Here is a 57477-nt window from a genome sequence, read left to right on the forward strand (position 1 = left end):
CTGAGGCTGGCGAGCGTCATGTCGCGCACGTCGATGCCGTCGACGGTGATGCGCCCGGCGGTCGGCTCGTAGAAGCGCGGCAGCAGCGAGCAGAGCGTCGTCTTGCCCGCGCCGGAAGGCCCGACGAACGCGACGGTCTGGCCGGCGGCGATGCTCAGGTCGATGTTCTCGAGCACCGCCTTGCCGCGCGCGTACCCGAATGACACGCCCTCGTAACGGATGTCGCCGCGCGAGCCGGTCACGTCGACGGCCCCGGGGCGGTCGACGATGTCGGGGCGCGTGTCGATCAGCTCCGTGTAGCGCCTGAAGCCGGCGATGCCCTTCGGGTAGGTCTCGATCACGGCGTTGATCTTCTCGAGCGGCCTGAAGAACACGCCGACGAGGAGGATGAAGGCCACGAACCCGCCGTTGGAGAGCGTGCCGTTCACGACGAAGTAGCTCCCGGCCACCATCACGATCAGCTGCGTGAAGCGCATGCTCAGGTACGAGAACGCGTTGGTGGCGGCCATGATGCGGTACGCCTCGAGCTTCGTCGTGCGGTAGGCGTGGTTGTCGTGGGAGAAGAGCTCCCGCTCATGGTCCTCGTTGGCGAACGCCTGCACGACGCGGATGCCGCCGACGTTCTCCTCGATGCGTCCGTTGAACGCCCCTACCCGGTCGTAGATGGCGCGCCAGTTCTGCGTCATGCGGCCGCCGTAGCGCACGGTGAACCAGCCCGTGAACGGCACGACGGCCAGCGTGATGAAGGCGAGGGGCACGCTCACGGTGAACATGAGGATGAACGCGCCGATGAGGGTCATGATCGCGATGAAGAGGTCCTCGGGACCGTGGTGCGCGACCTCGCCGATCTCCTCGAGGTCCTTCGTGAGCCGCGCGACCAGGTGCCCCGTCTTCTGCTCGTCGTAGTAGCCGAACGAGAGCTTCTGCAGGTGATCGAACGCGTTGCGGCGCATGTCGGTCTCGATGTTGATGCCGAGCATGTGCCCCCAGTACGTGACCGTCGCCATGAGGCCGGTGTTCAACAGGTACACGAGGGCGAGCGCCCCGGCCGCGAACGCGATGGACACCCAGTGCCCCGTCGGCAGGAGCCGGTCGATGAAGACCTGCACCGCGAGGGGGAAAGCGAGCTCCAGCACGCCGGAGACGACGGCGCTCGTGAAATCGAGTGCGAACAGGCCCCTATACGGGGCGTAGTACGAGAAGAAACGCCGCAGCACCCGAAGATGCTACAGGAGCCGGGGCCCTCTCAACGTTCGTAGAAGGCCGGGGGCTCGACGCCGAGGGCGCGTAGGTAGACGTAGCCCTGGCCGCGATGGTGGATCTCGTTGTCGATGATGTAGTGAAGAAGCCAGTTCACCTTCCCGGCGAACATGCCGAAGGCGACGTCTTCCTCCTCGAAGCGTTCTGGCGGGATCTGCGGCCACAACTCGGCGATGCGCCGCGAGTCGTCGTCCCACTTCTCGAGCATCTCGGCTTTCGACTTGGGCAGCTCAGTCTTGTAGGTCGGCCACTCGCGCGTGACCGCGCCCTCGACCGTCGGCACCGCCATGGTGATCATCTCGCCGGCCAGGTCGGCGAACGTGCGCATGCCGCCCAGCGAGTAGGTGTAGAGCTGGTCCTCCGGGAAGGCCTCGATGACTCGGCGCGTCAGCCTGCGGTGGCCGAGCCAGTGCTCCAGCATCGCGCTCGCGGTCAGGAAAACGGGTTCGTCCATGGCAGCACTCTATACGCTCGCGCTACGCTTGGCGCTCGTGAGCTCACCGGCCCAGCGACCGCGGTTCGGCGGCGGCCTCGCCGCCAGCCTCCCCATCGCACTGGCGTACTTCCCGGTCGCCGTCTCGTTCGGGGTGGCGGGCGCCAAGGCAGGGTTCACGTTCGCCGAGACGACCTTCATGTCCGTCGTCATCTACGCGGGCGCGAGCCAGTTCCTGGCGCTCGCCCTGCTCGCCGGCGGCGCCGCGCCGCTCCTCGCCGTCGTGTCGCTGCTGGCCATGAACGCGCGTCACTTGCTCTACGCGCCCGCCTTGCTCAACCGGGTACGCGCCGTGGCGGGCGCGGGCGAGCACGGCGTGGCGCCAGGCCGCGACGGTGGTGGGGCGCGGCGGCGGCTGCGCTGGTCGTGGCTCTGGGCGCACGGCCTGACGGACGAGGTGTTCGCCTCCGCCTTGGGGCGGTTGGCGGCCAACAGGGGCGGCGGCTGGAGCGAGGCGTGGCAGGTCGGGATCGGGATGGGGGCCTACCTGGCCTGGGTATCGGGGACCGTCGTCGGCGCCGTGCTTGGCGGCGGGGCGTTCGAGCGCTGGCCGGCCGTGGACGCGGCGCTCGCCTTCCTGATGCCCGCCCTGTTCCTCTCGCTCCTCCTCGCGATGGTCCAGAGGCGCCATTGGCCCGTCGTGGCCGCCGCGGTGGGCGCGTTCGCGCTCGGCAGCGCCCTCCTCTCGCCGAGCAGCGGCATCCTCCTTGGCATGGTTGCGGGCGGGTTGGCGGGCGCCTTCGGCGCGCGCGGGGGCGACGGATGACGCTCGGTTACGTCCTGGTATGCGTCGCCGTGGGGGTTGGCACGTACCTCTTCCGGTACCTTCCCACCCGACTCGGCGCCAAGGCTGCCGGCGGCCGGTACCTGCGCGGCCCACTGGGCGCGTTCCTCGCCAACGTCGGCGTAGCCGCCGTGGCCGCCCTCCTCGCCGCGGCGCTCGAGCCGTTCTCGACGGCCGCGTGGCGCTCCGGCGACATGCGCTCGGCCGTCGCCGCGGCGGTCGGCCTGGCCGTGACGTTCGGCGCGTTCCGCTGGCGTAAGGACGTGGCCGTGGCCACCCTGCTCGGGGCCTTGGCCTACGGGGTCGTGTGGCGGGTGCTCGGGTCGGTCGGGTAGGGCTAGATCGCCATGAACGGGTTGACGATGTGCAGGCCGTCCACGTTCTGGCCGTGCTGTAACTCTTCCGACCACAGCTCACGGCAGCCCGAGAGCTTCGCGGTCGCTACGATCGCGGCGTCCCAGTAAGATCGCTTGAAGCGTTGTCGCAGGGCCAAGGCCGCTCGGACGAGGTCGAGGTCGACAGCGTGAACGGGGAAGCGGGTCCACGACTCGATGGCGACGTCACGCTTCGGCCGTTCCGCCGGCGCGGTACCGATGGAGTACAGCAGGACGTTCGCGTCGAGGAAGCGGCTCACCCGTCTCTCGCGCTCGACGACCGCCCCGAACCGCCGACCACGGGACAGCCCAAACCGAACCTACATACACCCCAAGTACCATCCGGACCATGACCCCACTCAAGCGCCTCACCAGACTGCTCCTGACCGTGCTCGCGACCGCCGCCTTCGCCGTGCCCGCCGCCCTCGCGGCGCCCGTCGAGTACGTCCTCGACCCCACCGCCAGCCAGGCCAGCTTCCTCATCGGCGAGAACCTCCTCGGCCGCGAGAACACGGCCGTCGGCACCACCAACGTCGTGACGGGCGGAGTGAGCATCGATGGCGACGACCCCACCGCCCTGTCGTTCCAGGTCTTCACGGTCGACGTCAGCACGGTGACGACCGACGACCGCATGCGAGACGGTCAGATCCGCAACAACATCCTGCAGACGAACCGCGCCGGCAACGCCACCGTCACCTTCGCCCCGGCCTCCGTCGAGGGCCTGGAGCTGCCGCTCGTGGCGGGGACGACGCAGACCGTCCGGCTGACGGGCGACCTGACCATCAAGGGCGTGACGAGGACAGTGGTGTTCGACCTCGACCTCGAGGTCGTCTCGGACGGCGAGCTGCGCGGCACCGCCTCGACCGTGGTGAAGCTGACGGACTTCGACATCTCCGTGCCGCGGGTGCCCCTGGTCGCCAGGGTCGACGAGGACGTCCAGCTCGTGCTCGACTTCAGGCTGGTGGCGGGGGAGGAGTGAGGGAGCGCCAGGCCCGGGTGCGCCCGCGGCGGCGGCCGTTCTACCCCAACCGGCCCGGCTCGCCCTTCTGACCGTCCGGTGCCCTCGGCTCTTCCGCGCTCGGCTCCCCGGGCGCGGACCGCGGCACGGGCAGCCGCAGCTTGAGCACCCGGCTGCCGACGCGTACCAGGATCGTCACGACCACCGCCACGACGAGCGCGAGGCGGTGGTCGAGCCCGTTGGCGAGGTAGAAGGCGAGCGCGCCGAGGGCGGCGGCCGAGGCGTAGAAGTCGCCGTTCCGGTAGAAGATGCCGGGGATCTTGCCGACGAGCACGTCCCGCAACACCCCGCCGCCCACGCCGGAGACGGCGCCGGCGAAGACCGTGCCCCAGAGGCCCATGCCGTAGGTCATGCCGCGCTCGGCTCCGAGCGCCGCGAAGAGGGCGAGGCCGAACGTGTCGAGCGAGTAGAGAAGGCGGCTCTCCTCCCGGATGCGGTGCGGCACGAACAGCACGAGCAGGGCGGTGGCCCCGACGGCCCAGAGGAGGGGCTCGTTGGAGAGGGAGGCCGGCGGCAGCGCCCCCACCATCACGTCGCGGATGGAGCCGCCGCCGATGGCGGTCACCGAGGCGAGCACGATCACGCCGATGAGGTCGAAGCGCCTGCGCACGGCGACGAGCGCTCCGGAAGCCGCGAACGTGACGGTGCCGACCCAGACGAGGACGTCGACCAAGCTCATGGCGGCAGCATACAGGCGGCCTTCACACGCGGCGAGGGGCGCGCTGCGCGTGGCACGCGGGCGGCGCCCGCGAACGACCATGACCCGGGACGCTAGGCGCGGCGGGCACAGCGCGCCCCTCGCAGACCGGTCAGGTCGCACGAGCCGGGGAGCCGAGCGGCCGCGCGTGGCATCATCGGCCCATGACGGGTGCCTCGTTCACGGGCGGCCCCGCATGAGCGCCGCCGCCGCGGAAGGGCGCCTCGCGGAGCTGGCGCGGTTGCGCAAGGTGCGGGACCGCATGGACCGCGAGTACATGCTGCCCCTGAACGTGGAGGCGCTCGCCGGCGAGGCCGGCATGTCCGCCGGGCACCTAAGCAGGCAGTTCCGCCTCGCCTACGGCGAGTCGCCGTACAGCTACCTCATGACGCGCCGCATCGAGCGCGCCATGGCTCTGTTGCGTCAAGGGCAGCTCAACGTCACGGAAGTCTGCTTCGAGGTCGGCTGCTCGAGTCTGGGGACCTTCAGCACGCGCTTCACGGAGCTCGTGGGTATGCCGCCGAGCGTCTACCGGCGCGAGGCGGCGGGTGTGATGGACGGCGTGGCCCCCTGCGTCGCCAAGCAGGTCACGAGGCCGATCAGGAATCGAGAAGCGCTCGTCCGGGATGACCCCTAACATGGGTCGCATGAACATCACCATTCACCAAGCCATGCTTCCGCAAGAAGACCCTTCCGCCTCCCTCGCCTTCTACCGCGACGCCCTGGGCTTCGAGGTCCGCAACGACGTCGAGTACGGCGGCATGCACTGGACCACCGTCGGCTCGCCCGACCAGCCCGACATGGCGATCGTGCTCTACCCGCTCGCCGCGGCGCCCGGCCTCACGGACGACGAGCGGCGCATGATCGCCGAGATGATGGCCAAGGGCACTTATGCCAGCATCAACCTGGCCACCCGCGACCTGGACGCCGCGTTCGAGCGCTTGACGGCGAGCGGCGCGGACGTCGTTCAGGAGCCGACGGACCAGCCCTACGGCATCCGCGACTGCGCCGTGCGCGACCCCGCCGGCAACCTCGTCCGCATCCAGGAACTGCCTGGCGCCTAGGCGCTTAGGGCGATCCCGGCGGCGGCGTGGGGCGGGCGTCGCTACAGCGTTCGAGCCTCCAGCTGCCGTAAACTCGGCCTTCGCGCCACCAGTCGGCTGGCGCGAAGGCCGAGTTGGCGCTCGCCAGCGAGAACGGAGACCGTGTGTGAGCAAGGACGACAGGACGACCGCGGGTGCGCGCGAGCGGCATCCGGCAGACGGCCACGACCTGATACGTGTGCAGGGCGCGCGCGAGAACAACCTCAAGGACGTGAGCGTCGAGATCCCGAAGCGGCGGTTGACGGTGTTCACGGGTGTCTCCGGCTCCGGCAAGAGCTCGCTCGTGTTCGGCACCATCGCAGCCGAGTCGCAGAGGATGATCAACGAGACCTACAGCGCGTTCGTGCAGGGCTTCATGCCCACTCTGGCGCGCCCTGACGTGGACGTCCTCGACGGCCTCACGACCGCCATCATCGTCGACCAGGAGCGCATGGGGGCTAACGCCCGCTCGACCGTCGGCACGGTCACGGACGCCAACGCCATGCTGCGCATCCTCTTCAGCCGCCTCGGCAAGCCGCACATCGGGTCTTCCCAGGCCTTCTCCTTCAACGTCCCCACCGTGCGTGGCGGCGGCTCCATCACCGTCGAGCGCGGGCCGGGCAAGGCTAAGGCGGAGAGTAAGACGTACACGGTCCTCGGGGGCATGTGCCCGCGCTGCGAGGGCATGGGCACGGTGAGCGACTTCGACCTCACGGAGCTGTACGACGCGAGCAAGTCGCTCAACGAGGGCGCCCTCAAGGTCCCCGGTTACAGCATGGACGGTTGGTTCGGCCGCATCTTCCGCGGCTGCGGCTACTTCGACCCCGACAAGCCCATCGGCAAGTACTCGAAGCAGGAGCTGGACGACCTGCTCTACCGCGAACCAACGAAGATCAAGGTCGAGGGCATCAACCTGACCTACCAGGGCGTCATCCCGCACATCCAGAAGTCGTACCTGTCGAAGGACGTGGAGTCGATGCAGCCCCACGTCAGGGCGTTCGTCGAGCGTGTCGTGACCTTCACGGCCTGCCCGGACTGCGGCGGCACGCGCCTGAACGAGACGGCCCGTTCCTCGAAGATCGCGGGGATCAACATCGCCGACGCCTGCGCCATGCAGATCAGCGACCTGGCCGAGTGGGTGCGCGGCCTGGACGAGCCGTCGGTCGGGCCGCTGCTGACGGCGTTGCGGGAGACCCTGGACTCCTTCGTCGAGATCGGTCTCGGCTACCTGTCGCTCGAGCGCACGTCCGGCACGCTCTCGGGCGGTGAGGCGCAGCGCACGAAGATGATCAGGCACCTCGGCTCCTCCCTGACGGACGTCACGTACGTCTTCGACGAGCCGACCGCCGGCCTGCACCCGCACGACGTGCAGCGCATGAACGACCTGCTGAAGCGGCTGCGCGACAAGGGCAACACGGTGCTGGTGGTGGAGCACAAGCCGGAGGTCATCGAGGTCGCCGACCACGTGGTCGACCTCGGGCCCGGCGCCGGCTCGGGAGGCGGCCGGGTCGTGTTCGAGGGCAGCGTCGCGGGTCTGCGGGCGAGCGACACGCTCACGGGGCGCCACTTGGGCGACCGCGCCGCCATCAAGCCCTCCGTCCGCAAGCCCAAGGGCGTGCTCGAAGTTCGTGGCGCCAAGGCCAACAACCTCAAGGACGTCAGCGTCGACATCCCGCTCGGGGTGCTCGTCGTGGTGACTGGCGTGGCCGGGTCGGGCAAGAGCTCGCTCATCCACGGCTCCGTGTCCGGGAGGGACGGGGTCGTCGCGATCGACCAGACCGCCATCAAGGGCTCGCGGCGCAGCAACCCCGCCACCTACACGGGGCTGCTCGACTCCGTCCGCACCGCGTTCGCGAAGGCGAACGGCGTCAAGCCCGCGCTCTTCAGCGCGAACTCGGAGGGCGCCTGTCCTGTCTGCAACGGCGCTGGCGTCATCTACACCGACCTCGGCATGATGGCGGGCGTCACGACCGTCTGCGAGGAGTGCGGCGGCCGGCGCTACCAGGCGGCCGTGCTCGACTACCGGCTCGGCGGGCTGAACATCGCCGAGGTGCTCGACCTCCCCGCGTCTGACGCCGTCGGCTTCTTCGGCGCCGGCGACGCGAAGATCAAGGCGGCCCACGACATCGCCGACCGCATGGTCGACGTGGGCCTCGGCTACCTCCGGCTCGGCCAGCCCCTCACCACGCTTTCGGGCGGCGAGCGCCAGCGCCTCAAGCTGGCCACGCACATGGGCGAGAAGGGCGGCGTCTACGTCCTAGACGAGCCGACCAGCGGCCTGCACCTAGCCGACGTGGAGCAGCTCCTCGGCATGCTCGACCGGCTCGTGGACTCCGGCAAGTCCGTCATCGTCATCGAGCACCACCAGGCCGTCATGGCGCACGCCGACTGGCTCATCGACCTCGGGCCGGGCGCCGGCCACGAGGGCGGCACGGTCGTCTTCGAGGGCACGCCGGCCGCGCTCGTGAAGGCCAAGTCGACGATCACGGGGGAGCACTTGGCGGCTTACGTCTGCGGGTAGAGCCCGCTGACCTGCGCGCGACGCGCGAGCGTCGGGCCGCGATACCGTCCCCTGGTAGGTGATGGACCGGCGCCCCGCGCTCGCGCGTCGTGCCGGAAGCGCCAGGGTCCGCACCCGCCTGAGCTAGGCTTCGAGCATGCCGCGTGAGGAGCCGACCACCGCCCACCCGTTCGTTGACTCCGGTACCTACCGCGTCCGGGAGGGTAACTCGGCGAGGCTCCTAGTGGACGGCGAGCCGGCGTTCCGCCGTGTCTACGAGGCCATCGAGGCGGCGCGGGCGAGCGTCTGGGTGTCGATCACGTTCATGTGGCCGAGCTTCGTCATGCCTGACGGCAGGGGCACCGCGCTGGACGTCCTGGCGCGGGCCGCCGCCCGCGGGCTCGACGTGCGCTTGATCTTCTGGCGCCCGGACGACGAGACGGCGAGCCTCAGGACCAACGCCTTCTGGGGCGCGCCGGAGCACCTGGAGCAGCTCGACGCCGCCGGGACGGGCGTGAGCGTCAGGTGGGACCGCGCCCAAGCCGGGCATTGCCAGCACCAGAAGGTGTGGATGCTGGACGCCGGCCTGCCCTCGCAGGTCGCGTTCATGGGCGGCATCAACCTGAACCCCCACTCCCTCGCGGCCCCCGGGCATGCCGGCGAGGGCCAGAACCACGACGTCTACGTCGAGCTGGCCGGTCCGTGCCTCGCCGACGTGCAGCACGACTTCGTGCAGCGCTGGAACGAGGCGAGCGAGCGGGGCGTGCCTGGCGGCACACGGGGCGAGCGGGGAGGTGAGGACCTCCCGTACCCGACCGCGCTGCCTGCTTGCGCCGGCACGGCGGCCGTGCAGGTGCAGCGCACGGTGGCCGCCGGCAAGTACACGGTCGGCCGGGCGCCCGTCGGCTGGCGGGGGTTCGACGCCGGCGCGGGGGAGCGGACGATCCTCCGCCAGTACGTGGTGGCGCTCGGCGCGGCGCGGAGCGCCGTCTACCTCGAGAACCAGTACGTGGAGGTGCAGGAGATCGTTGCGGCTCTGCGCGGTGCCTTGGAGCGCGGCGTCGAGGTCGTGCTGCTCCTGCCCGCCAACCCGGCCCTGTCGAGCGCGGCCTACGCCACGCCGGAACGCCGGGCGTTCTTCGCTGCCCGCGCCGCCCTGGACGACTTCCCGAACTTCACCCTCACCGGTCTGGCCGGGCTCGGCGGCGACGGCAAGCGCAAGCCCGTTTACGTCCACTCCAAGCTCATGCTCGTCGACGACGCCTTCGCCCTTATCGGCTCGGCGAACCTGCACCGGTTCTCGCTGTTCGGCAACGGCGAGTCGAGCGCGGCGATCCGCTCCCCCGAGCACGTCGGGGCTTTCCGCCGCGAGCTCTTCGAGGAGCACATCGGCCTAGGCACGGCGGACCTTGACGCCGCCGCCGCGCTGCGGGAGTTCGGTCGCGTGGCGCGCGAGAACGCCGCGAGGCTCGCCGCCGGCGACGCCGCATGGCAGGGTCTGGCCTTCCGGATGCGTTTCGCCACGTACGGTCTGTCGACGACTGGCCTGATCTGAGCCCCGATCCGGCGGCTTCGGGAGCGGAGGCTTGCGGCCCGGCGCGCTGGTGAGGGCGTCAGAGCCCCAACGCCGCGCCGGTCGCCCGCTGGGGGGCCAGGCCCAACTGGTCGTGCAGGCGCTCGGCGAACAGCCGGTACCGCTTGTGAGCCTCGCGCTTCCTGCCGACGCTCACGAGTGCCGTCACCTGGGCTGCCAAGGCGTCCTCATCGAGCGGGTCGAGGCGCAGGACGTGGTCGAGCAGACCGACGGCGGTGGCGAAGTCGGAAGTCGCCACCGCCGTTCCCGCCGCCGCCTTGAGCGCGGCGAGCACGTCCTCGCGGAGCTGGTCCCTCTCCTCGTCCAGGACGGGCAGGTCGAGGCCCGCCGCCAACGGCTCGCGATAGAGGCGGGCGGCCTCGTCGGCCCGGCCCGCCGCCAGGGCCGCGCGCAGGGCGGCTAGGTCGCAGACGGTCCGCTCGAGCCCGGCGTCGCTCAGGTACGTCCTCACGCCCCACGGCTCCAGCTCGCGCCTGAGCATGGTCAGTTGCACCTGGAGGTTGTTCTGCACCTTGCGCTTGTCGGCGTCCGGCCACAGCGCCAACCCCACGGCGGCCCTGTCGTAGCCGAGGGCCAGCAACGCCACGATCTCCTTGTGCCGCGGGCTGAGCGTCAGACGGCGCCCGAGCAGGGTCACCTCGAAGCGCCCGAGCAGGTCGACGCGCAGCGGCGGCACCTCGGCGAGCCGGGCCTCTATGGCCTCTTGCCACCCGGCCGCGAGCACCTCGCTCAAGGCGTACGGCGCCGCCAGCTCGGGCCAGTGGCGCGGCAGCGCCGCCAGCGGCAGCAAGTGCGGCAGCACGCGCGCGCCGGCGTTTGTGCCCGCGATGAGCGCGTCGAGATCGGCGGTGTCGACCGGGGCGGCGTCAAGGCCTGCGCTCGCCTCACCGGCGGCTCGGTCGGCCGCGGCGCGCCCGTCGGTGCCGACAGCGGCGGCATCACGCCTGCCAGCGGAGCGCTCGGCGGCGCCGACGAGGTGCCGGGCGGCCAGGACCTCGAGCAGCGTCAACCGCGACTTGGCGGAGGCCGGGTCGGGCAGCGCAGCCCGGGCCTCGGCCGTGCGGCCGAGCTCCGCCAACGCGAGCGCCCTCTCGGCCGCGGCGCCGATGCCCCGGCACCCGCTCAAGACCTCCAACGCCCTGTCGGCGGCGTCGGCGCGCCGCAGGGTGCGGGCCCATAGCTCGCGGATCCGCTCGTCCATCTCGGGGAAGGAGCGCCGCCAGGGCGCGAAGCGCTCGACGATGGCCGGGAACGCCTCGTGATCGCGGCCGAGCGCGGCGCGCTCCGCCGCCGCCATGCAGGCGGTCAACCCGTTGTGGCGCCACCCGGCGCGCGCCGCCTCCAAGTGCTCGGCGGCTTGGCCGTCGCTGAGGAGCGCCTTGAGGGTCCCGAGCACGGATTGGGCGACGAGCGCGTTGTACTGGTTCACCGGTGCCTGCATGCGGTACTGCCGCTCGGACGCCTCGACGTACCCGAGCAGGTCGCCGCGCGTCTCCCAGCGCACCTCCGCCAGCCGGTGCAGCAGGACGGCCCGGTGGTCGTCGTTGCCCTCGACCCCCTCGAGTAGCGCTATGGCCCGCTCCTGCATGGCGCCGACCCGCTCCCAGTCCTGGCGCTTGTAGAAGAACACGCTGGCGTTCGCGAGGAACGACGCGGCCGCGCGCGGCTCGGCCGCCGCGAGGGCCGCGGCCGCCCGCTCCAAGACCGCCTCGGCCTCGGGCAGCTCGTCCGGCTCGAGCTCGAACACGCGCCAACCAAGGGCGATGAGGCGGTGCCCTGCCGTGGCCTCAGGGTGCTCGGCGACGGCGTCGAGAGCCGCCATGGCGTCCGCGCGCCTGCCCGTGACGGACAGGGCCCAGGCTCGTGACAACAGCCTCGTCGGCCCGGCCCCGCCTCCGCACAGCTCGTCCCAGCGGAGCATGCCTTCCGGGTCCAGGCTGCCGAGGCGGCCGGGCACCTCGTCGTGTTCGAGCAAGTCGGTCAACTCCGCCAGCAGTCCGGCTCGGGCGAACGCCTCGGCGCGTAGGGCCAACGGCAGGCGACCGGCGTGCTTGCGGACCGCGGCGCCGACCTCCCAGGCGTTGGCGCGGCGCACGGACAGGGCCATCAACTCGTGGAGCCGGTAGCCGGCGGCGATCTCCTGGCTGAAGCCGGCGCCCGCCAGCCCGACGGACGCCGGCGTGGCCGCGCCCGTCGGCAAGTACGGTACGGCTGACTGGAACAGCAGCTCCTCCCACAGCTCGGGAGGCAGGCTGTGACGCACCCCCACCATCAGCGGCTCTGGTGCGGCCGCGCGGCCCGTGAGCGCGGCGACGTGCAGGGGCAGCGGCCAGCCGCCCGACTCGTTCCACGCCGTCTCGGCCGCGCCCCTCGAGCCGAACAGCTGGGCGGCCTCGTCCAGCGTGAACGCGAGGTCGGAGGCGGTGAGGTGCAAGGCGGTGCCGGCCGTCAGGCAGCGCAGCAGCGCAGGCGAGGCCAGGCCGCCGCGGCTGGCCAGCAGCAGCAGCCCGCGCGGGTCCTGCAGCAGCTCGTCGACGTCCGCGCCATCGCCCAAGTCCTCGAGGACGAGCAGGGTCTCGACCGACCAGAGTGCCGCCCTGATGGTCGCCGGCGTAGGCTCCCCCGGCAGCTCCAGCAGCTCGGCCAGGGCGCCCTGCACGGGGCGGTCCTGGGCGGACAGCCACAGCACCCGCCAGCCGGCGGCCTCGAGCCCTTCGGCCCACTGTGCCGCCAGGACGCTCTTGCCGTACCCGAAGGGCGCCTCGAGCCAGACGGTCCACCCGGGGCTGTCCGGCAGCCGCTCGAGGAGCCGCGGTCGCGACCTGAGCAGTGGGCCGATCTTCGGACGCTGGGCGAGCATGGCGGTGGCGCCAGTCTAGCCGTACCGCCCCCGCCGCGCAGTGCCGTCGCCGCGGCGGCCTGCTCCCTACTGCGCTTCGAGACCGTCCCCGTCCCGGCGCGGTCGTCGCGCCGAGCCACCGCCGCACAGGGCCCTCACGTCACTTCGAGTAGGTGACCGTCACCGTGCCTTGCGAGGCCCAGTCGTACCAGAGCATCACCTTCTCCGGCAGGTCTCGCGCGCCGGGAGGGGGGCCGTCCAAGAAGGCCATGCTGGTGTAGACCGCTACCAAGTACTCGTTGCCTGCCTCCCTGGTGGCGAAGCCGGCCACGGCGTAGAAGGTGGGATCGTCGTCGTGCCGCCAGTCGCATACCCCCTTGTACGACCAGATCCTGGCGTTCGGGTCGGTCAGGTCTATCTCCCACGTGTAGGAGGTGTTGGCGTAGAGGTAGGCGTTCGGGTTGTCCGGGTGACCCACGCCGCCGAAGCCCGCGAAGTTCACGCTGTACTTCTTGGCCCCGGTCTCTTTGGGTATGTGCAGGAACATGGTGGCGCAGCTCGCACTCATCCCGTCCTTGAACTCCCCGGCCGGAGTGGAGCCGTAACGCACCTCGAGCCGGGCGTCGATCTCGCGGTCGAAGCCCTTGAGTTCAGCGGCCAACCTGGCGATGGGCGGTTGATCGGCCGGGATGGTCGTGGTGCCGGGCTCCACCGCGTACACCGCTACCGACACGCCGTCCTTCTGGTCGTCCGTGATGGTGTGGGGAGCCCTGACCGTGTACCAGACGCTGGAGTAGCTCGTGTCGATGGTCGTGCCCTTCTTCGGGCCGTCCGTGAGTTCGCCGTAAGCGCCGGAGGTCGACCAGCGGTACATGAAGTTGCCGGTCACCGGCCCGCGGGTCGAGACGCTCAGCTCGACTTGCGGGTGGGCCTTCGTGAAGTAGGCGAGCTCCGGGTTCAGGGCGAACAGGGTCGGCGACGCCGTGGCCGTCCACGACACGGCGGGAAGGGCGTCGTTAAGGTCCTTGATGATCGCCCCGACGTCGCCGGCGCTGAGGGCTAACTGCACGGCGGCGGCGATGCCGGAGGCGGAGGCTCGCGACTTCATGCGTGCTTCCATGGCCTCGAAGCTCGCCTTGTTCTTCTCGCTCTCGATCATGGCCTCGACCATGGTCTCGAAGAAGTCCAGCCGGTAACGGTTGTTGGTCGCCAACTCGGTGAGGACGATCTTGACGGCTTCGGCGTAGCCGCCTCCCGCCCCGAGAAAGACGCCGAGGCCGGCAAGGTGCGTGTCGTTGATGGCCTTGAACCGTTGCCGCAGCTTGCCGAGCTTGCTCGCGTCGATGTGGCCGACGCCGCCGAAGGCGAAGTTCTCCATGACGGGTAGGGCGATGTCGTACATGAACAGCTCCAGTGCCTTGTCGCCGATCATCTCGTTCCACTTGCCCCGCTCGGAGGCGAACCTGGGGTCGTCGTAGAGGGGCGGGCGGGTCACGGCGTCGAGGGACGGACCGAGCAGCACGAGCTCGTAGTACGTGCGTAGACCGTCGTGGAGCGTGAGCTGCGGGCCGTCGCTCACCACGGGAGACCACGGCGACTCGCCCTTGACTATGTCGGTGAGCGCCTGGAAAACGCCGAGCGAGCCGGTGGACGGCACGTCGATGGAGGCCGTCAGCACCGGGGGAGACAGGACCTGGTCGTTGCCGCCGTCGTCTTGGTAACCGACCTGGTAGGCCAGCAGCGCCGCGGGTCGGCGGAAGTTGTTCTGCGCGGCCACCCCGGTGCCCAAGGGGTTGTGGATGACGGAGACGCCGGACTGGACCGTTCCGGCGCCGGGTTCGATCACGATGTTGCTCGCCCCGGACGCCTGGGGCGTGAGCAGGGCCGCGGGCGAGAAGGTGGCGGCGTTCGCCAGGTCCGGCAGATCGTTGGGGGAGAGCGCCATCGGTCTCGGCCCCATCACGCTCTGCCAGGCGAGGTCGAGGGCCTCGGCCACCGTCGCATCGTCGTCGGTCAGCGGCAGGCCGCCCGCGGCGAACGCAACCGAGAGCGTGGCCTCGATGTCGCCGATCGCCTCGTCGCTCTGGACGAGGTCCCACAACTTGGCTTGCGCGTCCGTGGGCAGGACGAAGCCGCCCAACGTGTAGTAGAGGAGGACCGCGGCGCTCGAGCGGCTGCTGACTTCCAGGGTGGTAGCCGCCGCCCCGCTCGCCACCGCGGAGAGCACCAAGGCGCCCGCCCCGTCCAGGACGTCTATCTCGGTCGGTGCGTCCCCGATCACCTGCGCCGTGAAGGTGCCGTCGGCGGCGACCGCGAACGAGCCGAGGCCCGTCACGGCCTTGAGGGAGCCGAGCGAGACGGTGGTCCCGGTGGGCAGGACGACCTTGCCGCTCACTTCCTTGGCGCCTCCAGGCGTGGGCGGTGTGACCTTCCCGCCGCAACCGACGAGCACGCTAAGGAGGAGGATCGACGACGCCAGCGAGCGGGCCAGGGAGGGCGACGCGCTACGAGTTCGGTTCATGCCCGGAAGGTTAGAACCGCCCCTATTAGAGATCGCTTAACGGCCGGACCCGGCGCCCGGGGCGATGTCAGCCGACCTCGGTGAGCCGCTCCTCGAGCCGGTCCCAGGTCTCGGCGATGCCCTGCAGCATCCCCATGTCCATGACGGTACCGAGGGCCTCCGCCGACGCGTAGGTCGAGCGGCTGACGAGCTTGGTCTTGCCACCGAGGTCAAGGAACTCCATGACGACCTCCGTTACGGGCAGGTCGGGGTTGACGGTGCCGTCGGCGTCGCAGAAGTAGTCCGTGTAGGCGAGGTGGGTCGGCTCGTCGATCTCGCGGTAGACGGCCTTGCCCCACGCTTCCATGCCGTAGTAGTCGCCCATCTTCTCGTCCACGCACTTCATGCAGTAGTGCCACGTGCCGCCGGGCGTGAAGTCGACCGTGCACACGGGCACGTCCCAGCCGCGCGGACCCCAGAACCGCTTGATGTGCTCCGGGTACTTGAACATCTCGAACACCAACGCGCGGGGCGCGTCGAAGACTCGCTCCAGCACCAGCACGGTGTCGCCCTCGGCTCGGTGGGTCGTCTTGCCTTCTGCCATGCGCAATCCTCCTTGGCGGTCAGCCGCCCGGCTGCTTGTCCTGGAGCTTCTCGAGGTAGGCGGCCAGGTTGTCCAACCTCGTCTCCATCGTCCTTCGGAAGGTGCTCAGCCACTCGTCCAGCTCCTCGAACGGCTCGCGCTTGAGACCGTAGATCCGACGGTTGGCCTCCGGCTTCGCCTCGAGGAGGCCGGAGTCGGCCAACACCTTGAGGTGCTTCGAGGTCTGGGGCTGCCGGAGCTCGAGCCGGTCGGCTATCTCCCCGACCGCCAGCGGACCCTCCCGCAGGAGCTCGACGATGCGCATGCGGTTCGGTTCGGCCAGGGCGTTGAAGGTAGTGTGCATGGCGGTCTCGCGCTTCGTCCTGCTCGTGCCGGTGGGTGCCGGCCCTTCCCGCCCGACGATAACGCCATGAGTATATTCCTGTCAAGGCATATACGGGATGCCCGACGGCCGACCTGCCTTCGACCGCGTTCGTACCTGAGTCATGGTCCCGCGGCCGGCGAGGATGGCATCCTGGTCGGCGTGCCCATAGACCGCTTCGACCTCGCCGCCTGCTTCGCACCCGACCCCTCCGGTCCGAGCCGACGGTTGCTCGTCAAGGAACCCGGCCTGACCATGCTCCACCTCACCATGGCGCCCGGCCAGGCCATGCCCGTCCACAACCACCCCGGCTGCAACGTCGCCATCCAAGGCCTGGAGGGCGAAGCCACCGTGTGGCTCGACGGCGAGGAGCACGCGCTCCGAGCGCAGGAGCTCGTCCGCTTCTCGGGGGAGCGCATGGTGAGCCCGCGCAACACGTCGGGCGCGCCGGCCGCCGTGCTCATCACGTTGGCGACGTTGCCGGGGGCCTGAGGCCGCCGGCGGTAGCGGTACCAGGCTCGTCCACTCCACGACCCCGCCGGCTCGGGGGAGACCGGCTGGTGGGCGGCCCGGTGAAAGACCACCCCCAACGGCTACGTGCACCTCATCCGAACGTAGGATGCGAGCCCGACCCTGCCCGGCCTAACCTCGGGGCAAGGAGGCGAAAGATGACCTACACGGATGATCCCCATGACCGGCCGACCAACGCTGGCGCACCCCTGCCCGACCCCGCCAAGGCGCTGGACGACGCGGTGGGGCGGAGCGCCGCTGCCGCCGATGCGACCGCTGCGGCGGGAGCCGCGGCTGCTGCGAACGCCGCCGCTGCGAGCGCGGCTCAGGGCGCCGCCAACCGGGCCGACAAGCACGGCCGCACCTTCACCGAGGAGTTCCGCCTGTCGGGCGAGGCCGTGGTGGCCAAGGTGAAGGAGCTCGTGCGCGAGGGCAACGTCAGGCGCATAGCCATCAAGAACGACGACGGCAAGGTCCTCATCGAGATCCCACTCACCATCGGCGTCATCGGCACCGTGCTGCTGCCCGTCTGGGCGGCCGTCGGCGCCATCGCGGCGATGGTCGCGAACCTCACCATCACCGTCGAGCGCAGCGCCTGAACCGGCCAGTCGACCCAGGCGGTCGACGCGTGCGCGAGGCTGGGCCGCGCCGAAGCAACGGCGCGGCCCAGCCGCATGGAGGCGGCTTGCCTGTCGGCAGGCGCGCGGCACCCCAGAATGCGAGATCGTCCAAGGTGAGGCGGCGGCTCCCCGTCCGGTCGGTCGGCGGGTCCCGCCCCCGACTGTGACGGAAGCGTAAGAACCGCCCGCCTACACTGGTAGGCATGACGCCGGAGTACCAGCGCGACGACCTGACCGGCGCCTTGGCCCGTGCCCATCTGGCCGGCGCCCTCGAACGCCTTGCCGCCGAACACGCCGCCACTGGCGCGCATCACGCGCTCGCGGTCCTCGACCTCGACCATCTGAAAGCCCTCAACGACGTCTACGGCCACGCGACGGGCGACGCCGCGTTGCGGGCGGTGGCGGAACGGACCCTGCGCGTCCTGCGCGGTGGCGACCTGCTGTTCCGTTACGGTGGCGACGAGTTCGTCGTGCTCCTGCCCAACACGAACCGCGCGGAAGCGGAGACGGTCCTGCGCCGGGTCAACGAACAGGTCACCGGCGACCCCGTCGCCGGCGCGGCGTGGGTGACGATCGGCATCAGTATCGGAGCCGCCGCGAGCGACGAGACCGGAGGTCCTGACGGCCTCTTCGAACGCGCCGACGAGCGCGTGCGAAGCGCGAAGCGCGCCGGCCGCAACCGCGTCGTCATCGACGACTCGCAGCGCGCGACCGCCCGGTTCGAGCTCGCCGAGGCCCGCATCCTCGGTCGCGACGCGCAGCTCGCGACCCTCGACGCCTTCCTGACGGGCACCGACGGCGGGCAGCGCGTCTTGCGCGTCGCTGCGCAGCGGGGGGCAGGCGTGACGCGCTTCCTCGCCGAAGCGGGGGTGCGGGCTCGCCACGCCGGTCTCGTCGTGAGAGTCCTCGCGGGCGACCCGGCGGACACCAGCGTCCACCTCCGGGCGCTTGCGAGCGCCTACGCCAGCGGGAGCCGGCCTGGCGACGCCCTCGAGGACGACATCCGTGACCGCCTCCGCAACGACGCCGAGGCGCATGGGCTCCTGCTCGTGGCAACGGGCGCGCGGTGGCTCGATCCGGCCAGCGCCGGCCTGGTGGCGGAGAGCCTGCGGCGCGGCGGCACCAAGCTCGTCGAGGTCGTGTTCGACGGCGAGGCCTCGGCGTTCGGCGCCGACGGCCGCCTAGAGCTCGGGCCGCTCTCAGAAGCGGACGTGGCGAACTGGCTCGGCGCTGCCCTTGGCGCGAGGATCGCGGACCGGACGGCTTCCGAGCTGGCACGTGCCGGGGGCGGCTTGCCGGGCCGCATCGCTCCCCTGGTCCTCGATCTCCTGAGCGCCGGGGTCTTGCGTCGCGGCGACACGGACTGGCATGCCGACCCTGCCAGGCTCCGCGAGCGCCTCGCTGGGCTTCGGGAAGCACAGACGCCCAAGGAGGCGCGTGGCCGGGCCCAGCTGGAGCTGCCGCGCTGGGAGGTGCCGCTCGTCGGTCGAGCGCGGTGGCTCGCCGCGACGGCGCCGCTGGTGCGCGACCAGCCGCTGGTCACCCTCGTGGGGCACGGCGGCTCCGGCAAGACGAGGCTGGCTGCCCAGCTGGCGCTCGACCTCGCCGCCGAACGGGAGCCGGACGCGCCGGACGGCACCTACTGGGTGGACCTGCGGGCGGTCGACTCGGCCGCGCGGCTGCCGGCCGCCATCGCCGAGACGCTCGACCTCCTGCGCGTCGACGACGTGGAGGCGCTCGCCGAACGCCTGGGCGGGGCGCGCATGCGGCTCGTGCTCGACAACGCCGACGCGCTGGCCGACGAAGCCGGCGTGCTCTCGCGCCTGCTGCGGCGCTCACCCGGCCTGCGGCTCCTCGTGACCGCGCGCAGGCCGCTGCGCATCGTGGGTGAGCGCGCCATCGAGGTGCCGGAGCTGGCGGACACGGCGGCGCAGGAGCTCTTCAGGCAGGGCATGCGGCGTGTCGGGGCGGACGACCCGACCGACGACCAGCTCGCCGAGCTGGCCGCGGCCGTCGGGCGCGACCCCCTCGCCATCGAGCTTGCCGCGGCCTGGACGCGCCTACTGTCGCCCGCCGAGCTGCTCGACGCGCTCGAGCAGCGCCCGGGCTTCCTGGCGAACACCCCCGATGGGAAGCCGCAGCCGCTCACCGAGCGGTTCATAGACGCCACCCGCGGGCTCATGAGCAGCGCCGAGCGGCAGGCCCTCGGGACGCTGGCCCTCGTCCCGGGCGGCTTCCTGGCGGAGGACGGCCGGGCGGCCTCCGGTGCCTCCTCCTTCTTCCTGCTCGCCCTGCTCGAGCGCTCGCTCGTGCGCCGCGAGGGCGAACGCTACACGGTCCACGCCGTCATCGCCGAGCGCTTCAGGGCCGGGCTCGAGGACGAGGCGACCGCGCGCGACGCGGTGGCACGCGCGTACTCGGAGGTCGCGCGGCGACTCAACCGCCTCCCGAGCGCCGAGCGCACGGCCCGCGGCTTCAAGCGCGTGGATTCCGAGAGGGCGAACCTGGAGTGGTCCTTCGCGTGGCTGGCTTCCCGCGCGGACAGCGCAGGCCGCGTGGCCCCTCGCGGAGCTCCTGCGCGGCTACTTCGACGTGCGCGGCTACTACCGGCAGGGGGCCGAGCTGTTCCAGCGCCTCGTGCCGACGTTGGCGGGCTGCGACGACGCGGAGCTCCTCGGCTGGGCGCTCGAGTCCGTCGCCCTCTACCTCATGCGGCAGGAGGAGTTGGCGAAGGCCACGGACAAGATCCGTGAGGCCATAACGCTGCTCGAGGCCGGCGGTCGCACGCGCACGCTGAGCATGGCCCTGAACACCGCCGGCATCGTGGCGAGCCACGAGGATCGCGTGGACGACGCGCTCGGCTACCTACTGGCCGCTGCCGAGATGCGCGCCGCCATGGGCGACGGGTTCGGCGAGGCGCAGTCGCGCGGCAACGTCGCCTTCCTGCTGGCGGGAACGGAGCGCTACGAGGAGGCGTTCCACGCCCTCGAAGCGGCGGCCGAGCGTTACCGCGAGGTCGGTCACGAGAGCGGTCTGGCGCTGGCGCTGGCGGGGATGGGGAGGCTGGCCAGCGAGCACGGGTTGCGACCGCACGCCGAGGCCCTTGCCCTCGTCAAGGAGGCGCAAGCCAAGGCCGAGCGGCTCGGCTTCGCCCACGGGGCGCGGATCGGTGCCACGGACGCGGCGAACATCCTCCTGCGGCTCCGGCGCCACGAGGAAGCCGTCGCGGCGCTCGAGCGCGCCTGCCATTGGGCGCGCATCGAAGAGAACGAGGCGGCCGGGCGGAGCCTGCGCGAGCAGTTGGAGCGGGCGCGTGCCGAGGCCGGGCTCGCCGAGCGAGAGGGGCTGCTGCTCTAGGCGCCGCCCGCCACGCGCGTGGCGGGCGCCAGCGCCTCCAGGACGTCGGCTACGAGGTCAGCGGCCGCCTCGACCCCGATGGACAGGCGCACCAGGCCCTCCGTGACGCCTTCCGCCTCGAGCATCTCCTTGGGCAGGTGCCCGTGGGTCGTCGACGCCGGATGGCAGGCGAGCGAGGCGACGTCGCCAAGCGACACGGCGTTCTCGAACAGCTTCAGCGAGTCGAGGAACGCCGCCGCGGCCCGCCGCCCGCCCTCGAGCTCGACCGACACCATGCCCCCGAAGTCGCTCATCTGCCGCGCGGCCACCGCGAAGCCCGGGTGGTCGGCGAAGCCGGGGTAGTGGACGGCCAGGACGCCGGGTCGGTCGCGCAGGGCCTCGGCGACGGCGCGCGCGTTGCGGCAGTGCGCCTCCATGCGCAGGTGCAGCGTGCGCATGCCGCGTAGCAGCATGTACGCCGCGTGCGGGTCGAGGGTGGCGCCGAGCTGCCTCAGGCCCAGACCGCGCACTTCCAGCATGTGCTCGGCGCTCCCGATGACGACGCCGCCGAGCAGGTCGCCGTGGCCGCCAAGGTACTTGGTGGCCGAGTGGACGACGATGTCGATGCCGTGCTCGATGGGCCGCGTCAGGTAGGGCGTGGCGAACGTGTTGTCCGCGACGCTGACGAGCCCGGCCTCCCGCGCCACCCTGGCGATGAGGTCGAGGTCGTGGACGCGCAGGTTCGGGTTGGTGGGCGTCTCGACGTAGAGCATGCGCGTCCTCGGCCCTACCGCTCCTGCCAGCTCCTCGTCGGCCACCGCCCGCGTCGCGACGCCGAAGCGGCTGAGCAGGTCCTCCAACAGGCTGCGGGTGCCGCCGTACAGGGGTCCGAGGATGACGACCTCGTCGCCCGCACGCAGGAGGCTCATGAGCACGGCGGAGATGGCCCCCATGCCTGAGGCGAAGGCCACGGCCGCCTCCCCGCCCTCGAGAGCCGCCGCCTTCGCCTCGACGGCGCCGACCGTCGGGTTGCCGACGCGCGAGTAGGCGTTGCCCGCCACCTCGCCCGAGAAGATGGCGGCGCCCCGCTCCGTGCTCCCCAGCACGAACGTGCTCGTCTGGTAGATGGGCGTCGTATGCGCCATGGTCGTCTCGTCGTGCCCCTGCCCGGCGCGCACGGCGCGCGTGGCGAAGGCCTCGCCTGCGGTCGTCCTTGTCATGGCCTAGTCTAGCGGCGCCCACCCCCGCCGGGCGCTCGCGTACGGGCGAACCGGGAGCCAAGTCGCGCGAAGTGCGTGTGGCAGCGGCTCGCCTGGTCACGGCCGCGGCGGAGGCGTACAATGCCGCATCTAGAACCGGTTGCGGGCTTGCACCCGCGGACCTCTATACCAACTCCTAAGGGATGGTGGATCGACGATGATCGAAACCGCGCAAGAGCTCCTCAACTACGTCGGCGGGAAGTGGCAGCCCTCCCGCTCCGGCACGCACCAGGACGTCCGCAACCCGGCCACGGCCGCCACCATCGCCCGCGTCCCGTTGAGCGCGAGGGCGGAGGTCGACGAGGCCGTCAGGGCCGGCGTGGCAGGCTTCAGGCAGTGGCGCGAGACGCCCGTCATCGACCGCATCAAGCCCCTCTTCAAGCTCCGTGACCTCCTCATCGCCAACCTCGACGAGCTCGGCCGCACCATCACCAACGAGGCCGGCAAGACCTACGGCGAGAGCGTCGCCGAGATGCAGCGCGGCGTCGAGAACGTCGAGGTGGCGTGCGGCGCGCCGTACATGATGCAGGGGAGCAACAACGAGGACATCGCCCACGGCATCGACGAGCACATGATCCGGCAGCCCCTCGGGGTCGTTGCCGCCATCACGCCCTTCAACTTCCCGGGCATGATCCCCTTGTGGTTCCTGCCGTACGCGGTGGCCACCGGCAACTCCTTCCTCCTCAAGCCGAGCGAGAAGGTGCCCATGACCACGCAGCTCCTCTTCCGCCTCCTCGAGGAGGCCGGCTTCCCGGCCGGGGTCGTCGGGCTCGTCAACGGCGGCAAGGAGACGGTCGACGCCATCCTCGACCACCCCGACGTCAAGGCCGTGTCGTTCGTCGGCTCGACCTCGGTCGCCAAGTACATCTACGCGCGCGCCACGCAGAACGGCAAGCGCGCCCAGTGCCAGGGCGGCGCCAAGAACCCGGCCGTGATCATGCCCGACGCCGACATGGACATGTCCACCCGCATCATGGCCGACTCCGCCTTCGGCTGCGCCGGTCAGCGCTGCCTGGCGACGTCGGTCGCCATCACGGTGGGCGACGCCAGGCAGGAGTTCACGGACCGCATGGTGGCGGCCGCCGAGTCGCGCACGGTTGGCTACGGCCTCGACAAGTCGACCCAGATGGGCCCCGTCATCTCGGCCGAATCGAAGAGCCGCATCGCCGGCCTCATCGAGAAGGGCGTCAGCCAGGGCGCTCGCGTGCTCACCGGCGGCGCCGACGTGAACGTCGACGGCTTCGCGGACGGCTACTTCGTGCACGCCACGTTGCTCGACGACGTTACCCCTGGCTCCGACATCGCCAAGACGGAGGTCTTCGGGCCCGTCCTCTCCATGATGCACGCGAGCTCCCTCGACGAGGCCATCCAGATGGTCAACGACCGCGCCTACGGCAACCAGGCCTCCATCTTCACGACCTCCGGCAGCGCCGCCCGCCAGTTCCGCCATCAGGCCGTAGCCGGGAACATCGGCATCAACCTCGGCGTCGCCGCGCCCATGGCGTTCTTCCCCTTCAGCGGCTGGAGCGAGAGCTTCTTCGGCGACCTGCACGCGCAGGGCGCCCACGGGATCGAGTTCTTCACGCAGACGAAGGTCGTGGTGGAGCGCTGGCCCGAGCACTGGAGCCGCACGTTCTGAGTCGAGGACCGTGCCTGCGGCCGGCATGCCGACCGCAGGCACGCGACTAGATCCGAAGACGGCCCCGCAAGCCTCGCCTGCGAGTTCCCCCGGTCAGGAGGCCCCCGACGGTCCTCGCGAGACCGAGGGCGCCCAGGGACCCACTGGAGGAGCATGGAGCATCACAAGCTGTCACTCGACCAGTTGCAGGACTCGTTCTCGGAGATCCATCCGCGTTACACGCCGAACGAGGCCACCGTCGAAGCCGAGCGCTGCCTCTACTGCTTCGACGCGCCCTGCATCAAGGCCTGCCCGACGAGCATCGACATCCCGACCTTCATCAGGCAGATCGCCAACGACAACCTGACGGGCGCCGGCACGACCATCCTCGAGTCGAACATGATGGGCCACACCTGCGGGCGCGTCTGCCCCGTGGAGGAGCTCTGCGTCGGCGCCTGCGTACTCGGCAACGAACATAGGCCCATCGCCATCGGGCGGCTCCAGCGCTACGCCACCGACCACATCTTCGAGAACGACATCCAGCCGTTCGAGCTCGTGCCCGACACGGGCAAGCGCGTGGCGATCATCGGCGCCGGCCCCGCGGGCCTCAGCACGGCGGGCGAGCTCGCCAGGCGCGGCATCCGGGCCACCGTCTTCGAGAAGAGGGAGCTGGCGGGCGGTCTCTCGACGTACGGCATCGTCGTGTTCCGCGAGCCGACGAACGTGGCGCTCGAGGAGGTCGGGTTCGTCGAGAAGCTGGGCGTGACGGTGCGCACGGGCGTCGAGGTCGGGCGCGACGTGCTGCCGGAGGACCTCCTGCGCGAGTACGACGCCGTTGTGCTCGCCGCCGGCACGGGCCGCGTGCCGCCGCTCGGCGTCCCGGGCGAGGGGCTCGAAGGCGTGGTCGAGGCCCTGCCCATGATCGCGGCCACGAAGCTGGCCGACAAGGACGGCAAGGAGGCGCTCACGCGCATCCCGGTAGGCAACGAGGTCATCGTAGTCGGGGCCGGCAACACGGCCATCGACGCCGCCACCGTCGCCAAGCGCCTCGGCGCGGAGCGCGTGACGATGCTCTACCGCCGCGGTCGCGAGGAGATGAGCGCGTACGACCACGAGGTGGCGTTCGTCAGGGCCGAGGGCGTCGACATCCGCCTCCTCACCCAGCCCGTCGAGGTCCTCGGGGAGGGCGGGAAGGTCACCGGGGTGCGCTGCGTGCGTATGCGCCTTGGCGACCCCGACGCGAGCGGCAGGCGCCGCCCCGAGCCCATCCCCGGCAGCGAGTTCGTCATCCCGGCCGATCAGGTCATCAAGGCCATCGGCCAGGAGAAGCTCGTCGCCCTCTACGACGCCGTGGGCGTGGAGCACGCCTCGGGCTACGTGCGCACGGACGGCGAGCTGCGCACGAGTAACCCCAAGGTCTTCGCCGCCGGCGACTGCGTGCGCGCCACCGGCCAGGCGCTCACGGTCACCGCCTCGGAGGACGGCAAGATCGCGGCGCGCGCCATCGCCAGGCAGCTCGGCGTGGCCGAGCCGGTCCCCGCCAGGGACGACACTCGCGGCCGTTTCCTGCACGCCACGGTCAACGAGTTCGGGAGGATCCATGGCTGACCTGACAACCAACTTCGCAGGCGTCGTTAGCCCGAACCCGTTCTGGCTCGCGTCGGCGCCGCCGACGAACTCCGCATACCAGATCAACAAGGCGTTCGAGTACGGCTGGGGCGGGGCAGTCTGGAAGACGATCGGCGACCCCGTGCTGAACGTGTGCAACCGCTACGGCCAGTTCGAGTACGGTCACCGCCGCCTCATCGCCATCAACAACGTCGAGCTCATCTCCGATCGCCCGATCGAGGTCAACCTCAAGGAGATCCGCGAGGTCAAGAAGCTCTGGCCGGACCGGGCCGTGGTCGTCTCCGCGATGGTCTCGTCCAACGAGGCCGCGTGGCGCAAGGTCGTGCAACAGATCGAGGACACGGGCGCCGACGCCATCGAGCTCAACTACGGCTGCCCGCACGGCATGAGCGAGCGCGGCATGGGCGCAGCCGTCGGGCAGGTGCCCGAGTACTGCGAGATGATCACGGGCTGGGTCACGGCCGCCGCCAGCATCCCGGTCATCGTGAAGCTGACGCCCAACGTCACCAACATCGTCCCGCCCGCCCACGCCGCCGTGAACGCCGGCGCGGACGGCATCTCGCTCATCAACACCATCAACTCCATCACGGGCGTCGACCTCGACAGCCTGGAGATCTTCCCGAACGTCGGCGGCAAGGGCAGCCACGGCGGCTACGCCGGCCCGGCCGCCAGGCCCATCGCCCTGCACATGCTCTCCCAGGTCGCCGCCGACCCGAAGGTCGCGGCGTCCGGCATCCCGATCTCCGGCATGGGCGGCATCGAGACGTGGCGCGACGCCGCCCAGTTCCTCCTCCTCGGCGCGACCAGCATGCAGGTCTGCACGGCCGTGATGCACTACGGCTTCCGCATCATCCACGAGCTGTGCGACGGGCTCTCCAACTGGCTCGACGAGAAGGGCGCCGGCTCCATCTCCGAGTTCGTCGGCAAGTCCGTGCCCCGCATCGGCCACTTCGGCGACTTCGACCTCTCGTTCAAGACGGTCGCGGTCATCGACGAGGAGAAGTGCATCCAGTGCAACCTCTGCTACGTGGCCTGCGACGAGGGGGCGCACCAGTGCATCGACCTGACGAAGGACGGCGCGCGCGTGGACCCCGAGACCTACGCCGGCGCCGAGCTCCTGCAGCCGAAGGTGCGCGAGGAGGATTGCGTCGGCTGCGACCTCTGCAGCCTCGTGTGCCCGGTCGACGACTGCATCACCATGCAGGAGCGCCCCCGCGAGCGCGAGAGCTTCACCTGGAACGAGCTCGTGAGGACGCGGCCGGAAGTCACGACCGACTGGGACGCCATGGTCGCGTTCCGTCGGGAAGTGGGCATAGAGATCCACTGAACGGCCCAGCTGGAGCGCCGCGGCGCGCCGACGCGCGCTTCCCCACCGGCGCCATGCGAACGCCGAGAAAGGACGAAACGTGAGCCTGCTCATCAAGAACGGCGAGATAGTGACGGCGGCCGAGCGCATGCACGCCGACATCTACTGCGAGGGCGAGACCATCACGCGCATCGGCAAGGGGCTGGAAGCGCCTGCTGGCACGCGGGTCGTCGACGCGGCCGGCAAGTACGTCTTCCCCGGCTTCATCGACCCGCACGTGCACATCCATCTGCCGTTCATGGGCACCCTCACGAAGGACACGCACCGCACGGGCAGCCAGGCCGCGCTCGTCGGCGGCACGACCACCTACATCGAGATGCTCGCGCCCAGTCGGCACGAGGACCTCATGGCCGGCTACCGCCTCTGGAACGAGCTGGCGGAGGGCAACAGCGCCTGCGACTACACGTTCCACATCGGCGTGTCGAAGTACGACGCCGAGGCCGAGGCGCAGCTGCGCGAGATCGTCGCCGACGGCATGACGTCCTTCAAGGTCTTCCTCTCCTACAAGGGCTTCTTCGGCGTGAACGACGAGGAGCTCTTCCGCACGCTCACGCTGGCCAAGGAGCTGGGCGTCATCGTCACGGCCCACTGCGAGAACGACGAGCTAGTGGCGCAGCTGCAGGCGCAGCTCCTCGCCGCCGGCCGAACCGGACCGGAGTGGCACGAGCCGTCGCGGCCGGAACGGGTGGAGGCCGACGGCACCAACCACTTCGCGACGTTCCTGGAGATCACGGGCGCCAGGGGCTACGTGGTGCACCTGAGCTGCGCGCCGGCGCTGGCGGCGGCACTGGCCGCCAAGGAGCGCGGCGTCTCCCTCGCCATCGAGTGCGTCGTGCCACACCTCGTCCTCGACAAGACTTACGCCGAGCGCCCCGATTTCGAGGGCGCCAAGTACGTCATGTCGCCGCCCCTGCGCGACAAGCGCAACCAGAAGCCGCTATGGGACGCGCTCGCCGCCGGCCTCATAGACACCGTCGCGACCGACCACGCCCCCTTCGACTTCAAGGGCCAGAAGGAGATGGGTCGCGGCGACTTCACGAAGATCCCCAACGGCATCCCGACGATCGAGGACCGCGTGAACCTCCTCTACACCTACGGCGTCAGCCGCGGCAACCTCTCCCTCGAGCGCTTCGTCAGCGCCGCGAGCACGCGGGCCGCCCAGCTCTTCGGCCTCTATCCGCGCAAGGGCACCGTCGCGGTGGGCGCGGACGCCGACCTCGTCGTCTACGACCCCAACTATCGCGGCCGCATAACCGCGACGACCCAGGCGATGAACGTCGACTACTCCGGGTTCGAGGGCGTCGAGATCGACGGGCGCCCGAGCGTGGTGACGGTGCGCGGCGAGGTCGCCGCCGTGGACGGCAAGTTCGTCGGCGACCCCGGGCGCGGCAAGCTCCTCAGGCGCACGCCGGCCAGCTGAGGCGACCCAGGTGCCCGAGGCCCCCGTGATCATCGACGTCCAGGACGTCAGCAAGCTCTTCCGCGTCGGCAAGGTCGAGGCGGTGGCGCTGCAGGACGCCAACCTGCAGATCCACGACGGCCAGTTCGTCAGCCTCATCGGCCCGTCCGGTTGCGGCAAGACGACGCTGATGCGCCTCGTCGCCGACCTCATCGAGCCGACGAGCGGCCGCATCACCGTGGCGGGCAAGTCGCCCAAGGAGGCACGGGCCGCGCGCGAGTACGGCTACGTGTTCCAAGCGCCCGCCCTCTACGACTGGCGCAACGTGCTCGCCAACGTCATGCTCCCGCTCGAGATCATGGGGTGGCCGAAGGGTGAGCGCAGGGCCCGGGCCGAGGAGATGCTGCGCCTCGTCGGACTCGAGGGCTTCCACCGCTCCTACCCGTGGCAGCTCTCCGGCGGCATGCAGCAGCGCGTCTCGATAGCGCGGGCCCTCGCCTTCGACCCGAAGCTCCTCCTGATGGACGAGCCGTTCGGCGCGCTCGACGAGATCACGCGCGAGGTCATGAACTTCGAGCTCCTGCGGCTCTGGCGGCAGACGGGGAAGACGGTCGTGTTCGTCACCCACTCCATCGCCGAGGCCGTGTTCCTCTCGTCGCACATCGTCGTCATGACGGCCAGGCCGGGGAGGATCAGGGAGGTCATCGAGGTCGACCTGCCCTACCCCCGCGACCACGAGACGCGCGAATCCGAGCGCTTCTTCGAGCTCACCACGCGCGTGCGGGAGGCGTTGCGGCTCGGCAAGGAAGGCGAGGGTGACGTCGGCGGCGCTGCCTCCGGCGGCGGCAAGGCGGCCGGCGGGCCCGCCAAGACCCTGGCCAAGGTCGGTTACTGACATGGCGCGCGCAGCGGCGGACGGGGCCCGGGCGCCCGCCTGGCGCCGCACGCTCTCCGGCTGGGTACCCCTGGCGGTCGTGCTCGCCGTGCTCGTAGCGCTCATGTACCCGGTCGCGCTGCTGCTCGGCCTCCCGCTGGCGCGCACCCGCATGGACAACGTGGCCAACTGGGTGCGCGCCACGACGACCCCCAAGCCCCTGGCGGAGGCGCCCGCCGACGTCGGGGCGGGCGCGCCGGCCGGTGCGGAGCTGCGCTTCGGCGGCGCCGAGAGCCTAGCCACGGCGCGCTCGGTGCTCGTCTACGGCGACCGGCCAGTGGACGCCACCTACGACCTGGAGGACGGCGCCGCGCGCCTGCGCGACGCGGTGGCGGGGCCGCTCCTCGAGTGGGGCGAGGCGTTGACCGGCCCCCTCGACGCGCGTTCCCCCGGCCTCGGTGTCGCGGACCCCTCGGCGGACGCGGCGACGGGAGCCCGTGCCTCGGAGGGCGTCGCCGGCCACGTGTTCGCCCTGCCCGCGGGCGGGTGGGAGGCCCTCTACCTGGGCGACCGCCTCCTGGTGCCGGGTGCCGACGACGCCATCGAGCGCCCCGACGGCGTGCTGGCGGCGTTCACGTTCCCGGAGGCCGAGACCGGCCCCGTCCTCGTGAACGGGCAGCTGCTCCTCGAGGGCGAGGGCTTCGAGGCGAACGGTAGGCGCATCGAGCTGCGCTCGCCCGCGCCCTTCAACGCGAGCGTGCGCCGCGTCAGCGGCGACTACGCCGTGCTCGACGCCGCGGCCGGCACCATCGCTTTGGCCGAGGCGAGCGCGGAGCCGCCGCGCGCCGCTACGGCGACGCTGGCCGTCGTCGAGCGCCTGGTGGGGGAGGTCGACGGCGTCAACCGCGTCTTCCACTTGCAGCACGCCCCCCTAGTCGAGTCCGACCCCGGGAGGCGGATCATGCTCGAGGACGTCGAGCTCTCGCCCGCCGCCGAGAGGCCGGCCGAACGCGTCGACGGCGAGCGCAAGGCGTTCACTTTCACGAGCGACCGCGGGGTCGTCACGGTGAACGGGGCCGAGGCGCTGGAGGGGCGGGACTTCGGCCGGGCGGGGCCCGTCGTGACGTTCACGGTCGCGCCGCCGAGGAACGCGGCCCTCAGGCAGTACCCCGACTACGTCGTGAACGACCCGGCCGTGGGCGTCATCACCCTGGCCAAGGCGCCGGCGCCGGGCAGCCGCGTGTGGGCCGCCACCTACACCTACTACGACCACCCGGCCTGCGGCTCGAGCGAGATCGAATGCTTCCTCTCGATGCCGCAGCACCCCATGCCGTTCCCCCACTGGATCGCGAAGCGCATCCCCGCCTTCCTGACCAACTACCCGCTCTCCGACACGCGCAACGTCGTGCGTGCCACCCTGTACACGGCCGGCGGCACCCTCACGGCGCTCGCGCTCGGGGGCGTGCTCGGCGTGCTCCTCGCGATCGTCTTCGTGGCCATCCGGCCCCTCGAGCGCGCGCTCCTCCCCTGGGTCATCGCGTCGCAGACGGTCCCGATCATCGCCCTCGTCCCCGTGCTCCTGCTCCTGCTCGGCAACGCCGGCGTCACGGTGCAGACGAGCCTCGTGCCGGCCGCGCTCATCGGGGCGTACATAGCGTTCTTCCCGGTGACCGTCGGCACGGTGACGGGCCTGCGCTCCGTCGACCCGCTGTCGCTCGACCTCATGAAGAGCTACGCGTCCTCGCCGCTCCAGGTCTTCTGGAAGGTGCGGTTCCCCGCGGCGGTGCCCTACCTGTTCGTGAGCCTCAAGCTCGGCGCGGCCGCCGCGCTCGTCGGCGCGCTCGTCGCGGAGACGGAGTCGAACAACCGCCTGGGCCTCGGCTACGCCATCGTCGGCCAGGTGCAAGCCGGCAACGTCTCCGACGTCTGGATACTGCTGCTCATCTCCGCCGCCCTCGGCATCGGGCTCGTCGCCATCGTCGGCCTCCTCCAACGCTTCACCGCGCCCTGGGAGCGCCGCTGATGGCCGCGCGCGTCTCCGGCACGGGCTCCTCGAGTGCCGGTCCCGACGCCGGCTCGCTCCGTGCCGCGCTCGCCTGGCGTCCGCACGTGCCGACGCTACTCATGCTCTGCGTGGCGGCGACGGGCCTCTTCGGGCCGTTCGTCGCGGGTGGCGACGCCTTGCTGCCGGCCGGCAGCGGGCTCGCCATCGGCTGCGTAGCGCTCCTGGTGGCGGCCTTGGTGCCCAGCGGCTTGGGCGGCCCCTGGACCGTGCCGCTGGCCACGCCGCTCGCCGTGTCGGCCGCGTTCCTCGCCCTCCTCGCGCAGCGCGGCCTCGCCGGCCCGGCCGGCTGGGGCTACTGGCTCACCCTCCTCGGGTCGTTGGTTGCCGCCGCCACCGCCGCCGGGCGCGTGAGCGTCATCGAGCTCGAGAGCGACGCCCCCAGGTGGCAGCACCGGGTTCAGCGGCTCGTGCCGGCCGCCACCGTCGCGTTCCTCGTCCTCCTGGCCTGGGAGGGCCTGGTCGTCGGCTCGCGCGTGCCCAAGGGGATCTTCCCGCGCGTCTCCGACATCTGGCTCGCCTTCCTCGGCACGTGGCGCGTGCTTCTGGCGGACGCCTACCTCACGTTCGTGAAGGAGGTCCTGTTCGGCTTCGCCGTCGGCCTCACGCTCGGCTTCCTGGTGGGCAGCGCCATCGCGTTCAGCCGCTTCCTGCAGCGGGGCTTCCTGCCGCTCGCCACCGCGTTCGGGGCCGTGCCCATCGTCGGCCTGGCGCCCGTCCTCGGGCGGGCCCTCGGCGTCGACTGGGAGTCGAAGGCGGCCGTCGTCGTCATCGTCACGTTCTTCCCGGTGGTCCTCAACACGGTGCAGGGGCTCACGCTCGTCGACCCGCTCAAGCTCGAGCTCCTGCGCTCCTACGGCGCGCGGCCCCTCACCGTCTTCCTCAAGCTGCGCGTCCCGAACGCCCTGCCGTACGTCTTCAACGCTCTGAAGGTCGCGGTCGTCGTCGGCGTCGTGAGCGTCATCGTGGCCGAGTTCCTCATCCCCGGCCCGCCCAACGGCCTCGGCCAACGCATCAGCCTCTCGGCGCACCGCGGGGCGTTCGACATCGTGTTCGCGGCCATCCTCGTGTCGAGCCTCATCTCCATGGCCCTCTACTGGGCCGTCGGCCTGCTCGAGCGGGCCTTCACGGCATGGCACCCGTCGACGAGGGGGTCATAGAGTATGTGAACGCTCAAGGCCCTTCGCGTCGGACAGGCTGTAACCTCGTAGGAAAGCCAATGGGAGGTAACGAATGAAACGGATGGTCCAAGCACTAGCCGCGCTCCTACTCTTGCTCGCGCCGGTGGGGCTCGCCCAGAACCTCATCCCCATCAACTTCCAGTCGAAGTGGTTCCCGCAGGCGCAGTTCGCCGGCTACTTCGTGGCGCAGGACAAGGGCTTCTACGCGGAAGAAGGCCTCGACGTGACGGTGCTCGACGGCGGTAACGTCAACCCGACCGTCGCCGTGGCGTCCGGCAACGCCGACTTCGGCACGGACTGGGTGGCCAACATCCTCACGCAGCGCGACCAGGGCCTCGAGGTCGTCAACATCGCCCAGATCTACCAGACCTCCGGCTACCGCCTCGTGGCGCTCAAGAGCTCCGGCATCGAGACGATCGCCGACATGGCCGGCCGCAAGGTCGGCGTGTGGGCGTTCGGCAACGAGTTCGCGGCCGAGGCCGTGTTCTCCGCCGCCGGGCTGACCTCCAACCTCGACCCGACCGTGACCAGCCCGGACGTTGACGCCGTCGTGTACGCCTTCGACCCGTCGCTCGTGTTCCCCAACGAGGTGGACGTGGCGAGCGCCATGACCTACAACGAGCTCGATCAGATCGTCGGCCTCGGCTACGACCTCGACACCCTCTCGATCCTCGACCCGGCTAGCATCGGCGCCGACCTCCTCGAGGACAGCCTCTTCGCCACCCCCGCCACGCTGGCCGCCACGAACTTCAAGGGCTCCGGGCTCACGGGCGCCGAGGTGGCGCAGCGCTTCCTGCGCGCCTCCATCCGCGGCTGGGAGTACGCCGTCGCCAACCAGGACGAGGCCGTGCAGATCGTCCTCTCGCACTGCGGCGACACGTGCGCCGGCTCCGGCAGCCGCCAGAGCCCGCTCATCCACCAGACCTGGCAGATGGCCGAGGTCGCCAAGCTGGTCAAGCCGACCGCCGACACGCACGTCGGCGCCCTCGACCGCGCCGCGTTCGAGCGCTCCGTCAACCTCCTCGTCGAGGTCGGCCTCATCAAGCAGGCCTACACCTGGGAGCAGGCGGTCGACCCGAGCATCTACGACGCCGTCGACTGACCTACCAGCTCGCTGAGCTCTTCGGCGCGCCGGCCCCCGCCGTGGGGTCGGCGCGCTCTTGTTGGCGCCGTGGCTATGGCGCTCGGCGGCGCGGGGGCGCTGCGTGCCGGCCTGCGCTTGGGCCGTGGCCGCGGCGCGTGGTCTGGTGGGTGGGCCGGCGGCGGGCGCCCCTCCGTACTGCCTGCGCTTCGCTTCGGCATACTCCGGGCACCCTCCGCCGGCCCACCCACCTAGACTTCGGGCGCTTGGTGCCCGGCAAACCGTGTTCCGACCGCTTAGGGAGCTCGTTCGTCCATCCGCGAGAGGCGGGGGACGGGGCCGTCCCTGACTCAGCGAAGGACGGTCGAGGTGGGCGGCGGGGCGGGAACGCGCAGTGCGGCCGGAGCGCAGCGTAGGCCGGCACGCAGCGGTCCCGCCCCGCCGCCCACCAGACCACGCGACGCGGTCACGGGTCCGCCCACCAGACAACGAGGCGAAGCCACGGCCGGCTCACCGCCTTGGAACCACCGCGCTGTGACGACGACACCCCCGTTCATAGGCGGCGCGCTATACTCCGGCCTTGCGCTTCGAGCCCGCCCCGAGTCCGGGGACCGCGGCTCGCGCTCTGGAGGACCGTGAGCGATTCCATAACCCCGATGCCCGGCGTAGTCGCCGGAGGCAAACCGAGCGTCAGACAGACGCCCAAACCCGGAACGACCGCAGACGCCCCTCCAGGCTCCCAGACGGCCGCGCCCCGCCGCAAGTTCACGAAACGCGAGCGCAACCTCACGTTCGCAGGGCTGCTCGTGGTCTTCCTCCTTGGCGCACTAGACCAGACCATCGTCTCCACGGCCATGCCGCGGATCATCGAGCACCTCGGCGGTCTGAACCTATACACGTGGGTCACCACCGCGTACCTGCTCGCCTCGACCGTAATGGTGCCCATCTACGGCAAGCTCTCCGACGATTACGGCCGCAAGCCCATCCTCATCATCGGCGTCGTCATCTTCCTGGTCGGCTCGGCGCTCAGCGGCCTCGCCGGCGAGTTCGGCGACCTGCCGCTGCTGGGGGGCGGCATGACCCAGCTCATCGCTTTCCGCGCCCTCCAGGGGCTCGGCGGGGCGGCCCTCTTCTCGAGCGCGTTCGCCATCATCGCCGACATGATCCCGGCGGCCGAGCGCGGCAAGTACCAGGGCCTCTTCGGAGGCGTGTTCGGCTTGGCCGCGGTGCTCGGCCCGCTGGTCGGCGGCTTCTTCACCGACCTGGGCGATACGCACCTCCTGGGCATGACCGTCGCCGGCTGGCGCTGGGTCTTCTACGTGAACGTCCCCATCGGGCTCCTCGCGCTCTTCATGATCGCGCGCGTCATGCCGGCCCTGCCGGCGGCCGGGAAGAAGGGCAACCTCGACCTGCTCGGCGCCGTGCTCATCGTCACGACCTTCGTGCCGATGCTCCTGGCCCTCACGTGGGCGGGGACGACCTACCCTTGGGGCTCGCCCGTCATCCTCGCCATGCTCGGGTTCACCGTCCTGTCGCTCGCCGCGTTCGTCTACGTCGAGGCGCGCGTGAGCGACCCGATGTTGCCGCTCGAGCTCTTCCGCATCCGCGTCTTCACCACGGCCAACCTCGCCTCGTTCGTCATCAACGTGGCGTTCCTCGGCATCGTCATGTTCCTGCCGCTCTTCATGCAGTTGGTGCTCGGCGTCTCCGCCACGAACTCCGGCTTCACGCTCCTGCCCCTCATGAGCGGCATGATCGTGAGCTCGTTCGTGGCCGGCCTCGTGGTGACGCGCACGGGCAAGTACAAGCCGCTCATGATCACGGGCTCTGTGATCCTCCTCGTCGGGGTGTTCCTTCTGACCAGGATCGACCTGGACACGACCCTCTTCTCGCTCGGCTGGCGGATGGTCCTGGTCGGCATCGGGCTCGGCCCGGCCCAGAGCCAGTTCACCCTCGCCATCCAGAACGCCGTGCCGTTCTCCCGCATGGGGGTGGCCACCAGCGCCAGCCAGTTCTTCCGTCAGATCGGTTCGGTAATCGGCTTGGCCGTCTTCGGCACGCTCCTCACCCTGAGCGTCCAGCGTGAGATACCCAAGTACGTGCCCGCGCTCCCGGGCGTCACGCAGGCGTTCGACCTCAGCTCCCTGAGCGGCCTGAGCAGCGAGGCGGGGGCGGCCGGCCCCGACGCGGGCGCTGCCGGCGACGCGGGCGGCGTGTTGGGGGCCATCCAAGGTGCCGCCGCAGCGCTTTCGGAGAAGCTGGCCGCCGTGGTCGCTGGCGACGCCGCCGCGGCCGCCGCGGTAGCGGCGGACGAGACGCTGCCCGCGAGCCTGCGGGAGTTCGCGACGCGCGCGCCCGGCCTCACGCCCGACGAGCGCGCCGCGCAGGCGCCGCTGGTGGCCGCCGGGGTGGAGCAGTACTTCGGCGACCTCGCCGCCGGTCTGGACCACGGCATCAAGCAGGGCTTCTCCGAGTCGATCAAGCTCCTGTTCATCGTCAGCTTCGCCATCCTGCTGCTCGGCTCCGCGATCATCCCGTTCATCCCGGGCTTGCCGCTACGCAAGGTGGCGGCCATCGACGCTACCCGCATGGCGGAGTAGCCACGCTCCCGCCTTCATGAATATAGAGTGATGCTGTTCACGGTTCTCACCCGCCAGGGAGTGGCGGCGCTCACGGCTTAACGCGAGTCGCCCCGCCCCGACCGTGATCGGAGGTACCCGTAAGGCCGCTACCGGCAGACGCCGGAGCCGCGGGCCGACCACGGGTCTCCTCGGCGCCACACACCTCAGGAGGTAAGCGGCATGGAAACCTGGCTCCCGATCATCATCCAACTCGTCGCCGGTCTACTCGGCGGCAACCTCGCGGCCTCGGCCGGCAAGAAGGGCGGCCTCGGCGGCGCGCTCGGCAGCATCATCGGCGCGGTCGGCGGCCTCGGTGGCGGCCAGCTCCTATCCGCGCTCGGCGTCGGCAGCGGTGGCAGCTCGACGGACCTCATGAGCATCATCTCCGACGTGGTCGGCGGCGGCGCCGGCGGCGCGATCCTCACGGCCGTGGCCGGCATGCTCAAGGGCGGCGCCAAGAAGAGCTGAGCCCTCGCCTCGACTTCGCGAGCCTGCCGGGCCCAGACCACGGGTCCGGCAGGCTCGTCCGTTACCTGTCGTGAAGCCCGCCACTGGCCTTCTTCCGCCGGGGAGGGTAACGTATACGGCAGTAGCGCGCCGACCGACGAGGCCGCGGCGCGCGGTCGGCGAGGCGTCGTGGTGGCGCTCGCCCGCCGCGCGGGAGCGGCGCCATCGTCGCCGCGCAAGGAGGAGCGCCATGGCTACCGTCATGATGTTGTTCGGCGCCGGCATGTTGCTCGGCTCGGTATGGTCTTTCTACGTGTTCTTCACCAAGCATGAGAAGAACATCCCGGCGGGCGTCAGCACGTTCGAGGCGGCCGACTTCCCCAGGATGGCGGGCCTGCTCGAGGCCATGATGTTCTTCTCCTTCGGCCTGCTGATCTTCATCTTCGGCCTCGCCTGGATGCTGTTCAGCAACGGGGGCTGAGCCGCCTAGCCGCGTCGCGGCCCGGCCGCGGCCACGACGCCCTGCCGGCGCCGTCGCCTATAGACTGAACGTATGCGAGCCAGCGACGGAACCACCGCCGGGCGCCGCCAGCGGCGCCCGCTGCTCGCGGTCCTCGCCGTCGTCCTCGTGGGCGCCGGCCTCGGCTGGTGGCTCCTCAAGCCCGCGCAGGCCGACGCCAAGCGGCTGCCCGACCTGACCCTCGAGCGCTACGAGGGGGGCAGCGTCGCGCTCGCGGTGACCGACCGACCGACGATCGTCAACCTGTGGGCCACCTGGTGCCCGCCGTGCCGGCGCGAGCTCCCCATGCTCGCGGCGGCCGCGCGCGCCAACCCCGAGGTGCGCTTCTACTTCGCCGACCAGGGTGAGGCCCGCTCCGTCGTAGAGGCCTACTTGGCGGGGCGCGACGACCTCGTCATCGAGGGCGTCCTCCTCGACCAGGGGAGCGTGCTGTCCAACGAGTTCGAGGCCGTCGGCCTCCCGGTCACGCTCTTCTTCGACGCCAAAGGCAACCACGTGCTCAGCCACATCGGCGAGGTCAGCGAGGTCGAGCTCCTCAACTACCTGACGGACCTCAAGCGCGGGCGCTTGTGACGGCGCGCGCGAGCGGTGGTCGGTAGCGCGCCGCGAGGGCCTGAGGCGCGGCCGAGCGGCTCCCGCCGCGCCGGCCTCAGAAGTTCTTACGCCGGAACGCCAGCAGCCCGAACCCGACGGGCGCGGCCACCCATACGACGAGGGCCGCCAGGGCGACGAGCGCCCCCGTCGTGCTGCCGAGGAACGTGCTGAAGAGCGCGCCCGTGTAGCCCATGAGGGCGGCGGCGTCCAGCCGCATGAGCACGAGGATGCGCGAGAGGTCGATCGGGTTGAGGACGCTCGCCGCCATGACCGCCCCCTCGATAGGGTAGGCCTGCGCGAGCACGATGAAGTAGAGCACTAGGCCGTCGTAGACGACGGTCAGCGCGAGCCAGACGCCGAGCGCGAGGCCGAGGGCGCGGGCGCGCTCCTCGTTGGCCAGGCCGAGCCAGAACGCCAGTGCCGTGAAGACGAGGCTGACGAGCGCCCCGGCCCCTAGGAGGCTGAGCACGAGGCCGGCGTCGATGCGGTGGGTGAGCGAGTAGACGACGAACGGCACGCCCGTCCCCACCACGAACGCCATCGCTAGCGGCAGGGCGACCCCCGCGTACTGGCCGAGGAACACGCTCGGCCTGGAGACGGGCTGGGTGAGGATCAGCTGCACGAAGTCGCGCGTGTAGTAGTAGTGGTTCATGCCGAGCATGAGCGCGACGAGCGGGATGATCAGCAGCACGAGGTTCAAGGAGCTGAGCACGGCTTGGGCAGCGTCGTCGCCGAAGTAGAGGAGGCCGCCGGTGGCGGCGAGGAAGAAGAGGGTGTAGATCAGGACCCAGCGGCTGCGCATCAGGTCGAAGAACGCGTACTTCATCACCTTCAGGCTCGTGCTCACGCTACCTCACCCCTCGGTTCGGACATCAGGAGGCGGAAGCCGTCGTCCAGACGCACCTCGCCCGTCATGAGCTTGGCGATGGCCCGCTCCAGGCGCCGCTCGCCCGTGCCGGCGCGGATCGCGTCCAACGTCCCCGCGTAGCGCACGGTGCCCTCCAGCAAGAACAGGACCTCGTCGGTGAGCTCCTCGAGCTCGCTCATGACGTGCGAGGTGAGGATGACGGTGGCGCCCAGGTCGCGCTCCCTGAGGATGCGGTCCTTCAGGCGGCTGCTCGCGACCGGGTCGAGGCCGGCGCTCGGCTCGTCGAGGATGAGGACCTTGGGGTGGAAGAGGAACGTGAGCACCGCGCTCGTCTTCTGTTTCGTCCCGCCCGAGAGCACGCGTAGGGGCTTGTTGAGGTGGGGTCGCAGCTCGAAGTAGTCGATGAGCTCGCCCAAGCCGGCAGGCCGCTCGCCCCGGAGGTCCTGCACGAACTCGAAGAGCTCGCTCACCTTCAGGTTGTCCGGGAAGCGCGGCTCCTGCGGCATGTAGCCGACCGCCTTGCGCGAGGCGGGGTTGTCGCGCGCCGGCTCGCCGTCGATCGTGACGGTGCCGGTATCTGGCACGACCAGCCCGAGGATGCACTTCATCAACGTCGTCTTGCCGGAGGCGTTCGGGCCGATGACGGCCGTCACCTTGCCCGGTGCGAACGCGGCGCTCACACCCTTGAGGACCTCCAGCTTGCCGAACCGTTTGCTCAGGGCGTCGACGACGACCATACGATCCTTCCCATCAAAGGCCGATCGTCCTCGATGGCCTTCGGCGTGATCACGGGCAGCACGCGCTCGGCGTAGTCGAGCACCTGCGAGAGCGGGCTGCGTAGCAGCACCATGGCTTGCGGGTAGCTTTGGACGGTCATGGCGAAGAGGCGCACGGGTCGGAACGGCAGGTCGCCGACGCCGTCCCGGTCGAGGTCGTACCCCTCGTACGCGTCCCAGTAGTTCTCGAGGAACGAGTTGTACGAGCGGTTGGCGTTCGTGACGACGTCGAACGTGTTGCCGATGAAGTTGTTGTACATGACGCGCATGCCCATGGAGTTGGAGAGCACGCGCAAGGCGTAGCCGTTGCGGATGAAGTCGTTGCGGGTCAGGTCCGTGCGGTTGGAGCCGTCGACGTAGACGGCGGCCGAGTTGCCCTCGAACGTGTTGCGGGTGACGACCGAGTCGTTGATCTCCTTGAGGAGCAGGCCGTAGGCGGCCGCGCCCCAGTTGTCGGCGAACGTGTTGCCGTGCATGTCGATCTTCTTCGAGTACATGACGGCCACGCCGGCGCCGTTGGCGCGCAGGACGTTGTCCTCGAAGACCGACTCGTTCGAGTACATGAAGTGGAGGCCGTAGCGGAGGTTCCCCTCGCTGACGTTGCGCCTGACCGAGGCGCCGCGGGCGAACTCGAGGTAGATGCCGTCGCGGTAGCCCGTCGCGTAGTTGTCCTCGACGGTCAGGTAGTTGGTGCCCCAGAGATGGATGGCGTTGCCCGTATACGCCTCGTTGGTGCCCTCGCCCGTGACGCGGTTACCGCGCACGACGCACCCGGAGGACTTCGCGAAATAGATACCGAAGAACGCGTTCTCGACGCGGTTGTTCTCGATGAGGCAGTCGCTCACCTCGGCGACGCGGAGCGCGGCGATGTCGGTGATGTGCGAGCGGCCGGCGTCGCGCAGCACCAGGCCGCGTACGACGACGTCGTCCGCCTCGACGGTGACGATCGCGTGCCGTAGCTCGCCGTCCAGCACCGGCCAGCCCTCTCCCTCCAAGGTGATGGCCTTGTCGATGACGAGCGCCCCCTCGCGGTACGTGCCCGCCTCGACGAGCACGGTGTCGCCGTCCACGGCGGCCGCGACGGCGCCCCGCACGCTCCCGTACTCGCACCCTCCCTGGCAGACCGTCAGCGTCCGCGCCAGCGCGGCGCCGCATGAGAGCGCCGCTAGCGCGCACAGCGCCACGAGCCGAGCCGTGCCGGCGACCCTGGAGACCCCGGCAGGCCGGGCGTGCCCGTCCATCAGTGGCCGGCGCCCTCGCCCGAGTGGGAGTCGGCCGGCTGGGAACCGGCCGGCTCCATGCCGTGAGAGTGGCCGCCGAGCTTGTCGAGCATGCCCGATTCCATGACGAGGCCGATCAGGTCGGCCCAGCGCCGTTCCAGCCCGTTGGCTTCCGCGCGCACGTTCTCGAGGTCGCCGAGGGTCTTGAAGGCCGACAGGTTGAGGCCCATGGGGCTGCGCACGGTCGCGCTCTGCAGGTACCTGGCCTCCTCGGCGCGCAGCCACGTGCCCGGTGCCAGGTAGTTCGATACCCAGATTGAGTGGATCTGGTCCTTGGAGAGCTCGTCCCCGGCGAGGAAGGCGACCAGGCACTCGATCGAGTCGAACTTGTAGGCCTTGCCCGTCTTGGACAAGACCTGGGTAGCGAAGCGCGCGTCGGAGACGACCATGCCGCACTCAACGCAGACGTCCTGGCCGAGGACGATCTTCGCGGGCTGCGGTGCTCCGCATGCCGACAGGGTGAACGCGAGCGCGAGCGCCGTTGCGCCGGCCGTCGCCAGCCGGCGCGCCTTGAGCCGCCCGCGCCACCAGAGGCACACGGCGAGGAAGAGCGCGAGCACGAAGCCACCCGCGAGCGCCGCCGCTCCCCAGCCCGGCCAGGCGGTGATGTAGAAGTTCATGAAGATGCTCGTGCCGAGCATCGGGGGCGTGTAGCCCTCCATCGTGATGGCGGCCTTCGGGTCGACCGTATGGCCGAACTGGTAGAGCCAGCGGTAGAAGTCGGACATGCCGAGGACGGCGAAGACGCCGTAGAACGCGAGCCAGGCGTGGAAGACGAGCTTGCGCCCGATGGCGGCCGCCACGAGCCCGAAGGCGGAGACGGCGACGATGAGGACGGGCAGGACCTGGAGCTCCCAGAAGTCCTTGGCGTCCAGGTGCATGAAGCCGACGTAATGGTTGAGGCCGTTGATCAGGTCGACGCGTCCGGTGAGCTTGCTCGACCAGATCTGCATCGCCAGCCCTTCCGGGTACTGCGGCGCCTCGAAGTAGTAGTGCCAGAGCGGCCACACGAACGTGAGGAGGGGCAGGAGGGCGGCCACGGCGATCACCACGCTTACCAGTATGGATAGGTCGCGTTTGCGTGAGCGCATACTCGTTTCCTTTCTTGAGAGTCCCGGGGCCTCGGGCTTGCGCCGACGAGGCCCCGGTTGGTGCCCGGCCGATCTGCCCAGGATGGCGGCCGGACGGTTCGAGAGACGGCCCGCGCGAAAGAGAGGCGCGCGGGCCGTGAGGAAGGGTCTAGAGGCCTACGCTCCAGCTGAGCGGGATGTCGGCGTCGGCCGGCGAGACGCGCACGTAGCCCTGCATCTCCTGGTGGAGGGCCGAGCAGAAGTCCGTGCAGTAGAAGGGGTAGACGCCAGGCTTGGTCGGCTTCCAGGTGACGGTCAGGGTCTGGCCGGGCTTGATGAGGATGTTGGCGTCCTGCATGCCCTGCACCGCGAAGCCGTGCGGGACGTCCCAGTCCTGCTCGAGGTTGGTGACGTGCCAGTAGACGGTGTCGCCGACCTTGACGCCCTCGATGTTGTCAGGGGCGAAGTGCGAGCGGATGGAGCTCATGTACACGTGGACGTCGGTGCCGTCGCGCACGACCTTGGTCTCGCCCTCGTTCTTGACGACGTACGGGTGCTCGTTGGCCGCCAGGTCGTAGATCAGCTTGCTGTTGGGCGCGACGAGGTTGGCGGGGATGGCCTGGGCGTAGTGCGGCTCACCGAGGGTCGGGAAGTCGAGCAGCATCTGCATGGTGTTGCCGCTGATGTCGATGAGCTGAGCGGACTGGGTGAGCTCAGGGCCGGTGGGCAGGTAGCGGTCCTTCGTGATCTTGTTGAGCGCGACGACGTACTTGTCCCAGGGCTGCATGCTGTCGCCGCCAGGGATCATCAAGTGGCCGATGGAGTAGTAGACGGGGATGCGGTCGCTGACCTCGAACTTCTTCGTGTCCCACTTGATGATCTCGGAGGTGATGAAGCAGCTCGTGTAGACGTTGCCCTTGCTGTCGAACTCGTTGTGCAGCGGCCCGAGGCAGGCGCGCTCGACCTGGCCAGCGACGGTAGCGTCGAAGTCGAGGACGGGCACGCCGTAGGAGTAGCCCTCGATCTTCTGGTCGGCGATGGCCTGCAGCATGTTGCTGAAGCCGTGGACGGCGATGGTGGCGGAGAGCTTGCCGCCCGTCACGATGAACTGACCGGTCGGGTCGACGTCGACGCCGTGCGGCGACTTCGGCGTCGGGAGGAAATAGACGAGGCCTTCGCACTCTTCCGGCTGGAGGACGGTGACGGACTCGTGCCACGTCGTCTCGGCCGTGTGGGTGGCCTCGTTGACGACGTTGTGGGCGTAGTAGGAGGGGAGCTGGCTGGTCTTGCCCTCTGCGACGCACTGCTCGGCGCGGCGCCAGTTCACGGCCGCGACGAAGTCCTTGTCGTTCTGCGAGGCGTTGACCTCGAGCAGGGTGTGCGCCTGCTCGCTGTTGTAGGAGGTGAAGAAGCACCAGTCGGCCGACGGGCCCTTGCCGCAGTGCGCGAGGTCGTAGTCGAAGCCGGGCATCATGACCTGGAAGGCCACGGCCATCTCGCCGCTCGCCTTGTCGACCGACACGAACGTGAGCATGCCCTTGAAGTTGTCCTTGTACTCGGAGATGGGCATGTCGCGCTGCGGAACGGGGACGCTAAAGCGCGTGCCGGCGACGACGTACTCGCTGTTCATGGTCGTGAAGGGCGAGGGGTGGTTGCCCGCGACGTTGGGGATCTCGATGATCTCGACGGTCTCGAAGGTCGAGAGGTCGATGCGCGCGATCCTCGGCGTGTTGTTGCCGTTGATGAAGATCCAGCGACCGTCGGGCACGCCGTTCGTCATGGAGAGCTCGGGGTGGTGGGAGTCGTCCCAGTAGACGGGCCCGTGCGAGGTGTTGAAGAGGGCCTTCGTCTCCTCGGAGTACCCGTAGCCGTTCTCGCCGTACTGCGAGAAGACGGGGATGTTCTTGATGGTGCGGCCGGACGGCAGGCCCACGACGCTGAGCTGCCCGTTGAAGCCGCCCGAGAAGAAGCCGTAGAACTCGTCGTGCTCGCCGGGCGGCACGAACGTGCGGTTGGCGGCGTCGTTGGCCATGCGGGCCTGGTTCCGCGCGCCTTGGGCGAGTACCAGGCCGGCGGCCAGCACCGCGAAGCCCAGCAAGACTAGGACCAGCTTCCGTTGCTTCATGCTTTCACTCCCTTTTCTACTTGCTTGCGCCGGTCGCCAACCCCCGAGCTCACGACCCCAAGCCGGCGTCGACCTGGCGGAAGTACTCGAGGATCCCGCGTACCTGCTCTTCGGTGAGGGGCAGCTGTGCCATCGGCGTCATGTACTCGGCCAGGAGCTCGTACGCCGTGTCGTCGTTGAAGATCATCTCGTTGGTGTTGAGGACCATGTTCATGATCCACTCGGGCGCGCGCCGCTGCGTGACCCCGGCGAGGTCGGGGCCGACGTAGCGCTCGCCGAACTTGTGGCAGGCGGAGCAGAAGGCCGTGAAGGTCGCCTGCCCCTCCGCGGCCAGCGCGTCGTCGACGGTCTCCGGCAGCGCCAGCTCTTGGATGGGGCCGATCCCCTTGGGCAGCTCGCCGCCCTGTTGCGCGAACGCCGCGGCGGCCAGTAACGCGAGACCCGCCGCCAGCACGATCAACGACCTTGAGCCGGCGACGCGAGGCTTATCTCCGAGCATCCGGGTACCTCCATGTGGGCAATCTGATAGACGATCCATCCTGGACATCTGCGTCCAGATTAGAGAGCGGTGAGGTGGAGGACCTAGGGACTTTAGACCCCGTCCAGGTTCGGCGTCGGCGTCGCCCCCAAGGTGCGTTCGCCTGACCTGGCCGTGTAATCTCGAAAGACCAGCGCCTGCATGCACTCGCGGCACGGCGCTAGAAGAAGGAGATTACTGGCATGTGGCTGATCTTCATCGCGACGCTCGGCGCCTCGATCCTGGTTCAGTTGTACTTGCGCAACACGTACGGCCGCTGGCAGGGGGTCCAGGCGGCCTCAGGCCTGACCGGAGCGCAGACCGCCCGCGTCATCCTCGACTCCAACGGCTTGTCTGACGTACGCATCGAGGAAGTCCCCGGTCAACTGACCGACCATTACGACCCCGCCCAGAAGGTCGTGCGCCTCTCGGCCGTCAACTACCGCGGGGCCAGCGTGGCCTCGCACGCCGTGTCGGCGCACGAGGTCGGGCACGCCATCCAGCACGCCATGGCGTACGCGCCCCTCCGGGTGCGCACGGCCCTCGTCCCTGCCGCCAACATCGGCGCGCGCTTCGCGCCCTGGGTCATCATCCTCGGCGCCATGCTGGGCGCCTTCGGGCTGATCCAGCTCGGCATCGTCCTGTTCGGCCTGGCCGTCCTGTTCCAGCTCGTCACCCTGCCCGTCGAGTACGACGCGAGCCGCCGCGCCGGCCAGCAGCTCGAGCGCCTCGGCATCGCCACCAGCGGCGAGGTCGCGGGCACGAAGCAGGTCCTCAACGCCGCCGCGCTCACCTACGTCGCCGCGGCCGCCGGGTCCGTCATGTACTTGCTGTACTACATCTCCATGTTCATGGGGAACAGGGATTGAGCGGGCGGTAGCGGCCTGGTCGGAGCCCGCCCGCCGTCATGGGCTCCGTGCCCAGCCCCACACCCACGGCGTACCAGAAGTTGTATCCTTCCCCTCACGTCCTACCGAGCGTAGTACGTGACCGCGTACCCTCTCGCCCCGAGAGGGCGCCCCGGACGGGGCGGCGGGGGAAGCTGGTGAAAGTCCAGCGCTGTCCCGCAACGGTAACGCGCTTCCCGCCCTGATCGTGGGTGGCGCGGAGCCCGGATACCCGCTGCACGGTCCATTCCCCTGGCCCTCGATGGAAGGGCGGAGAGCGGTGCAGCGTGTTCCAGCCGACCGATAAGGTCCACGACATCTCGATCACGGCAGCGTTGCCGCCACGCACCGTGCGCGGCGGGCGCGAGGGTTCCACGGGTCTCGGTCCCCAGCCGGCACGGTTCGCCGGTGACCCGGCCCGACCGACCCCCGCCCAGGACATCCTGCGGCGCTCACCGCGCCCCGCCCGGCCGCCGCGCGCCCCGTTCGCCTGGCTGAACGACGAGAGCCGCGCTTTCCTCGCCAACGGCTACCTTCTACCGGGCACGACGCCCGAAGCCCGGTTACGCCAGATCGCGGAGCGCGCGGAGCAGTTGCTGCCCGGCATGCACGGCTTCGCCGAGAGGTTCCTCGACTACCTGAGCCGCGGCTGGTACTCCCTCGCCTCGCCCGTGTGGGCCAACTTCGGCCTGAACCGCGGGCTGCCCATCTCCTGCTTCGGGAGCTACGTGCCCGACAGCATGGCGGGCATCCTGAGCGCGGCCGCCGAGGTCGGGATGATGAGCAAGTACGGCGGCGGCACGAGCGCGTACTTCGGTGACCTCCGCGGCCGCGGCAGCCCCATCCGCGACAACGGCCAGTCAGAGGGGGCGGTCAACTTCATGCGCCTCTTCGACACCCTCATCGACGTGACCAAGCAGGGCGCCACGCGCCGCGGCTCCTTCGCCGCCTACCTCCCCATCGAGCACCCGGACGCGCGCGAGTTCCTCGAGATCCGCGGCGACGGCAACCCCATCCAGAACCTCTTCTTCGCCGTGACGGTGAGCGACGAGTGGCTCGAGAGCATGGTCAACGGCGACCGCGACAAGCGCGAGCTGTGGGCGCGCGTGTTGCAGCAGCGCTCCGAGGTCGGGCTGCCGTACGTGCTCTTCACGGGCAACGCCGATCGCGGCGCGGCCGACGTCTACCGCGACCGCGGCCTGCCCATCCGCTCGAGTAACCTTTGCAGCGAGATCAGCCTGCCGGTGAGCGAGGACGAGTCGTTCGTCTGCTGCCTCTCGAGCATGAACCTGCTGCACTTCGACGAATGGACGGGCACGGACGCAGTCGAGACCCTCGTCTACTTCCTAGACGCCGTCATGACCGACTTCATCGAGAAGTCCGAGGGCATCCCGTACCTGGAGAGGGCGCGGCGCTTCGCCACGCGCCACCGGGCGCTCGGCCTCGGCGTGCTCGGCTGGCACAGCTACCTCCAGTCGCGCCTCGTGTCGCTCGGGAGCCTGACTGCCGCCGGCCTGAACAGGCGCGTGTTCAAGACCGTCCGCGAGGCAGCGGACTCAGCCTCGCGGGAGCTGGCGCGCCGCTACGGCGAGCCCGAGCTGCTCGCGGGCTACGGGCGGCGCAACGCCACCCTCATGGCCATCGCCCCGACCACGTCCAGCTCGTTCATCCTCGGGCAGGCGTCGCAGTCGATCGAGCCGCTCAAGTCGAACTACTACGTGCGCGACCTCGCCAAGGCCGTCACGACCTTCCGCAACCCCGCGCTCGCCGAGCTGTTGGCGGAAGTGGACCGTGACACCCCCGAGGTGTGGCGCAGCATCCTCGAGCACGACGGCAGCGTCCAGCACCTCGACTTCCTCTCGAGCGAGGAGAAGAGCGTGTTCGCCACCTTCTCCGAGGTCAGCCAACTCGACCTGATCGTGCAGGCCGGGCAGCGGCAGGAGTTCATCGACCAGGGGCAGTCGCTCAACCTGATGGTGCACCCGGCCACCCCGACCAAGGACCTGAACGCCCTGCACCTCGAGGCGTGGCGGCGCGGCCTCAAGAGCCTGTACTACCAGCACAGCATGAACGCGGCGCAGGAGTTCAACCGCGAGCTCCTGACCTGCTCCGTGTGTGAAGCCTGATGGCCGGCGACTCTGCGCGGATCACAGACTCCGCGCCGATCGCCGACCCCGCGCCGGCCGCCGCCATGCGGCTTGCCCCTTCCGGCGTCTCCGGGGGGGCCACCACGGACCGCCGCCTCACGACGCCGCGCCTCAACCTCCGCCCGGCCGAGTACCCGGAGCTCCTCGCCTACCGCGACGCCATCCGGCACTCGTACTGGCTCCACACGGAGTACAACCTCACCGACGACGTGCACGACTTCCGCGCGCGCGTCAGCGACGCGGAGCGCAGCGCCATCAAGAACGCCATGCTCGCCATCGCGCAGGTCGAGGTCGCCGTCAAGACGTTCTGGGGCGACCTCTACAAGCGCTACCCCAAGCCGGAGGTCGGCGCGGTGGGCTACACGTTCGCGGAGAGCGAGGTGCGCCACCAGGACGCCTACGCCCACCTCCTCGAGGTCCTCGGGCTCAACCAGGAGTTCGAGCGCATCCGCGAGATCCCGGCGATCTACCAGCGGGTGCTGTTCCTGAACGAGCACCTGGGGCCGCGGCCGCCCGACAGGACGGCGACGGACCGCGAGGACGCCCTCACCCTCCTGCTCTTCAGCGCGTTCGTCGAGCACGTCAGCCTCTTCGGGCAGTTCCTGATCATGAAGAGCTTCAACCGCCAGCGGAACCTCTTCAAGGGCATCGCGAACATCGTCGAGGCCACCAGCAAGGAGGAGCAGATCCACGGCCTCTTCGGCTACCAGGTGGTGCGGACGTTGCGCGAGGAGAACCCGGACTGGTTCGACGCCGCCTTCACGGAGCGCGTGCGCGCCGCCTGCCTGGCCGCGCGTGAGGCCGAGCGCGGCATCCTCGACTGGATCTTCGAGGCCGGCGAGCTCGACTTCCTCCCGCGCGCCGTGGTCGACGCCTACGTCGAGCAGCGCTTCGACGATTCCCTCGCCGCCATCGACATGGCACCGTTGTTCGAGCCGGACGCGGCGCTCGTGGCTCAGACGCGCTGGTTCGACGAGGAGGTCGTGGCCGGCAAGCATTACGACTTCTTTCACAAGCGTCCAACGACCTACACGAAGAAGGCCAAGTCGATCACCAGCGACGACCTGTTCTAGGCGTGTCCTGGACCGTGGGGGCGTCGCGGGGTCTGGTGGGTGGGCGTCGGTGGCCGCACTGCATGCCTGCCGAGCACTGCGTGCACGGCAGCACTCCGCGCGACCACCGACGCCCACCCACCTCGACAGTTCTTGGCCGCGTGGTTGCCGCTGGCGACGTTGGAGGGCAAGCGCTTACTGCTGGCCTGGGGTCAGCGAAGTAAACTTGGAAGTGCTCATTGATGGCCGTTGATTTCAGCTCGGAGGAGCGATGCCGCAGGTTCGCCTAACTGGACAGCTGGTTTGCAAGCACGTCGACGAGGTGGCGACCGTGATCGAGTACCTGCCACCCCATGCCTCGCTCACGCGCGCGGAGCCGGGCTGCCTCTGGTTCGAGGTGAAGCAGACTGAGGACCCGTTCATCTGGCAAGTGGAAGAACGGTTCATAGACGCCGCCGCGTTTGCCGTTCATCAAGAACGGGTCGCGGCAAGCGAATGGGGGCGTATGACCTCCAGGATCGAGCGTCGCTATGTGGTTGAGGAGACAGACCGAGCCGAGAGTTGAATCCTTACCAGAGACTCTGCCACTGCGTGTCGAGGTGGGCGGATCGGCGCGGTCCCGCAGTGCTGCCGTCAACGAAGCGCGGAACGTGCTTCGCGTAGGCAGGCACGTAGGGACCGCGCCGATCCGCCCACCAGACCACGGCGACCAAGCCACGGCGTCACCAAGCCATGGCGCCGAACCACGGCCTACAGCCCCAGGTAAGCCCGCCTGATCATGGGATCGCCGCGTAGCTGCGCCGACGGCCCCTCGAGCGCCAGCCGGCCGTTCTCCAACACGTATGCCCGCTCGCTGATCCTAAGGACCTGCGTGACGTTCTGCTCGACGAGCAGGATGGGCATGCCCGTGTCGGCGACGCTGCGGATGACGTGCATGACCTCGCGCACGAGGAGCGGCGCCAGGCCGAGGCTGGGCTCGTCCATGATCAGGACCTTCGGGTGGAGCATCAGGGCGCGGCCGATGGCGACCATCTGCTGCTGGCCGCCGGAGAGCGAGCCGGCGGCGGCGCGGCGCTTGGCCTGCAGGTCGGGGAAGAGCCGGTAGACGCGCTCGAACCCCTCGGCACGCCGCGCGCGGGCGGGCGGGAGGTAGGCGCCAAGCGAGAGGTTCTCCTCGACGGTCATGTCGCCGAAGAGCTGGCGGCCCATCGGGACGTGCGCTAGCCCGCGCAACGCCAGGTCGTGGGGCTTGAGGCCGGTGACGTCCTCGCCGCCAAGGAAGACCTTCCCGCCGCGCGGCTTGATCATGCCGGAGACGGCGCGGAGGATGGTCGACTTCCCGCTGCCGTTGCCGCCGACCAACCCGACGAGCTCGCCGGCGTTCACGTGGAGCGAGACGCCGAAGACGACCTGGAGCTCGCCGTAGCCCAGGTCGGCGTCCACTACGTCGAGCACGCGCCGCTGCCGCGGTTCGGCGGCCGGCGTCTCGAGCCGGCTCGGGGCGCCAGGCTCACTCATCGGAGCCCCCGGCGGCGACTCACTCATCCGCGCCTCCCAGGTACGCCTCGACGACGCGCGGGTCGTTCATGACCTGCTGGGGCGCCCCGTGCGCGATCTTCTCGCCGAACGCGAGCACGATGACCTCCTCGCATAGCTCGGTCACCGCCTGCATGATGTGCTCCACCATGACGATCGCGATGCCGGAGTCCGCGAGCGAGCGCACGAAGCCGATCATCTCCTTGAGGGCCGGCGGGTTGAGGCCGGCCATCAACTCGTCGAGGAACAGGACGCGCGGCTGCACGGCCAACGCCTTGGCGAGCTCCAGGCGGCGGCGCCTGGCCAGGTTGAGGTCGCTCGAGGGTTGGACGGCGCGGTCGCTCAGCCCCACGAGCTCGAGGGCGTGCATGGCGGCCGCCTCGGCCTCCGCGCGGTTGGCGTGGCGGAGGAAGGCGGGGATGAGCACGTTCTCGAGCACGGTGAGGCCCTCGAAGGGGCGCTCGATCTGGAACGTGCGGCCCATGCCGCGGCGCGCCCTCGCGTAGGGCGGCAGGCGCTCGACGTTCGCGCCGAACAGCTTCACCGTCCCGCGTCTGGCCTTGGCGTAGCCCGTCAGGGCGTTGAACAGCGTCGACTTGCCGGCGCCGTTGGGGCCGATGAGGCCGACGATCTGCCCGGCGTCGAGCGCGAGCGACACGTCGTTGACGGCCACGAGGCCGCCGAACTGGACGGTGATGCGCTCAGCCTCCAGCGCTCTTGGCATACCGCCTCCTCACCGCGCGCCTGCGCAGCTCGCCCATGAGGCCGCGCGGCACGAAGAGCACGACGATCACGATGAGCAGCCCGTAGATGAGCAGGTTGGCCTCCGCGAACGCGTTGCGGAACAGCTCGCCTGCCAGTGTGAGCATGGCGGCGCCGATGAGCGGCCCGAAGAGCGTGCCGCGCCCGCCGATGATCGCGACCAACGCGATGCGCACGCTCAAGTGCAGCTCGAACAGCGGCTGCGGCTGCAGCGCCGAGAGGAAGATGCCGTAGATGCAGCCGCCGAGGGCCGTGAGCGCCGCCGACAGCATGAAGGCCAGCGACTTCACCGAGACGGGGTTGATGCCCGCCGCCTGGGCGGACGCCTCGTCCTCGCGCACGGCCCGCATCTGGTAGCCGAGCCTGCCGCGCGTGACGAGCAGCGTCGTCGCGAGCACGAGCACCAGGTAGCCGAGGGCCAACCAGAACTCGGTGCGGCGGCTGAACAGGTCGAGCCCGAACGGCCTGTCGAGGTCGAAGATGAACAGCCCGATGGCGCCGCCGGTCAGCTTGCGCTCGTTGATCGCGACGAGCCTCAGGATCTCCGCGACGGCGATGCTGGAGAGGACGAAGTAGGAGCCGCGCAGGCCGAACGTGATGCGCCCCCAGAGGAGCGCGAGGACGGCGGCGAGCACCATCGCTATGAGCGCGCTCCACCACGGCGCGAGGCCGTACTTCGTGGCGGTGACGCCGACGACGTAGGCGCCGAGGCCGACGAATGCGGCGTGGCCGAGGCTCGTCTGGCCGGTCCAGCCGCCCAGCAGGTCCCAGGCGCTCGCCCAGCCGGCGAGCAGGAGGAGGCCGATGCCCAACGAGAGGGAGCTCGGGAAGACGACGTACCAGGCGGCGCCCGCCGCGGCCACGGCGGCCAGCCCCAGCCACGGCGCCGCGCCGCGCTCGAGCCAGGGCGCCGATGCTCGCGGAGCCGGCCCGGGTGCCGACGGCGGCGAGGCAGGAGGCGGACCCGCGCCGGCGTCCGGCGCCCTGTCGGGCGTGCTCGTCATACGCGCTTCACCGTGCGCCCGAAGAGCCCCTCCGGCCTCAGCAGCAGGATGAGGAGGAAGGCGAAGAGCCCGTAGGCGTCACGGTAGCCGGAGGAGAGGTAGGACGCCCCGAGGAACTCGACGACGCCGAGCAGCAGGCCGCCGCCGATGGCGCCCGGCACGCTGCCGAGGCCGCCGAGCACGGTGACGACGAACGCCTTGAGCGTGTAGCTGGAGCCGACGGTGGGCACGGCGAAGAGGAGCGGCGCGAGGATGACGCCTGCGCACATGGCGAGGGCCATGCCGATCCCGAAGACGAGCGCGTGGATGCGCGGCGTGTCGATCCCGACGAGCTCGGCGCCGAGGCGGTTCTGCGCCGTCGCGCGCACCACCCGCCCGATCTCGGTGCGCGTCAGGATCAGCCAGAGGCCCACGATCACGACGAGGGTTATGGCGCCCGCTATCAGCTGCGCCACCGGCAGCCGCACCCCGCCGAGCGTCACGGTGGCGGTGGCGTACGGCAGGTAGATCGACTTCGGCTCGGCGCCGAAGATCAGGAACAGCACGTTGGAGAGGACGAGGGCCAGGCCGAGCGTGGCCAGGAGCGTGCTGTCTGCCGGCGCGTCGATCAGGCGGTGCAGGACGACGCGCTGCAGCGCGGCCCCGAGGACGAAGCCCAGCGGCGCGGCCACGAGCAGCGCGACGTAGGGGTCCATGCCGAGGCGTTGGAAGAGCACGATGGCCGTGTACATCCCGACGGCCACGAACTCGCCGTGCGCGAAGTTGATGATGCGCATGACCCCGAAGATGAGCGACAACCCTACGCCGATGAGGGCGTAGATGCCGCCGATCAACAGGCCGCCGCTGAGGTTCTGTAGGAACGGAGCCAGCCACTCCATGGTCACTGGCTCCGTCCTGAGGCGAGGTTAGGCAAGCTAGCGCGTCAGCGCGCGTTCCAAGACGGGGTCTCGAGCAGGTCCCCCACGACCTGACCGTTCACGTACACGGTCACGAAGTCGCCGTTCACGACTTGCTCGGCCACGGCGGGCAGCGGGGCCTGGTTCTTGTAGCCCTGGTAGTCCTCGAACCGGATGGGGCCGTAGACCGTGTCAGGCATGTTCGTGGCGAGGAGCGCGGCGCGCACGTCCGCCGGCGCGAAGGAGGCGGCGCGCTTCAACACGTCGACGGCCGTGATGACCGCGGCGTACGCCTGGGCGGCGTGGTACGAGGGCGTGCGGCCCAGGATGGCGCTCAGGCGGGCGTTGAGGTCCTGCGCGCCCGGGTACGGCACGTCCTTCGTCCACATCGTGGCCGTGAACACGTAGTCGGCGGCCGGGCCCGAGCCCTCGATGAAGCCGGGGAGCGCGAAGCCGGCCGCGCCACCCGCGAACACCTTGGCGTCGAGGCCGACTTCCTGCACCTGGCGCATGAGGGCGACGGAGTCCGCCGCGTACGACACCATGAACAAGATGTCCGGGTTCAAGGTCTTGAAGCGGTTGAGGATGGGCCGGAAGTCGGCGCCCGCCTGGTCGTAGTCCTGGCGCTGGAGCACCGTGTAGCCGCGCTCGGCGGCGATCAGGTCGACCGCGTCGGCCACCGCGCTCTCGAACGCGCCGTTGCCGTGCACGGTCACCACGGTCTTGAGGGTCCCGGCGCCGCGCTCGGCGTTGATGGCGTCGAAGACGTCGAACAGCACCTGGGCGTAGGCGTAGGAAGGCTGGTTGATGCGGAATATCCAGTCGGAGCCGGGCCGCGTGATGGCGTCGTCGGAGGACGTGAACACGAGGAACGGCCGCTGCTGGCGCGTGAAGTACTGGGCCAGCGGGTTGGTGATGCCCGAGGAGTACGCGCCCATCACGAGCGGCAGGCCCTGGTCGACGAGCTTCTCACCGGCCGTGAGCGCGGCGTTGACCTCCGAGATGTCGTCCTCGAACACGACCTCGACGGCGGCGCCGTTCACCCCACCGGCGGCGTTGACGTCCTCGAGGGCGGCCTGGATGCCGGCCTTGTGCTGCTCGCCGAACTCCGCGAACCGGCCCGTGAGGCTCGTTATGACGCCTATCTTCACGGTCTCCTGGGCGGTGGCCGCCGCGCTCACCAGCGCCAAGCAGGCTACGAACAGGGCAACGAAGACTCGCTTCATGCTTCCTCCAGTGGTGCTGCAGATTGCTTGTCGCCCCAAGTTAGCAGCCGACGGTGCCGGTAGTGGCGGCGAACGTGACGGATGCCCGTACACACCCGGCGTTGCACGAACCGCGGCGCCGGTGCCGCGGCCCGGCCACGCCACGGGGTGTAGACTGCTCATCCATCTCCAGGACGGGATGTCAGGCCCTTTGAAGCTTCGCCAAGTCACTACCCAAGACCGAGACCGATCCCCGCGCCGGGCAGCCCGCGCCCGGCAGCTGCCCGCGGCGTCAAAGCGGCGGGCCGAGCGCGGCGGGTCGTGCGGCCGCGAGGCGTTGGTGCCCGGCCTCGGCACGGGGCGGCTCGAGCCGGTGAGGTGGTCGGCGTGCTGCTGACCATGCTCGGCGGCCTGGCGCTCCTGCTGACGGGCACGTACCGGATCTCGGCCGCGCTGCAGGAGGCCATCGGCCCGGCGTCGCGCCGCTGGCTGGCGTTGGCGACCAGGTCACCCGTCATGGCGCTGCTGACGGGCACGGCGGTGGCCGCGGCGACGCAGAGCGGCACGTCCATCTCCGTGACCATCCTCGGCCTGCTCGGCAGCGGCTTCGTGGCCGTGCGCGAGGGGATAGTCATGCTCATGGGCGCCAAGCTCGGCGCCACGCTCGCCATGCAGTTGGCGGCTTTCCACCTCTCCGACTACGCCCTGCCCATGATCGGCGTCGGCTACGTCCTCGCGCTGTGGCGCAGGGGCAAGGCCGTCGGCGAGTTCCTGCTCGGCACGGGCTTGCTCTTCTTCGGCCTTGAGCTCACGGTCCAGTCGGTCTCGGGCCTGAGCTCCAGCGAGGTCTTCAACGTCCTCGTCCGGGCGGCCGAGCAGCAGCCCCTCGCCGTCCTCGCCCTCGGCGGCGCGCTCGGCACGATGCTGTCGAGCTCCAACGCCGCCACGGCCGTGGCGCTCGGCCTGCACGTGGCCGGCGCCGTCTCCCTCGAGACGGCCCTCGCCCTCGTGGTCGGCGGCAACGCCGGCGCGGGCGTCCTCCCCCTCATGGTGTCCCGCAGCTTCGACTCGAACGCGCAGCGCGCCGGCCTCATGCAGATGCTGGTCCTCGTGTTCGGCGCCGTGGCCGTCGTCCTCTTCCTCGGACCAGCGACCGACCTGCTCAGGGCCATTGGCGGGGGCGGGGCCCGCGAGGTCGCCAACGCCCACACGCTCTTCAACCTGGCCGTCGCGCTCTTCGGCACCGTGTTCTGCCGCCTGCTCGCCCCCTTGAGTGCCAAGCTCGTCCCCATGACGGACGACGACTCGGCGCCCAAGTACTTGCGGGCCGAGGCCGTCTCCGACCCCCAGCTCGGCCTCGCCCTCGCGAGGCGCGAGACCGTGCGCATCAGCGACCAGGTGGTCGTGATGACCGAGCGGGCCATGGAGTACCTGGCGAGCGGCCGGTGGGACCCGGGCCCCATCGCCGCCAGGGAGCTGAAGGTCGACCGCCTCACGTTCAGGGTCGTCGACTACGTCGCCCGCATCCGCAGGGCGAACGGCGAGGACCCGATCTCGGAACGGCTGCTCCTCACCGCTACGGAGCTCGAGCACATGGGCGACCAGATCAGGCGTCTCGCCAGGCGCGAGGAGAAGCTCAAGAGCGAGGGCGTCGAGTTCAGCAAGGAGGGCCGCTCCGAGCTGGCCGCCACTGGCGAGCGCGTCCTCACGCGCATGCGCAACGCGTTCACGGCCCTGGCGACGGGCGACAAGGGTATGGCGCGGAACGTCATCGCCGGGCGGCACGCCCTCGAGGAGCACATCGCCACCATGCGCGTCGCGCACTTGGCGCGGTTGGAGGCGCAGCTGCCCGAGTCGCGCGCGTCGAGTTCCCACCACCTCGAGGTCCTGACGCTCATGCGCGACCTGGACGCCAGCGTCACCCGCGTCGCCGGCTGGGCGGCGGAGATGGAGGAACATGTCGGACGTTGACGATCCCCGCCCGCCGGCCGCTTCGCAGAGTGCTGCGCGCCCTTCCGAGCACGTTTCGGAAGCCTCTCCGCGGGGTTCGGAAGGAACCATGCGCCCCCCGCACGCCTTCTCGCTCGACCTAGGCGACGGTCTGGCCCTGCGGCTACGCGAGCCGCATCACGCGCCCGAGTACCGGGCCATGTTGGAAGCCAACCGGCCCCATCTCGAGCGGTGGCTGCCCGTCTTCGCCCCGTTGCGGCCCGAGGACGCGGCGAAACTGACGGCCGCCTCCCTCGAGCTGTTCGTAGCGGGCGCGGGTTGGGAAGCCGACCTCTGCGAGCGGGGCGAGCCGGTCGGCGTCATCCGGCTGCACCGCCGCTCGGAGGCCGGGGGCAGCAGCGAGGTCGGCTACTGGATCGCCGCCGCGCACGAGGGACGCGGGCTCGTCACCCGCGCGATGAGCGGCGTGCTGCGCTACCTCTTCGACGGCTTCGAGGTCGGCCACGTCAGCCTCGTCACGGCGACGGACAACGTGCGCTCGCGCCGCGTTGCCGAGCGGCTCGGCTTCGACCTCGAGGCCGTGATGCGGCGCTCGTCCATCTCCGTCACCGGCGAGCCGGTCGACCAGGCGTTCTACGGGCTCGCGAGGGAAGACGGGGGCGATGCGGCGGCGGCGTACGCGCGCTTCACGCTGCCGGTCGACGAGGAACTCGAGCTGGTGGTCCTGGAGCTGCCGGACGCGGCGAGGCTGACGGAGCTGGCCCAGCGCAACGCGCGGGAGCTGCAGCAGTGGATGCCGTGGGCCGCGGACCTCTCCCCGGAGGCGCTGAAGGGGTTCATCACCGGCCGCGTGCTGCCGGCCATCGCGAAGGGCGATGGCTTCGAGGCGGGCGTGCTCGAGCGCGGGCGGCTCGTCGGCATGGTGGGCGTGCACCACGTGGCCACGGACCTGCGGCGCGGCGAGATCGGCTACTGGCTGGACGCGGCGCGGTACGGCAACGGCATCGTCACCAGGAGCGTCAACGCGGTCCTCGCGCGCTGTTTCGAGTCGCCGGCCTGCGGCGGCCGACCGTTCGAGCGCATGGAGATCAGGGCCGACGTCGACAACCTGCGCAGCCGCGCCGTGGCCGAGCGGCTGGGGTTCGCGTTCGAGGGCGTGCTGCGGCGCTTCATCCACAACCGGGACGCCCACCGCGACTGCGCCGTCTACAGCCTGCTGCGAGACGAGTGGGTGGCCAGGCACCCGCCGGAGGCGTAGGCCTAGGCAAGGCGTGGTTCCCGGCGCGGCGGGTAGGCGCGGCGCGAACTCCGGCAGCGCCGAGAAGCTTGAGGCAGGCGCTCAGCCGGCCAGCGCTTGGTGGCGGGTCGTGAGGCGCTCCACCAGGCCACGCTTCAGCGTCACGCCCGTGCCCGGCCCGGTCGGCACGCTCTGCACGCCGTTCTCGGCTTCGAGCGGCTCCTCCACGATGTCCTCGTTCCAGTAGCGGCTGGCGCTCGACGTGTCGCCCGGCAGGGTGAAGCCCTCCAGCGTGCTGATATGCAGGCAGTGCGCCCTGCCGACGCCGCTCTCGAGCATGCCGCCGCACCAGACGGGCGCGCCGAACGCCTTGGCGACGTCGTGCACCATGCGCGCCGCCAGATGGCCGCGCACGCGGCCGGTCTTGACGTTGATGACGCGACCGGCGCCGATGGCGAGGCCCTTGCGCGCGTCGTCCGGCGAGTGGATGCTCTCGTCGAGGCAGATGGCCGTGTCCAGCTGCGCTTGCAGCCCGGCATGGTCGATCAGGTCGTCGAAGGCGAGGGGTTGCTCGATGTACGCCAGGCCGAACTCGTCGAGCTCCCGCAGGCGCGGCGCGTCCGTCAGGCGGTAGGCGCTGTTGGCGTCGACGGTGAGCTCGATGTCGGGCAGCGCGGCCCGCACGGCGGCCACGGGCTCGACGTCCCAGCCGGGTGCGATCTTGAGCTTGATGCGCCGGTAGCCGAGCGCCGCGTTGTGCCGCGCGAGCTCGACCGTCTCCTCGACGCTGTCCTGGATGCCGAGCGAGATGCCGACGGCTATCGGACGGAGGCGCCCGCCGAGGAGCTGCCATAGGGGCACGCCGAGCGCGCGCGCCTGCAGGTCCCAGAAGGCCATCTCGACCGCCGCCACCGCCATGTTGTGGCCGCGGACGTAGCGGAG

The 57477-nt window shown here is 70.3% G+C and carries 49 protein-coding genes and 1 riboswitch (2 of these 50 cut by a window edge); of the genes, 28 read left to right on the forward strand and 21 right to left on the reverse strand.

Features of this window, described 5'->3' with window-relative positions; all coding sequences use genetic code 11:
- Positions 1–1217, reverse strand: the 5' portion of a protein-coding gene (locus tag M9914_04670) for an ABC transporter ATP-binding protein/permease (protein ID MCO5173465.1). It extends 496 nt beyond the left edge of the window; the window shows 1217 of its 1713 coding nt (coding positions 1–1217); it begins with the start codon at positions 1215–1217; its stop codon lies beyond the left edge, outside the window.
- Between the two features lie 29 nt (positions 1218–1246).
- Positions 1247–1714 (reverse strand): DinB family protein, encoded by a 468-nt coding sequence (locus M9914_04675; protein ID MCO5173466.1) that lies wholly within the window; start codon positions 1712–1714, stop codon positions 1247–1249.
- On the opposite strand from M9914_04675, the gene M9914_04680 reads away from it, so the two are divergent.
- Together M9914_04680 and M9914_04685 are read left to right on the forward strand one after the other, a co-directional pair.
- The gene (locus M9914_04680; GenBank protein ID MCO5173467.1) at positions 1713–2519 is read left to right on the forward strand and encodes an AzlC family ABC transporter permease; all 807 of its coding nucleotides are present in this window, start codon (positions 1713–1715) and stop codon (positions 2517–2519) included. The genes M9914_04675 and M9914_04680 overlap by 2 nt on opposite strands.
- Positions 2516–2872, forward strand: a complete 357-nt coding sequence (locus M9914_04685; protein ID MCO5173468.1) for an AzlD domain-containing protein — start codon at positions 2516–2518, stop codon at positions 2870–2872. The genes M9914_04680 and M9914_04685 overlap by 4 nt, the downstream gene beginning before the upstream one ends.
- Before the next feature lie 2 nt (positions 2873–2874).
- Here the strand turns inward: M9914_04685 and M9914_04690 are convergent, their stop codons facing one another.
- A complete protein-coding gene (locus M9914_04690) occupies positions 2875–3171 on the reverse strand; it encodes a hypothetical protein (GenBank protein MCO5173469.1) in 297 nt (98 codons plus the stop codon).
- An 89-nt stretch (positions 3172–3260) separates the two neighbouring features.
- Here M9914_04690 and M9914_04695 point away from each other — a divergent pair, with 89 nt between their 5' ends.
- Positions 3261–3890 carry a YceI family protein gene (locus tag M9914_04695; GenBank protein MCO5173470.1) on the forward strand — a complete coding sequence of 210 codons (630 nt, stop codon included), beginning with the start codon at positions 3261–3263 and terminating at the stop codon, positions 3888–3890.
- A 40-nt stretch (positions 3891–3930) separates the two neighbouring features.
- On the opposite strand, the gene M9914_04700 is transcribed toward M9914_04695, so the two are convergent.
- Positions 3931–4608: a TRIC cation channel family protein gene (locus M9914_04700; GenBank protein MCO5173471.1), complete on the reverse strand. Its 678-nt coding sequence runs from the start codon at positions 4606–4608 to the stop codon at positions 3931–3933.
- A gap of 214 nt (positions 4609–4822) precedes the next feature.
- Between M9914_04700 and M9914_04705 the strand changes: the two genes are divergently transcribed.
- From M9914_04705 to M9914_04720, 4 genes are all read left to right on the forward strand, one after another.
- Positions 4823–5263, forward strand: coding sequence for a helix-turn-helix transcriptional regulator (locus M9914_04705; protein MCO5173472.1), 441 nt, complete (start codon positions 4823–4825; stop codon positions 5261–5263).
- 10 nt (positions 5264–5273) lie between these two features.
- A complete protein-coding gene (locus tag M9914_04710; protein ID MCO5173473.1) occupies positions 5274–5690 on the forward strand; it encodes a VOC family protein in 417 nt (138 codons plus the stop codon).
- A gap of 145 nt (positions 5691–5835) precedes the next feature.
- Entirely contained in the window at positions 5836–8229 is a 2394-nt protein-coding gene (locus tag M9914_04715; GenBank protein ID MCO5173474.1) for an excinuclease ABC subunit UvrA, read from the forward strand.
- A gap of 136 nt (positions 8230–8365) precedes the next feature.
- Entirely contained in the window at positions 8366–9763 is a 1398-nt protein-coding gene (locus M9914_04720) for a phosphatidylserine/phosphatidylglycerophosphate/cardiolipin synthase family protein (protein ID MCO5173475.1), read from the forward strand.
- Positions 9764–9821: 58 nt separating this feature from the next.
- Here M9914_04720 and M9914_04725 read toward each other — a convergent pair whose 3' ends face one another.
- From M9914_04725 to M9914_04740, 4 genes are all read right to left on the reverse strand, one after another.
- Entirely contained in the window at positions 9822–12662 is a 2841-nt protein-coding gene (locus tag M9914_04725; protein MCO5173476.1) for a hypothetical protein, read from the reverse strand.
- Positions 12663–12801: 139 nt separating this feature from the next.
- Positions 12802–15162, reverse strand: a complete 2361-nt coding sequence (locus M9914_04730) for a hypothetical protein (protein ID MCO5173477.1) — start codon at positions 15160–15162, stop codon at positions 12802–12804.
- Positions 15163–15229: 67 nt separating this feature from the next.
- Complete coding sequence (locus tag M9914_04735) at positions 15230–15745, reverse strand: SRPBCC domain-containing protein (protein MCO5173478.1); 516 nt, start codon at positions 15743–15745, stop codon at positions 15230–15232.
- Positions 15746–15764: 19 nt separating this feature from the next.
- Complete coding sequence (locus tag M9914_04740) at positions 15765–16088, reverse strand: metalloregulator ArsR/SmtB family transcription factor (protein ID MCO5173479.1); 324 nt, start codon at positions 16086–16088, stop codon at positions 15765–15767.
- Between the two features lie 180 nt (positions 16089–16268).
- Here M9914_04740 and M9914_04745 point away from each other — a divergent pair, with 180 nt between their 5' ends.
- From M9914_04745 to M9914_04755, 3 genes are all read left to right on the forward strand, one after another.
- Positions 16269–16598: a cupin domain-containing protein gene (locus M9914_04745; protein MCO5173480.1), complete on the forward strand. Its 330-nt coding sequence runs from the start codon at positions 16269–16271 to the stop codon at positions 16596–16598.
- Positions 16599–16774: 176 nt separating this feature from the next.
- Positions 16775–17215, forward strand: a complete 441-nt coding sequence (locus M9914_04750) for a DUF4342 domain-containing protein (GenBank protein MCO5173481.1) — start codon at positions 16775–16777, stop codon at positions 17213–17215.
- A gap of 224 nt (positions 17216–17439) precedes the next feature.
- Positions 17440–19989: a diguanylate cyclase gene (locus M9914_04755; protein MCO5173482.1), complete on the forward strand. Its 2550-nt coding sequence runs from the start codon at positions 17440–17442 to the stop codon at positions 19987–19989.
- A gap of 600 nt (positions 19990–20589) precedes the next feature.
- On the opposite strand, the gene M9914_04760 is transcribed toward M9914_04755, so the two are convergent.
- The gene (locus M9914_04760) at positions 20590–21792 is read right to left on the reverse strand and encodes an aminotransferase class I/II-fold pyridoxal phosphate-dependent enzyme (GenBank protein MCO5173483.1); all 1203 of its coding nucleotides are present in this window, start codon (positions 21790–21792) and stop codon (positions 20590–20592) included.
- Between the two features lie 196 nt (positions 21793–21988).
- Between M9914_04760 and M9914_04765 the strand changes: the two genes are divergently transcribed.
- The 12 genes from M9914_04765 (at position 21989) to M9914_04820 (ending at position 37202) form a co-directional block, all read left to right on the forward strand.
- On the forward strand, positions 21989–23470 hold the full coding sequence (locus tag M9914_04765; GenBank protein MCO5173484.1) for a CoA-acylating methylmalonate-semialdehyde dehydrogenase: 1482 nt from the start codon (positions 21989–21991) through the stop codon (positions 23468–23470).
- Positions 23471–23623: 153 nt separating this feature from the next.
- Positions 23624–25057 carry an NAD(P)-dependent oxidoreductase gene (locus M9914_04770; GenBank protein MCO5173485.1) on the forward strand — a complete coding sequence of 478 codons (1434 nt, stop codon included), beginning with the start codon at positions 23624–23626 and terminating at the stop codon, positions 25055–25057.
- Positions 25050–26405 carry an NAD-dependent dihydropyrimidine dehydrogenase subunit PreA gene (gene preA / locus M9914_04775; GenBank protein MCO5173486.1) on the forward strand — a complete coding sequence of 452 codons (1356 nt, stop codon included), beginning with the start codon at positions 25050–25052 and terminating at the stop codon, positions 26403–26405. Before M9914_04770 ends, preA begins: the two co-directional genes overlap by 8 nt.
- A 79-nt stretch (positions 26406–26484) precedes the next feature.
- Positions 26485–27864: a dihydropyrimidinase gene (gene hydA / locus M9914_04780; protein MCO5173487.1), complete on the forward strand. Its 1380-nt coding sequence runs from the start codon at positions 26485–26487 to the stop codon at positions 27862–27864.
- A gap of 10 nt (positions 27865–27874) precedes the next feature.
- The gene (locus M9914_04785) at positions 27875–28738 is read left to right on the forward strand and encodes an ABC transporter ATP-binding protein (GenBank protein ID MCO5173488.1); all 864 of its coding nucleotides are present in this window, start codon (positions 27875–27877) and stop codon (positions 28736–28738) included.
- Position 28739: 1 nt separating this feature from the next.
- The gene (locus tag M9914_04790) at positions 28740–30740 is read left to right on the forward strand and encodes an ABC transporter permease subunit (protein MCO5173489.1); all 2001 of its coding nucleotides are present in this window, start codon (positions 28740–28742) and stop codon (positions 30738–30740) included.
- Positions 30740–31939: an ABC transporter permease gene (locus tag M9914_04795; GenBank protein MCO5173490.1), complete on the forward strand. Its 1200-nt coding sequence runs from the start codon at positions 30740–30742 to the stop codon at positions 31937–31939. Before M9914_04790 ends, M9914_04795 begins: the two co-directional genes overlap by 1 nt.
- Positions 31940–32021: 82 nt before the next feature.
- Positions 32022–33062 carry an ABC transporter substrate-binding protein gene (locus M9914_04800; protein MCO5173491.1) on the forward strand — a complete coding sequence of 347 codons (1041 nt, stop codon included), beginning with the start codon at positions 32022–32024 and terminating at the stop codon, positions 33060–33062.
- A gap of 614 nt (positions 33063–33676) precedes the next feature.
- Positions 33677–35641 carry an MFS transporter gene (locus M9914_04805; protein ID MCO5173492.1) on the forward strand — a complete coding sequence of 655 codons (1965 nt, stop codon included), beginning with the start codon at positions 33677–33679 and terminating at the stop codon, positions 35639–35641.
- A gap of 201 nt (positions 35642–35842) precedes the next feature.
- The gene (locus tag M9914_04810; protein ID MCO5173493.1) at positions 35843–36130 is read left to right on the forward strand and encodes a hypothetical protein; all 288 of its coding nucleotides are present in this window, start codon (positions 35843–35845) and stop codon (positions 36128–36130) included.
- A gap of 229 nt (positions 36131–36359) precedes the next feature.
- Complete coding sequence (locus M9914_04815; protein ID MCO5173494.1) at positions 36360–36590, forward strand: hypothetical protein; 231 nt, start codon at positions 36360–36362, stop codon at positions 36588–36590.
- Positions 36591–36662: 72 nt separating this feature from the next.
- A complete protein-coding gene (locus tag M9914_04820; GenBank protein ID MCO5173495.1) occupies positions 36663–37202 on the forward strand; it encodes a TlpA family protein disulfide reductase in 540 nt (179 codons plus the stop codon).
- Between the two features lie 76 nt (positions 37203–37278).
- Here M9914_04820 and M9914_04825 read toward each other — a convergent pair whose 3' ends face one another.
- The 6 genes from M9914_04825 to M9914_04850 all read right to left on the reverse strand — a co-directional run bounded on the left by M9914_04825 (position 37279) and on the right by M9914_04850 (position 43841).
- Positions 37279–38070, reverse strand: a complete 792-nt coding sequence (locus M9914_04825) for an ABC transporter permease subunit (protein MCO5173496.1) — start codon at positions 38068–38070, stop codon at positions 37279–37281.
- Positions 38067–38828, reverse strand: a complete 762-nt coding sequence (locus tag M9914_04830; protein MCO5173497.1) for an ABC transporter ATP-binding protein — start codon at positions 38826–38828, stop codon at positions 38067–38069. The genes M9914_04825 and M9914_04830 overlap by 4 nt, the downstream gene beginning before the upstream one ends.
- Positions 38807–40108, reverse strand: coding sequence for a nitrous oxide reductase family maturation protein NosD (locus tag M9914_04835; GenBank protein MCO5173498.1), 1302 nt, complete (start codon positions 40106–40108; stop codon positions 38807–38809). The genes M9914_04830 and M9914_04835 overlap by 22 nt, the downstream gene beginning before the upstream one ends.
- Positions 40108–41199: a nitrous oxide reductase accessory protein NosL gene (locus M9914_04840; GenBank protein MCO5173499.1), complete on the reverse strand. Its 1092-nt coding sequence runs from the start codon at positions 41197–41199 to the stop codon at positions 40108–40110. The genes M9914_04835 and M9914_04840 overlap by 1 nt, the downstream gene beginning before the upstream one ends.
- Positions 41200–41386: 187 nt before the next feature.
- Positions 41387–43342: a Sec-dependent nitrous-oxide reductase gene (gene nosZ / locus M9914_04845; GenBank protein ID MCO5173500.1), complete on the reverse strand. Its 1956-nt coding sequence runs from the start codon at positions 43340–43342 to the stop codon at positions 41387–41389.
- Between the two features lie 49 nt (positions 43343–43391).
- A complete protein-coding gene (locus tag M9914_04850) occupies positions 43392–43841 on the reverse strand; it encodes a cytochrome c (protein ID MCO5173501.1) in 450 nt (149 codons plus the stop codon).
- Between the two features lie 221 nt (positions 43842–44062).
- Here M9914_04850 and M9914_04855 point away from each other — a divergent pair, with 221 nt between their 5' ends.
- From M9914_04855 to M9914_04870, 4 genes are all read left to right on the forward strand, one after another.
- Positions 44063–44728: a zinc metallopeptidase gene (locus M9914_04855; GenBank protein ID MCO5173502.1), complete on the forward strand. Its 666-nt coding sequence runs from the start codon at positions 44063–44065 to the stop codon at positions 44726–44728.
- 127 nt (positions 44729–44855) lie between these two features.
- Positions 44856–45001, forward strand: a riboswitch (cobalamin riboswitch).
- A gap of 32 nt (positions 45002–45033) precedes the next feature.
- Positions 45034–46872 (forward strand): ribonucleoside-diphosphate reductase subunit alpha, encoded by a 1839-nt coding sequence (locus M9914_04860; GenBank protein ID MCO5173503.1) that lies wholly within the window; start codon positions 45034–45036, stop codon positions 46870–46872.
- Positions 46872–47966: a ribonucleotide-diphosphate reductase subunit beta gene (locus M9914_04865; GenBank protein ID MCO5173504.1), complete on the forward strand. Its 1095-nt coding sequence runs from the start codon at positions 46872–46874 to the stop codon at positions 47964–47966. The genes M9914_04860 and M9914_04865 overlap by 1 nt, the downstream gene beginning before the upstream one ends.
- Positions 47967–48276: 310 nt before the next feature.
- Positions 48277–48510: an antibiotic biosynthesis monooxygenase gene (locus M9914_04870; GenBank protein MCO5173505.1), complete on the forward strand. Its 234-nt coding sequence runs from the start codon at positions 48277–48279 to the stop codon at positions 48508–48510.
- A gap of 185 nt (positions 48511–48695) precedes the next feature.
- Here M9914_04870 and M9914_04875 read toward each other — a convergent pair whose 3' ends face one another.
- From M9914_04875 to M9914_04895, 5 genes are read right to left on the reverse strand one after another with little or no spacing between them, the layout of a single operon-like run.
- On the reverse strand, positions 48696–49463 hold the full coding sequence (locus tag M9914_04875) for an ABC transporter ATP-binding protein (protein MCO5173506.1): 768 nt from the start codon (positions 49461–49463) through the stop codon (positions 48696–48698).
- A 19-nt stretch (positions 49464–49482) separates the two neighbouring features.
- Entirely contained in the window at positions 49483–50205 is a 723-nt protein-coding gene (locus tag M9914_04880) for an ABC transporter ATP-binding protein (GenBank protein ID MCO5173507.1), read from the reverse strand.
- Positions 50183–51247 (reverse strand): branched-chain amino acid ABC transporter permease, encoded by a 1065-nt coding sequence (locus M9914_04885; protein ID MCO5173508.1) that lies wholly within the window; start codon positions 51245–51247, stop codon positions 50183–50185. Before M9914_04885 ends, M9914_04880 begins: the two co-directional genes overlap by 23 nt.
- Complete coding sequence (locus M9914_04890) at positions 51244–52125, reverse strand: branched-chain amino acid ABC transporter permease (GenBank protein ID MCO5173509.1); 882 nt, start codon at positions 52123–52125, stop codon at positions 51244–51246. The genes M9914_04885 and M9914_04890 overlap by 4 nt, the downstream gene beginning before the upstream one ends.
- A gap of 44 nt (positions 52126–52169) precedes the next feature.
- Positions 52170–53369 (reverse strand): ABC transporter substrate-binding protein, encoded by a 1200-nt coding sequence (locus M9914_04895; protein MCO5173510.1) that lies wholly within the window; start codon positions 53367–53369, stop codon positions 52170–52172.
- 366 nt (positions 53370–53735) lie between these two features.
- On the opposite strand from M9914_04895, the gene M9914_04900 reads away from it, so the two are divergent.
- A complete protein-coding gene (locus tag M9914_04900; GenBank protein ID MCO5173511.1) occupies positions 53736–55319 on the forward strand; it encodes a Na/Pi cotransporter family protein in 1584 nt (527 codons plus the stop codon).
- An 88-nt stretch (positions 55320–55407) separates the two neighbouring features.
- The gene (locus M9914_04905; GenBank protein ID MCO5173512.1) at positions 55408–56556 is read left to right on the forward strand and encodes a GNAT family N-acetyltransferase; all 1149 of its coding nucleotides are present in this window, start codon (positions 55408–55410) and stop codon (positions 56554–56556) included.
- Between the two features lie 81 nt (positions 56557–56637).
- Here M9914_04905 and menC read toward each other — a convergent pair whose 3' ends face one another.
- Positions 56638–57477, reverse strand: partial view of an o-succinylbenzoate synthase gene (menC, locus tag M9914_04910; protein ID MCO5173513.1) — the 3' portion only. The gene runs 267 nt beyond the window's last position; only the last 840 of its 1107 coding nucleotides appear in the window; its start codon lies beyond the right edge, outside the window; its stop codon occupies positions 56638–56640.

This window comes from Trueperaceae bacterium (assembly GCA_023954415.1).
GTDB lineage: Bacteria > Deinococcota > Deinococci > Deinococcales > Trueperaceae > JAAYYF01.

What these genes read in the sequence shown, in the direction of transcription:
- M9914_04875 (MCO5173506.1), bottom strand. Translation starts at nt 49,463, where the DNA reads ATGAGTGAGCCTGGCGCCCCGAGCCGGCTCGAGACGCCGGCCGCCGAA.
- M9914_04885 (MCO5173508.1), bottom strand. Translation starts at nt 51,247, where the DNA reads ATGACGAGCACGCCCGACAGGGCGCCGGACGCCGGCGCGGGTCCGCCT.
- M9914_04855 (MCO5173502.1), top strand. Translation starts at nt 44,063, where the DNA reads ATGTGGCTGATCTTCATCGCGACGCTCGGCGCCTCGATCCTGGTTCAG.
- M9914_04695 (MCO5173470.1), top strand. Translation starts at nt 3,261, where the DNA reads ATGACCCCACTCAAGCGCCTCACCAGACTGCTCCTGACCGTGCTCGCG.
- M9914_04730 (MCO5173477.1), bottom strand. Translation starts at nt 15,162, where the DNA reads ATGAACCGAACTCGTAGCGCGTCGCCCTCCCTGGCCCGCTCGCTGGCG.
- M9914_04740 (MCO5173479.1), bottom strand. Translation starts at nt 16,088, where the DNA reads ATGCACACTACCTTCAACGCCCTGGCCGAACCGAACCGCATGCGCATC.
- M9914_04750 (MCO5173481.1), top strand. Translation starts at nt 16,775, where the DNA reads ATGACCTACACGGATGATCCCCATGACCGGCCGACCAACGCTGGCGCA.
- M9914_04810 (MCO5173493.1), top strand. Translation starts at nt 35,843, where the DNA reads ATGGAAACCTGGCTCCCGATCATCATCCAACTCGTCGCCGGTCTACTC.
- M9914_04830 (MCO5173497.1), bottom strand. Translation starts at nt 38,828, where the DNA reads ATGGTCGTCGTCGACGCCCTGAGCAAACGGTTCGGCAAGCTGGAGGTC.
- M9914_04895 (MCO5173510.1), bottom strand. Translation starts at nt 53,369, where the DNA reads ATGAAGCGAGTCTTCGTTGCCCTGTTCGTAGCCTGCTTGGCGCTGGTG.
- M9914_04720 (MCO5173475.1), top strand. Translation starts at nt 8,366, where the DNA reads ATGCCGCGTGAGGAGCCGACCACCGCCCACCCGTTCGTTGACTCCGGT.
- M9914_04675 (MCO5173466.1), bottom strand. Translation starts at nt 1,714, where the DNA reads ATGGACGAACCCGTTTTCCTGACCGCGAGCGCGATGCTGGAGCACTGG.
- M9914_04765 (MCO5173484.1), top strand. Translation starts at nt 21,989, where the DNA reads ATGATCGAAACCGCGCAAGAGCTCCTCAACTACGTCGGCGGGAAGTGG.
- M9914_04800 (MCO5173491.1), top strand. Translation starts at nt 32,022, where the DNA reads ATGGTCCAAGCACTAGCCGCGCTCCTACTCTTGCTCGCGCCGGTGGGG.
- preA (MCO5173486.1), top strand. Translation starts at nt 25,050, where the DNA reads ATGGCTGACCTGACAACCAACTTCGCAGGCGTCGTTAGCCCGAACCCG.
- M9914_04795 (MCO5173490.1), top strand. Translation starts at nt 30,740, where the DNA reads ATGGCCGCGCGCGTCTCCGGCACGGGCTCCTCGAGTGCCGGTCCCGAC.
- M9914_04680 (MCO5173467.1), top strand. Translation starts at nt 1,713, where the DNA reads ATGGCAGCACTCTATACGCTCGCGCTACGCTTGGCGCTCGTGAGCTCA.
- M9914_04820 (MCO5173495.1), top strand. Translation starts at nt 36,663, where the DNA reads ATGCGAGCCAGCGACGGAACCACCGCCGGGCGCCGCCAGCGGCGCCCG.
- M9914_04705 (MCO5173472.1), top strand. Translation starts at nt 4,823, where the DNA reads ATGAGCGCCGCCGCCGCGGAAGGGCGCCTCGCGGAGCTGGCGCGGTTG.
- M9914_04760 (MCO5173483.1), bottom strand. Translation starts at nt 21,792, where the DNA reads ATGACAAGGACGACCGCAGGCGAGGCCTTCGCCACGCGCGCCGTGCGC.
- M9914_04725 (MCO5173476.1), bottom strand. Translation starts at nt 12,662, where the DNA reads ATGCTCGCCCAGCGTCCGAAGATCGGCCCACTGCTCAGGTCGCGACCG.
- M9914_04685 (MCO5173468.1), top strand. Translation starts at nt 2,516, where the DNA reads ATGACGCTCGGTTACGTCCTGGTATGCGTCGCCGTGGGGGTTGGCACG.
- M9914_04880 (MCO5173507.1), bottom strand. Translation starts at nt 50,205, where the DNA reads ATGCCAAGAGCGCTGGAGGCTGAGCGCATCACCGTCCAGTTCGGCGGC.
- M9914_04835 (MCO5173498.1), bottom strand. Translation starts at nt 40,108, where the DNA reads ATGGACGGGCACGCCCGGCCTGCCGGGGTCTCCAGGGTCGCCGGCACG.
- M9914_04700 (MCO5173471.1), bottom strand. Translation starts at nt 4,608, where the DNA reads ATGAGCTTGGTCGACGTCCTCGTCTGGGTCGGCACCGTCACGTTCGCG.
- M9914_04865 (MCO5173504.1), top strand. Translation starts at nt 46,872, where the DNA reads ATGGCCGGCGACTCTGCGCGGATCACAGACTCCGCGCCGATCGCCGAC.
- M9914_04905 (MCO5173512.1), top strand. Translation starts at nt 55,408, where the DNA reads ATGCGCCCCCCGCACGCCTTCTCGCTCGACCTAGGCGACGGTCTGGCC.
- M9914_04790 (MCO5173489.1), top strand. Translation starts at nt 28,740, where the DNA reads ATGGCGCGCGCAGCGGCGGACGGGGCCCGGGCGCCCGCCTGGCGCCGC.
- M9914_04770 (MCO5173485.1), top strand. Translation starts at nt 23,624, where the DNA reads ATGGAGCATCACAAGCTGTCACTCGACCAGTTGCAGGACTCGTTCTCG.
- M9914_04850 (MCO5173501.1), bottom strand. Translation starts at nt 43,841, where the DNA reads ATGCTCGGAGATAAGCCTCGCGTCGCCGGCTCAAGGTCGTTGATCGTG.
- M9914_04755 (MCO5173482.1), top strand. Translation starts at nt 17,440, where the DNA reads ATGACGCCGGAGTACCAGCGCGACGACCTGACCGGCGCCTTGGCCCGT.
- M9914_04710 (MCO5173473.1), top strand. Translation starts at nt 5,274, where the DNA reads ATGAACATCACCATTCACCAAGCCATGCTTCCGCAAGAAGACCCTTCC.
- M9914_04890 (MCO5173509.1), bottom strand. Translation starts at nt 52,125, where the DNA reads ATGGAGTGGCTGGCTCCGTTCCTACAGAACCTCAGCGGCGGCCTGTTG.
- M9914_04815 (MCO5173494.1), top strand. Translation starts at nt 36,360, where the DNA reads ATGGCTACCGTCATGATGTTGTTCGGCGCCGGCATGTTGCTCGGCTCG.
- M9914_04735 (MCO5173478.1), bottom strand. Translation starts at nt 15,745, where the DNA reads ATGGCAGAAGGCAAGACGACCCACCGAGCCGAGGGCGACACCGTGCTG.
- nosZ (MCO5173500.1), bottom strand. Translation starts at nt 43,342, where the DNA reads ATGAAGCAACGGAAGCTGGTCCTAGTCTTGCTGGGCTTCGCGGTGCTG.